The 57671-nt window shown below is 61.2% G+C and carries 47 protein-coding genes and 3 pseudogenes (1 of these 50 running past the window's edge); 22 read left to right on the forward strand and 28 right to left on the reverse strand.

Annotated elements, in window-relative coordinates; translation table 11 throughout:
• On the forward strand, window positions 1–459 hold a 459-nt coding region (locus tag BLR29_RS32725; protein WP_218132728.1), incomplete at its 5' end, for a hypothetical protein.
• A 617-nt stretch (window positions 460–1076) separates the two neighbouring features.
• On the opposite strand, the gene BLR29_RS28610 is transcribed toward BLR29_RS32725, so the two are convergent.
• The 4 genes from BLR29_RS28610 to BLR29_RS28625 all read right to left on the reverse strand — a co-directional run bounded on the left by BLR29_RS28610 (window position 1077) and on the right by BLR29_RS28625 (window position 5288).
• Window positions 1077–2075 (reverse strand): FAD:protein FMN transferase, encoded by a 999-nt coding sequence (locus BLR29_RS28610; RefSeq protein ID WP_092142430.1) that lies wholly within the window; start codon window positions 2073–2075, stop codon window positions 1077–1079.
• A complete protein-coding gene (locus tag BLR29_RS28615) occupies window positions 2056–4263 on the reverse strand; it encodes a PepSY domain-containing protein (protein WP_092142433.1) in 2208 nt (735 codons plus the stop codon). Before BLR29_RS28615 ends, BLR29_RS28610 begins: the two co-directional genes overlap by 20 nt.
• A 25-nt stretch (window positions 4264–4288) precedes the next feature.
• A complete protein-coding gene (locus tag BLR29_RS28620; protein WP_092142436.1) occupies window positions 4289–4756 on the reverse strand; it encodes a DUF2271 domain-containing protein in 468 nt (155 codons plus the stop codon).
• Window positions 4757–4868: 112 nt separating this feature from the next.
• Window positions 4869–5288, reverse strand: a complete 420-nt coding sequence (locus tag BLR29_RS28625) for a PepSY domain-containing protein (protein WP_369804733.1) — start codon at window positions 5286–5288, stop codon at window positions 4869–4871.
• Between the two features lie 133 nt (window positions 5289–5421).
• On the opposite strand from BLR29_RS28625, the gene BLR29_RS28630 reads away from it, so the two are divergent.
• Complete coding sequence (locus BLR29_RS28630) at window positions 5422–6081, forward strand: response regulator (protein WP_092142582.1); 660 nt, start codon at window positions 5422–5424, stop codon at window positions 6079–6081.
• A gap of 2 nt (window positions 6082–6083) precedes the next feature.
• The gene (locus BLR29_RS28635) at window positions 6084–7454 is read left to right on the forward strand and encodes a sensor histidine kinase (RefSeq protein WP_092142442.1); all 1371 of its coding nucleotides are present in this window, start codon (window positions 6084–6086) and stop codon (window positions 7452–7454) included.
• Window positions 7455–7588: 134 nt separating this feature from the next.
• Here BLR29_RS28635 and BLR29_RS33035 read toward each other — a convergent pair.
• The 5 genes and pseudogenes from BLR29_RS33035 to BLR29_RS28660 all read right to left on the reverse strand — a co-directional run.
• Window positions 7589–8168, reverse strand: a pseudogene (locus tag BLR29_RS33035) (cation diffusion facilitator family transporter); the annotation flags it as partial.
• Window positions 8169–8376: 208 nt separating this feature from the next.
• A complete protein-coding gene (locus tag BLR29_RS28645) occupies window positions 8377–9537 on the reverse strand; it encodes an efflux RND transporter periplasmic adaptor subunit (RefSeq protein WP_176861087.1) in 1161 nt (386 codons plus the stop codon).
• Between the two features lie 31 nt (window positions 9538–9568).
• Complete coding sequence (locus BLR29_RS28650) at window positions 9569–11935, reverse strand: ABC transporter permease (RefSeq protein ID WP_092142448.1); 2367 nt, start codon at window positions 11933–11935, stop codon at window positions 9569–9571.
• The gene (locus BLR29_RS28655; protein WP_092142451.1) at window positions 11929–12645 is read right to left on the reverse strand and encodes an ABC transporter ATP-binding protein; all 717 of its coding nucleotides are present in this window, start codon (window positions 12643–12645) and stop codon (window positions 11929–11931) included. The genes BLR29_RS28650 and BLR29_RS28655 overlap by 7 nt, the downstream gene beginning before the upstream one ends.
• A 74-nt stretch (window positions 12646–12719) precedes the next feature.
• Complete coding sequence (locus BLR29_RS28660) at window positions 12720–12986, reverse strand: hypothetical protein (protein WP_092142453.1); 267 nt, start codon at window positions 12984–12986, stop codon at window positions 12720–12722.
• A 648-nt stretch (window positions 12987–13634) separates the two neighbouring features.
• On the opposite strand from BLR29_RS28660, the gene BLR29_RS28665 reads away from it, so the two are divergent.
• The 7 genes and pseudogenes from BLR29_RS28665 to BLR29_RS28690 all read left to right on the forward strand — a co-directional run bounded on the left by BLR29_RS28665 (window position 13635) and on the right by BLR29_RS28690 (window position 19289).
• On the forward strand, window positions 13635–14216 hold the full coding sequence (locus BLR29_RS28665) for an NAD(P)H-dependent oxidoreductase (protein WP_092142455.1): 582 nt from the start codon (window positions 13635–13637) through the stop codon (window positions 14214–14216).
• Between the two features lie 81 nt (window positions 14217–14297).
• Window positions 14298–14474, forward strand: a pseudogene (locus BLR29_RS32200) (ABC transporter substrate-binding protein); the annotation flags it as partial.
• A 964-nt stretch (window positions 14475–15438) separates the two neighbouring features.
• Complete coding sequence (locus tag BLR29_RS32205; RefSeq protein ID WP_143018555.1) at window positions 15439–16002, forward strand: hypothetical protein; 564 nt, start codon at window positions 15439–15441, stop codon at window positions 16000–16002.
• Window positions 16003–16469: 467 nt separating this feature from the next.
• Window positions 16470–17309 carry an N-acyl homoserine lactonase family protein gene (locus BLR29_RS28675; RefSeq protein WP_218132729.1) on the forward strand — a complete coding sequence of 280 codons (840 nt, stop codon included), beginning with the start codon at window positions 16470–16472 and terminating at the stop codon, window positions 17307–17309.
• A gap of 278 nt (window positions 17310–17587) precedes the next feature.
• Window positions 17588–18154 (forward strand): hypothetical protein, encoded by a 567-nt coding sequence (locus BLR29_RS28680; RefSeq protein ID WP_255371486.1) that lies wholly within the window; start codon window positions 17588–17590, stop codon window positions 18152–18154.
• Between the two features lie 164 nt (window positions 18155–18318).
• A complete protein-coding gene (locus BLR29_RS28685) occupies window positions 18319–18693 on the forward strand; it encodes a hypothetical protein (RefSeq protein ID WP_255371487.1) in 375 nt (124 codons plus the stop codon).
• Window positions 18694–18866: 173 nt separating this feature from the next.
• Window positions 18867–19289, forward strand: coding sequence for a DoxX family protein (locus BLR29_RS28690; RefSeq protein WP_092142461.1), 423 nt, complete (start codon window positions 18867–18869; stop codon window positions 19287–19289).
• A gap of 592 nt (window positions 19290–19881) precedes the next feature.
• On the opposite strand, the gene BLR29_RS33040 is transcribed toward BLR29_RS28690, so the two are convergent.
• Window positions 19882–19971, reverse strand: coding sequence for a YgaP family membrane protein (locus BLR29_RS33040; RefSeq protein ID WP_255371488.1), 90 nt, complete (start codon window positions 19969–19971; stop codon window positions 19882–19884).
• 269 nt (window positions 19972–20240) lie between these two features.
• Here BLR29_RS33040 and BLR29_RS28700 point away from each other — a divergent pair, with 269 nt between their 5' ends.
• The 5 genes and pseudogenes from BLR29_RS28700 to BLR29_RS28720 all read left to right on the forward strand — a co-directional run bounded on the left by BLR29_RS28700 (window position 20241) and on the right by BLR29_RS28720 (window position 26651).
• Window positions 20241–21065, forward strand: a complete 825-nt coding sequence (locus BLR29_RS28700) for a polysaccharide deacetylase family protein (protein ID WP_369804731.1) — start codon at window positions 20241–20243, stop codon at window positions 21063–21065.
• A 279-nt stretch (window positions 21066–21344) separates the two neighbouring features.
• A complete protein-coding gene (locus tag BLR29_RS28705) occupies window positions 21345–23681 on the forward strand; it encodes an exo-beta-N-acetylmuramidase NamZ domain-containing protein (protein ID WP_092142467.1) in 2337 nt (778 codons plus the stop codon).
• 254 nt (window positions 23682–23935) lie between these two features.
• Window positions 23936–24580 (forward strand): BON domain-containing protein, encoded by a 645-nt coding sequence (locus BLR29_RS28710; RefSeq protein WP_092142470.1) that lies wholly within the window; start codon window positions 23936–23938, stop codon window positions 24578–24580.
• Window positions 24581–24584: 4 nt separating this feature from the next.
• Window positions 24585–25478 carry a universal stress protein gene (locus BLR29_RS33045; protein WP_255371489.1) on the forward strand — a complete coding sequence of 298 codons (894 nt, stop codon included), beginning with the start codon at window positions 24585–24587 and terminating at the stop codon, window positions 25476–25478.
• A 146-nt stretch (window positions 25479–25624) separates the two neighbouring features.
• Window positions 25625–26651, forward strand: a pseudogene (locus BLR29_RS28720) (ISL3 family transposase).
• A 202-nt stretch (window positions 26652–26853) separates the two neighbouring features.
• On the opposite strand, the gene BLR29_RS28725 reads toward BLR29_RS28720, so the two are convergent.
• Window positions 26854–27336, reverse strand: coding sequence for a universal stress protein (locus BLR29_RS28725; protein WP_092142473.1), 483 nt, complete (start codon window positions 27334–27336; stop codon window positions 26854–26856).
• 513 nt (window positions 27337–27849) lie between these two features.
• Here BLR29_RS28725 and ppsA point away from each other — a divergent pair.
• Window positions 27850–30255, forward strand: a complete 2406-nt coding sequence (gene ppsA, locus BLR29_RS28730) for a phosphoenolpyruvate synthase (protein WP_092142476.1) — start codon at window positions 27850–27852, stop codon at window positions 30253–30255.
• Window positions 30256–30423: 168 nt separating this feature from the next.
• Here the strand turns inward: ppsA and BLR29_RS28735 are convergent, their stop codons facing one another.
• The 13 genes from BLR29_RS28735 to BLR29_RS28790 all read right to left on the reverse strand — a co-directional run bounded on the left by BLR29_RS28735 (window position 30424) and on the right by BLR29_RS28790 (window position 44946).
• Window positions 30424–31536, reverse strand: coding sequence for a PAS domain-containing sensor histidine kinase (locus tag BLR29_RS28735; RefSeq protein ID WP_092142479.1), 1113 nt, complete (start codon window positions 31534–31536; stop codon window positions 30424–30426).
• An 852-nt stretch (window positions 31537–32388) separates the two neighbouring features.
• The gene (locus BLR29_RS28740; RefSeq protein ID WP_092142482.1) at window positions 32389–33648 is read right to left on the reverse strand and encodes a putative glycoside hydrolase; all 1260 of its coding nucleotides are present in this window, start codon (window positions 33646–33648) and stop codon (window positions 32389–32391) included.
• Window positions 33649–33679: 31 nt separating this feature from the next.
• Window positions 33680–33841, reverse strand: coding sequence for a hypothetical protein (locus BLR29_RS32600; protein WP_176861088.1), 162 nt, complete (start codon window positions 33839–33841; stop codon window positions 33680–33682).
• A 103-nt stretch (window positions 33842–33944) separates the two neighbouring features.
• Window positions 33945–35069, reverse strand: coding sequence for a VIT1/CCC1 transporter family protein (locus BLR29_RS28745; protein WP_092142485.1), 1125 nt, complete (start codon window positions 35067–35069; stop codon window positions 33945–33947).
• 50 nt (window positions 35070–35119) lie between these two features.
• Entirely contained in the window at window positions 35120–36385 is a 1266-nt protein-coding gene (locus BLR29_RS28750; protein WP_092142488.1) for a TolC family protein, read from the reverse strand.
• On the reverse strand, window positions 36382–39495 hold the full coding sequence (locus BLR29_RS28755) for an efflux RND transporter permease subunit (RefSeq protein ID WP_092142491.1): 3114 nt from the start codon (window positions 39493–39495) through the stop codon (window positions 36382–36384). Before BLR29_RS28755 ends, BLR29_RS28750 begins: the two co-directional genes overlap by 4 nt.
• Window positions 39495–40571, reverse strand: a complete 1077-nt coding sequence (locus tag BLR29_RS28760) for an efflux RND transporter periplasmic adaptor subunit (protein ID WP_092142494.1) — start codon at window positions 40569–40571, stop codon at window positions 39495–39497. Before BLR29_RS28760 ends, BLR29_RS28755 begins: the two co-directional genes overlap by 1 nt.
• 84 nt (window positions 40572–40655) lie before the next feature.
• On the reverse strand, window positions 40656–41090 hold the full coding sequence (locus BLR29_RS28765; protein WP_255371490.1) for a hypothetical protein: 435 nt from the start codon (window positions 41088–41090) through the stop codon (window positions 40656–40658).
• A 355-nt stretch (window positions 41091–41445) separates the two neighbouring features.
• Window positions 41446–42285, reverse strand: a complete 840-nt coding sequence (locus BLR29_RS28770; protein ID WP_092142500.1) for a universal stress protein — start codon at window positions 42283–42285, stop codon at window positions 41446–41448.
• A 306-nt stretch (window positions 42286–42591) separates the two neighbouring features.
• A complete protein-coding gene (locus tag BLR29_RS28775) occupies window positions 42592–42870 on the reverse strand; it encodes a DUF1488 family protein (RefSeq protein ID WP_092142503.1) in 279 nt (92 codons plus the stop codon).
• A 37-nt stretch (window positions 42871–42907) separates the two neighbouring features.
• Entirely contained in the window at window positions 42908–43360 is a 453-nt protein-coding gene (locus BLR29_RS28780; protein ID WP_092142506.1) for a universal stress protein, read from the reverse strand.
• 585 nt (window positions 43361–43945) lie between these two features.
• Window positions 43946–44332, reverse strand: a complete 387-nt coding sequence (locus tag BLR29_RS28785; protein ID WP_255371491.1) for a carboxypeptidase-like regulatory domain-containing protein — start codon at window positions 44330–44332, stop codon at window positions 43946–43948.
• A 146-nt stretch (window positions 44333–44478) separates the two neighbouring features.
• The gene (locus tag BLR29_RS28790) at window positions 44479–44946 is read right to left on the reverse strand and encodes a universal stress protein (protein ID WP_092142512.1); all 468 of its coding nucleotides are present in this window, start codon (window positions 44944–44946) and stop codon (window positions 44479–44481) included.
• A gap of 226 nt (window positions 44947–45172) precedes the next feature.
• On the opposite strand from BLR29_RS28790, the gene BLR29_RS28795 reads away from it, so the two are divergent.
• Together BLR29_RS28795 and mgtA are read left to right on the forward strand one after the other, a co-directional pair.
• Window positions 45173–45637 (forward strand): universal stress protein, encoded by a 465-nt coding sequence (locus BLR29_RS28795; protein WP_092142515.1) that lies wholly within the window; start codon window positions 45173–45175, stop codon window positions 45635–45637.
• A 3-nt stretch (window positions 45638–45640) separates the two neighbouring features.
• Window positions 45641–48358: a magnesium-translocating P-type ATPase gene (gene mgtA / locus BLR29_RS28800; RefSeq protein WP_092142518.1), complete on the forward strand. Its 2718-nt coding sequence runs from the start codon at window positions 45641–45643 to the stop codon at window positions 48356–48358.
• 16 nt (window positions 48359–48374) lie between these two features.
• Here mgtA and BLR29_RS28805 read toward each other — a convergent pair whose 3' ends face one another.
• Together BLR29_RS28805 and BLR29_RS28810 are read right to left on the reverse strand one after the other, a co-directional pair.
• Complete coding sequence (locus BLR29_RS28805; protein WP_255371492.1) at window positions 48375–49886, reverse strand: thymidine phosphorylase family protein; 1512 nt, start codon at window positions 49884–49886, stop codon at window positions 48375–48377.
• A gap of 77 nt (window positions 49887–49963) precedes the next feature.
• Window positions 49964–50752 carry a helix-turn-helix domain-containing protein gene (locus BLR29_RS28810; protein ID WP_092142524.1) on the reverse strand — a complete coding sequence of 263 codons (789 nt, stop codon included), beginning with the start codon at window positions 50750–50752 and terminating at the stop codon, window positions 49964–49966.
• 369 nt (window positions 50753–51121) lie between these two features.
• On the opposite strand from BLR29_RS28810, the gene BLR29_RS32605 reads away from it, so the two are divergent.
• The 4 genes from BLR29_RS32605 (at window position 51122) to BLR29_RS28825 (ending at window position 55653) form a co-directional block, all read left to right on the forward strand.
• Window positions 51122–51283 (forward strand): hypothetical protein, encoded by a 162-nt coding sequence (locus tag BLR29_RS32605; RefSeq protein ID WP_176861089.1) that lies wholly within the window; start codon window positions 51122–51124, stop codon window positions 51281–51283.
• Between the two features lie 107 nt (window positions 51284–51390).
• Entirely contained in the window at window positions 51391–52044 is a 654-nt protein-coding gene (locus BLR29_RS28815) for a BON domain-containing protein (RefSeq protein ID WP_092142527.1), read from the forward strand.
• Window positions 52045–52084: 40 nt separating this feature from the next.
• Window positions 52085–54787: a bifunctional acetate--CoA ligase family protein/GNAT family N-acetyltransferase gene (locus tag BLR29_RS28820; protein WP_092142530.1), complete on the forward strand. Its 2703-nt coding sequence runs from the start codon at window positions 52085–52087 to the stop codon at window positions 54785–54787.
• Between the two features lie 479 nt (window positions 54788–55266).
• Window positions 55267–55653: a hypothetical protein gene (locus BLR29_RS28825; protein ID WP_092142532.1), complete on the forward strand. Its 387-nt coding sequence runs from the start codon at window positions 55267–55269 to the stop codon at window positions 55651–55653.
• A gap of 722 nt (window positions 55654–56375) precedes the next feature.
• Here BLR29_RS28825 and BLR29_RS28835 read toward each other — a convergent pair.
• Complete coding sequence (locus BLR29_RS28835) at window positions 56376–57023, reverse strand: response regulator (RefSeq protein WP_092142538.1); 648 nt, start codon at window positions 57021–57023, stop codon at window positions 56376–56378.
• Window positions 57020–57671, reverse strand: partial view of a PAS domain-containing sensor histidine kinase gene (locus tag BLR29_RS28840; RefSeq protein ID WP_369804732.1) — the 3' portion only. The gene runs 578 nt beyond the window's last position; the window shows 652 of its 1230 coding nt (coding positions 579–1230); its start codon lies beyond the right edge, outside the window; it ends in the stop codon at window positions 57020–57022. The genes BLR29_RS28835 and BLR29_RS28840 overlap by 4 nt, the downstream gene beginning before the upstream one ends.

Raw genomic sequence — 57671 nt, forward strand, 5'->3', positions numbered from 1 at the left:
GGCACTGAATCGACACCGAAAGGAACGCCAGGCGCGACCTACGTATATGGACGCGACCAGGGCAGCCCACTGACCGTTTCCACACGGCCTCGGCCAGAAGCGGACGGTCGACAGTTCCGTCAAGATGGCCGAAAATTGCTCTATTCCTATCAGCGGGGTCGGGCAGATATCTTGAGTGTTAAGTCAGATCTCATACGAGAGAAGGTTCACGCAGCCGCTTATGCGGAAGCATATTCTGTCGGCCTCATGGCACTGGAAAATTCTCCGAACGACCAAGAAATAGCCGCCGCGTTGCACTATTTGACCGCAGAGCTACGTTGGGTCTGCATGGATCTGGCGTCGCGGAAGATTGACTACGGTCGCGAGTATTGCGTGCTTGAAAGTCTGCTGAGAGAAGCAAGCAAACTTACCGGCCAAGACTTGTATGGGCAAAAATTAGTCTCGCCGCCCAGTCAGTAGTTGTAAGGCTTCAAAAAATGCGGCGCGAGTGTCCGCTTCGATGCAAGCCGACAGACGGCTAAGGGTCGTTCTGCGACGGTCGCGGATTCACAGCGGCCTCGGCCTGAGCGATTTCTATCCTAAGCTGGTAGCTACCAGCTATCATTGAAGACGGGAGACGCCCTGCTGCGAGGTCTCGCGCGTCACCCTGGGCTGGCTCCACCGCGTCCGGCCAGCGCCACCGCCCGACGGCAATCCCGTCAAATAAGCTCCGCTCCCACACAAACCGCACGCCCGTGCCAACATTTGAAAACAGCTGGCGGTACGACATTTGCTTCCAGCCTAGACATTAAGTGTTGGCCGTTTTTTCTAATGTCGTATTTGGTATTGCGGCAACGCTAACGACCAGGCACTACGATCCTGCGTATTCACGATCCCAGCGAAAGCACTTTCACGACCGGACAAATCGACGCGTCATTACCGCCGATGACTTGTCGGAAGACAGTGTGGAGGCATTGGCCAGATACATTGTGGTAACGCTGGTGCCCGGGAAGCCCGCCAACCGCAGTTCGGATACCGCCATACGGCAATTGCCCTGCGAATAGTGACGCGGGAAGACAGCGCGATCGTGCCTGACGTCATAGATTGACGCGGGCGGGTCGTTTGGCAAAACAGCCGGTCCCGATCGTGCGTAGCGCATCGCCGTCGCGTACGACGAAGAGTGCGTCGAGGCACCGCCGCTGAGCATAATCTCGCCCCGCCTGCGCACCGAGGACCAGCAAGGCTGTCGCATAGGCGTCCGCGTCCGCGCATGTCGGCGCAATTACCGTCACCGACGCAACGGAACTGCACAGTGGCGCCCCGGTTCTGGGATCCATTGTGTGCGAGACGCGCGCACCGTCGATGTCAGCCCAGTGGCGGTAGTCGCCGGACGTCGCGATAGCGGCGTTGCTCAGTTCGATCACGCCCATTGCGGCGTGCCGCTCGTAGTCCGGCGTCTCAAGCGCGATCGCCCACGGCGACCCATCCGGTTTGCTTCCGCACGCGCGCATTTCGCCGTCGATGCCGACAAGCCATGAGCCGATCCCGTGCTCACTCAACACGCGCGCGAGTTCGTCGACGCCGAATCCCTTTGCAATGCCGCACAGATCCAGCGCAACGGGTTCCCGCCTGCGCACCCGGCACCGTTGCACGTCCACGTCTATCAGTTCGCTCACAGACGGGCATGGGCTCGCCTGCAACGTGTCCACCGCGCCTGGACGATGTGCACGCTGCTCGCCCGATGGCCCAAATCCCCACATACCCACAAGGTCGCCGACGCCGATGTTGAAGGCGTTGTGCGTATCGCTGCCAATCTCCAGCGCGCGTGCGAGTGTAGCCGCGAGATTCTTGGGCACCGGCACCCAGCAGTCCAGTTCAGCACGATTCAGCCGCGACAGGTCGGAGCTTTCCTTCCAGTTCGACATCTGCTCGTCAACCGCGCCAACCGCCGCAGCGAGCCGCGCGGCCAGTTCTTTTTCATCCGTCTTCGGCGACGCATGGAAGGCCGCCGTGTAGCGGGTTCCCATGGTCGCCCCGCTCACGCGCCAAAGCTTGAGTTGCGTGGCTGGCAACGCCTCAATAGACATCTTCGACATAGAGACCCTGCGCTCTCAGTTGTGCGACGGACAAGCCGGTATCCGTCAGAATACGTTCCCACGCCTGCGCGACACCCTCCGCCATCCTGCGGCCGCCGCACACCATGATTTGCGCGCCGTCCGTAACCAGGGTGCGCAGGCTCTGTGTATCGGCGAGAAGGCGCTCCTGCACATAGCTCCGGCTTCCGGAACGTGAGAAGGCAGTCGTGAGTGCCTGCAGCCGCCGGTCGGCTACCAGGTGCCTGAGTTCGTCGCGGTACAGGAAGCCATCTTCAGCATTGCGCGCACCGAAATATAGGTGCATCGGACGACGTGCCGCGTTGTGCCGGATAAAACCGATCAGTGGACCAATCCCGGTGCCCGCCCCGATCAGGACCACGGGAGCACTCCCCGTGCCCGGTCGAAAGCGCGCGTTCGGCCGCATGAACGCCTCAATCGTTTCGCCAGGCTGCAGGCCTGTGAGATAGCGGGAGCAAACGCCGTTCGGATGACGCCGCACACAAATCTCGACCAGGCCGTCCGCCGCCGCGCTCGCGAGCGAATAGTACCGGGGCGAGGTGGCGCCCGGCGGCACGACGCCGAGCAGATCCCCGGTCTCGAACCGAGGCAGCCGCGGCCGCAGCGCGGTGGTCCAGGATCTCGCGCCCTCGGCAGACATGAAGCGCAGCACCGAAGTCATGTCCTCTGGATCCGCACCATAGTCGTCACGTGAAACGAGCTTGAGCGGTATCGTGGGTCGCAGCAATGGCGTGTAGCGGAAGTCGAGCGAAACACCGAGCCGTTCGGCGAGCCCCGCGCACCACTGCCGGAATTCGGGTTCAGACTGCCGGTCAACCGTGCCCAGATCGGTCAGTGCTTCTAGTCCTTTGGCGGTCAGTGCGTCATGAACCGTTCGCGCATAGCCGCAAAAATGAGGAAACTGGCGGTCGCCGAAGCCCAAGACCCCGAACACCACCCCGCCAGGGACCGTCAGGCGCTCGAGCTTCGGCAGGAATCGTATAGCGCTCTCCGGTGCACAGCCGTCACCGGAGGTCGCAGTCAGGACCAGCAGATACCGCAGGCTGCGGCCGGCCGCAAGATCGTTCATCGGCGCAACATGCACGCGAAGGCCAGCCCGGGTCAGCGCTGCATGCAGCGCCGAAGCAAAGCCCCACGTGCTATTGCCCTCGGAGCCCACCAGCAATACAGTATCCGCGTCGCGTGCCGGCACGTTGCCGGCGAGCTTCGGCATGGCGCGTCGACGACGCAGCCACAGCAGCAGGCCGGATGCGGCCAGCAACGGCACCGACGCCGACGATGCGCCGAGGATCAGCCCAAGCCACCACAGTCCTTCGCCCGTGTGCAGCATGCGGACAACCCCGTGCACACGTTGCCACGCGTCGGCCGGCTGAAAGGCAAGCCATCTGCCCGACGATGGATCGACATAACCGGCGCCATCCGTCGTATTCACTTCGATGCTGCTGCTAGGGTCGGCCGCCTTGGCAAACGTCAGCTGACGCAGCCTGGAGACATCTATTGCCAGTGCGGGCATCTGCCGCAGTGGCATCGGGGGCGTGGTGATTGCCGGAACGCTGAGGGCGGGCTCCTGCGCGCCGCCTTCCGGGATCACGCCGAAAGTCGCCAACGACATGACGACCCCGGTCATCGCTGACAGTGTGAGGCCGGCAAGCGCAGCGCGTGCAGTTTCGTTATGCAGCCGCTGCACCCCGTCACCCCGGATCGGGGCCAACATGTGCTTCCACCCGCCCATCCGGCGTGCGAGCAATACAAGTCCGGACAACGTGGCGAACAGCATGATGGCAGCAGTTGCACCGATTGCGATCCGCCCAGCATCACCGAGAAAGAACTTACGGTGCAGGTTCTTCAGCCAACGCTCGATAGGCGAGGGGCGATAGTCGCCGACAGCCTTGCCGGTAGCGGGATCAATGATGGATGAACGCTGTTCACCGCCTGCCTGGTAGTACGCGATGATCGCCCCTGACGGCCTGCGTACGAGTGATTCGACGTCGGGCACCGAGGTGCTCACGCGGCTGGCGAGCGTTGCGACGCTCAGCGGAGCCAGGCCTGGGCGGAAAGCACTCGCGTGCTCAAGTGCCGGATTCACTGATAACGCCGCGCCTGTCAAGGCGGCGATCGTCATCAGCAATGCGGCGATGAGACCGGGGATTGAATGGAGCTTGCGTAACATCGGGCACCTCCTCGCCTGCCCATGATTACAGTGAATAGCGGAACGACTTCACATAGCCACTCCCCTTGACCGTCTTGTTCGCGCCCGAGCTGGTCAACGGCATGACGACCTCGGACGGGTACTCCTTCATGTCCTCGACCGCAGTGTCGATGTGGACCTCATATCCGGCGTCGAGCAGCGTGTCAGACAGATCCAACGTCGCACGCAGCGTCTTGCCTGCGCCGACGCTGGCGCCCGTAATGCCGTCTACCTTTGCGGTGCCGCCCGTGGCGCGATACCAGTCGCGCAGATGCCGGTAGTACTTGGTTTTGCGCCCTGCCACCCACAGGGTGCCCTGGTACCGTCCGGCGCGATCGGTGACATACATGGCAACGTAAGCGCCATCTCCCCCATAGTTCGACAACTGCGTTTCGAACGAGACCTGACGCGCGGATGCCAGTGAAGGCGCGGCAAGCGCGCCAGCAAGCATGGCGATCGGGAATGCGTGTTTCATCTGGATTCTCCTGATTCGGGCAAAAGGGGGGCTTCGCACCCATCGCATTGGCCTGCCACTGCTTCAGTAGGGTCAACGCCGATGAGGTACGCGGTGCGTCGGCAATAAGGGGTTAGCGGATCTGGACCTGGGGCTTCGCGTCTGGCGTCAGCAAGCCTTCGGGGGGGGCAGCCGGTGGCTTGCCAGTATTCGCGTCCGGCAGCCGTCCGCGTGCCCCGCCGTGGTCGGCGTCTTCACGCTTCATGCGGACGACGTCAAGTGTGACGGGATCAAGTTTTGCCTTGAAACGCCGGCCATCGGCATCATGCCCCTTGACCTCGTAGCAACCGTCGTCGATCCTGAGCCTGTCGATCTGCCAGCCTTTTTGCTGCGCCATCGTCCGGACAGCGTCACGCGGCTTCCAGGCGTTGACTGGCGCCTCGCAATCGTCGCTGTCGTGCGCCTGTGCGGGATGGATGCCGAAAGCGCCGGCAAGTGCAAACATCGTGAGCGCTAGGCTTCCGGCTCTTCGCAGGTGTTTCATGACCAATATCTCCCGTTCGCATCTTGGACTCCACAATGCACCTGAAACCTGAAGCCAAGCTTGCGGGCACAAGGAATTTTCTTCATGTTCGCGACAGGTTCACATGGCAAAGTCACGCAAGACACCCATCAGGAGGATCTTAATGAGAGTCCTTCTCATCGAAGATGAGCCTCGGCTCGGGGAGGCCGTTCGCGACCAGATCGAGAAAGACGGTCATCCGACCGACTTCGTGACCACCCTTGCTGAGGCCCGCCGACACCTTGCGGCGGCTAACTATGACCTGATCCTGCTCGATCTGCTGCTTCCCGACGGTAGGGGGCTCGACTTCCTGCGAGAGCTTCGCGCGGGTGGCTCGACCGTGCCCGTCATCATCCTGACAGCGCTCGATCAGGTATCGAACCGTATCGCCGGCCTGAACGCCGGCGCGGATGACTATCTCGTCAAGCCATTCGACCTGTCAGAGCTTTCCGCACGGGTGAGCGCGGTGTCACGCCGGTATTCTGGCAATCCGAATCCCCTCGTCAACCTCGGCGAACTGCGTATCGATACGGCGGCGCGCAGCGTGATGCGCGGTTCCGCGCGCATCGATCTGACGGCCAGTGAATGGGCGCTTCTCGAAGCGCTGATTCAGCATCCGGGGATGATCGTATCAAGGAGTCGACTAGAGGATCGCCTTTATTCCTTCAACGAGGAAATTGGCAGTAACACCATCGAGGTACATATGAGCCGGCTGCGCAAGAAGCTTGGTGTCGATGTCATCGAGACCTTGCGCGGGCTCGGCTATCGGTTGAAGCTGGACTGACCATGCTGCGCAGCCTGCAAGGCCGACTCGCGGTAGCCCTGGTTGCAGGGCTCGCTGTGCTGTCGCTCGCGGCCGCGGCCGCTTCATTTTACGTGCTGCGCCACGAAGTCGACCGGATGTCGGATAGTGCGTTGCAGGAAACGGCGCAGCGCCTGTTGCCGCTCGCCATCATGGATATCGTCAGGCGCGATTCGGATGGCGATGACGATAGCAGTCGCCGTATCGCAGCCGTTCGCCCACACGACGAATTGCTGACCTACGCGGTTCGCGATGATAGGGGCAGGCTGCTGCTGCGATCGCACGATGCCGATATGGCCGTCTTTCCGCCGGATCTGAAAGCGGGCTTCACTTCTACGGCGTCACACCGGATTTACGCCGAGCCTAGCTTGCAGGGAACGATCTCCCTGATGATCGCCGAGCCGCTCGCCACGCGCCGGCATGCAGTGATGGAAGCCGCGCTCGCGGTCGCCAGGGCCCTCATCCTGTTTCTGCCGGTGGGCCTGTTTGGCGTCTGGATAATTGTCCGCACCGGGCTACGGCCAATTCGACGCTTCTGCGGCAGCATCGCTGCACGCGGCCAGAACGACCTGACACCGCTCGAAAAAAAGGAGCTGCCGATGGAGGTCACTCCGATCGCCGACGCGGTCAATGACCTGATGGCTCGCCTTGACCGTGCCCTGGCTGCGGAGCGCGGTTTCACTGCCAATAGCGCGCACGAGTTGCGCACACCGATTGCCGCAGCACTCGCGCAGACACAGTGCCTCATGGCCGAAATGCCTTCCGCCGCCATGCGGGAACGCGTGCAGAATGTCGAAAGTGCCCTGCACACCCTGTCGCGGGTCAGCGAAAGGCTCATGCAACTCGCGAAGGCCGAAAATGGACGCGTGCTCGGAGACACGCCGCAGGACCTGCGCCCGGTACTGGAGCTTGTCGTCGAGGATTTTCGGCGCGTTGCATCTGCAAAGCCGATCCGGCTTGACCTGCCCGACCGACCCGTGCCGTCGTGGATCGATCCGGATGCATTCGCCATAGTCGTGCGCAATCTGGTTGAAAATGCGCTCAAGCACGGTGCGCACGAGCAACCGGTGAGGATTGCGCTGTCAAGTACCGGCACGCTCAGTGTGAGCAATCACGGACCGGTGCTGCCGGACGATGAACTCGAGCGCCTGACGAAGCCGTTCGAGCGTGGTGCAACCGCAGCCAAAGGCAGCGGGCTTGGCCTGGCGATCGTCGAAGCAATTGTCCGCGGGGCAGGTTCGGTCCTTACGCTGCGCTCGCCGGCGCCGGACTGGCAGGACGGACTGCAGGTGACCATCGATGGTTTGCCGCTGGCGTCCGCGAAGCCGAAGCGCGAGAAAGCCGGTCCAGCGTAATCAGTTGGGACGGACGTGGCGCGGGACAACCCGGAATCGACTGACCGGTACCTGGATCGATCCCGCACGCTGGAAGCTACGCAACGGATGACATCCGCAAGCGCAGATGGCGAACAATTCATATGTCGGTCACATCATGCATCGACCGGATCGACGTGTGTCATGACGTTGAGAACGTCTTTGCGGCTCATCACACGCCGCCTCGCCTCAAGCGCGATCTCATGCCCCTCCTTGACTCTCGCTGCTGCATTGATGTCAAGATGGACGTCCACCAGGACCATGTCGCCCATCTTTCAGGTACGCACATCGTGCGCACCAAGCACGCCTGGCGTGCTCCAGCATGGTCTTGCGAATCGCTATTACCGTCTCCGCGTCGATCGCGCGATCCATCAAGTCACGCAGGGCGTCGCGGGAAAACTGCCAACCCATCCTTGTCACCATCAGGCCGACAACCAGTGCTGCGATCGGATCCAGCAGGTGGTAACCCCTCGCATTGCCCAGGATCCCTAGTGCCACCACCAGCGAAGACGCCGCATCCGACCGCACGTGCCAGGCATTTGCAACCAGCATGCTCGACCTAACCCGTTCGGCGATCGCGAGCATGTAGCGGAACAACAATTCCTTGATCGCCGGCGCCCCCAGGGTAACCCAGAGCCCGATCATCCGTACCGGTTGGATCGATTCCGGATGCTCGAGCTTTAGCACGGCGTTCCATTCCCTTTCGGATTTGGTTTCGGACTTCGTTGTCCTTTATGCCGGCCACCATAGCAAGAAGGGTCCCAGCGAAACCAATGTTAGTGCCAACACGGCACCTCAACCAACCCAGGCCTACAGCGGCACCATGGGAAACAGCCGGTCATCGCTAGTCCGCGGTGCCAGAGAAATCGCAGCCGCTGTGGGGCACTTCAACCGATGCGGTGGACTAGGTGCCGGCGCGCACCTTGACACGCTGGCCATCGCGAAGGCTGCTTTGCGGGTATCGAACCACCTGTACGCTGTCGGCCAAGGAAGAAAGCAGTTCGACCTCATCCGAATTCCGGTGACTAATTCCGACCTCCGTCCTGCGTACCCGGCCGCCCTCAAGCCGAAACACACACCATTGGTCATTCCCGCAGCGGAATAGCGAACTGGCGGGCAATTTTCTTGCATGATCGGTCTGCCACAGGACAACGCTTGCGATGACGCGAAATCCGTCACCCAACCCGGAGGGGGGATCAATAACGTCTATAATCACCCGGGTTCGCTTTTCTTCTATGCCCAGGGCGGATACTTTGGTGAACGCATGGGGCTCCACGAGCCGAACCTCGCCTTGTACCACTTGCTCGCCGCCCCAGCCTTCCAGCCTCACGGGCATCTGCGGCCGCACCTTGACGGCTTCCGTTGACAGTAGCTCGACCACGATCTCCAGGTCATGTGGATTGCCGATCGTCAGCAGGGGCTCGCCCGCAGCGACAACCCGCTCGCTGCGCTCCGGAATGGATAATACGGCTCCGGCAAACGGTGCATGAACCGGCACGACCGGCCAGCGCCCACGTTTGTGCTCCTTGATGGCCAGCAGGCCGGCCTCCGCCACGCGGACCTCCTGCAAGGTGGTGCTGGCGCGGGCGCGCGCCGCGGCGAGATCATTGCCGGCAGTAGTGGTGGCGTTGGCGGCCTGCTCCCCTGCTTGAGGAGACAGGAAGCGCTCCCGCACTAGCCTTTCGACACGCTGAAGTTCGCGCTGCGCCTGGGCGTGGTCTTCGGCGGCATGCCGGACGCGTTCCTGCGCCTCACGGTATGCCGCACGCGCCGCAGCCACCCTTGCCTCGGCTTCCTCGCGCTCCTGGGCCGTCAGTGGCAGTGGCGCAAGTTCCGCCACCACTTCGCCTTCATGCACCCAGTCGCCCTCCCGCATGCTGAGCCGCATCAGTCTTCCGGCGACAGGCGCGGCAACAACGTAGCGCTCCTTGCTGCGGGTCTCGCCCTCCTCGGTTGTGATGACTGCCATCGCGCCGACGGACGGCAGTACGATCTCGACATCCACTGGCTCCGGCATCAGAAGATAGCCAAGGCCTGCCGTAACCACGACAGCGGTCACAATCACGAACGACTTGCCTCTTGACCACCGCATCGCCCTACTCTCTGGTTTTCAGCACTGCGATCAGGTCCAGCCGTCGCAGCCGCTGCTGGACAAGCAGTCCGGCCATGGCCGCGGCGCCGATAGCTGGCAGCAATGCCTGCACCAAGGTCTGCCTGCTCAGGCTGAGCGGGATGCGAAAGGCTTCGCGGTCGAACATGGGGACGAGCAAGGCGCACAAGCCATAGCCCACGGCGATGCCGACCGGCAAGGACAAGGCCGTCAGAAGGAATTGCTCGCCGAGCAGAATCCCCGCAACCTCCTGCCGGGAAAAACCGAGTACCCGCAGACTGGCCAGTTCATTCCCGCGCTCGGACAGCGCAATGCGAAAGTTGTTGTAAACGACTCCAACCACGATGACCGTGGCGAAGGCCGCCAGCACCAGACTGGAAACGACGAACGTCCGATCGAGCGTTTGTCGGATGCTGGAGATCACTGAGGAGCGTATGATCACGGAACTCACTACGGGCAGGACCTTGAACCTTTGGTAAAGGGATTGTGCCTTGTTGGCGTCGGCGCGGAGGTACGCCCCACTGATTGTGGGCGCCTCGCCCAGCAAGCGGGGCAACACGTTGTAGTCCACGTAGGCAGCGGTACCTAGAAGGTCGTCGACGACATCCGCGACCCGCATGACCAGACTAATACGGCGGCCCTCAAGCACTTCAACCTCAACAAGCTCGCCCACAGATAAGCCCAGCTCTGCCGCCAGTCTTGCCGAGAGCACAAGCCCGTCCGGCGCAACCGGATGACGTCCGGAGGTGTAGCCCGCAATCTCACGCAGCTCGCCCGTCGCTTCTAGACCTGTGATTTCAGTGCGTTTGGAGCGATTAGTCCTGCGCAACCATACCGGCACGTTTCGAAATGGCTCGACTCGCAGGACGCCCGGCATTTGGGCCAGGTCATGGACGACCCGCAGGGGGCGCGGCTCGTTGAAGATCAACGTCACATCTTCATGCTGAACGTGGCCGAACTGGAGATTGAGAATCGTATTGACACCATCGAGCCCGAACCGTCCGACGATGGCTAAACCCACGGCCAGCGCGATGGCGGCGATGGACATCAAAGCCTTGCCCGGCCTGCGAACCAGATTCCGCAAAATCAGGCGTAGGGGAATCGGCAGCGCCGCCAGGAGGCCTGCACGGTCGAGAATGCTCGCCCGGAAGCCGAGGGGTAACTCGGGACGCATCGCTTCAACCGGTGACAAGCAGCCTACGCGCAGGGCGGCTGATGCACTGCCCACGGAGGCCGCACACACACTCGCAATGGCGGCGCCGACCACGATCCCGGGGGAGACTTCTGCGTTTAGCATGGGGAAATGGAAATACTGGCGGTATAGGCCGACCAGTAATTTCTCCAGATACAAGCCACCGGAAACGCCGAGCAGCACCCCAAGCAATACCGTCGCCAGGCCAAGAAACACATATTGAATAGCCACGGTCCCGGTGCTATAGCCAAACGCCTTCAGCAAACCGATCTCAGCCCGATGCAAGGTGACAAGGCGACTCAGCAACGTATACAACAGGAACGCCGCCACCGCCAGGAATAGGGCTGGGACATAGTTGGCGATCACGCGGATCTCGTCGAGTTCATCGCTAAGGAATCGATTCGACTGTTGCAGCGTCCGTTCATACGCCCCGAGGCAGCCGTAACGGAGAAGCATCCGGTCCAGCCTTGTGACTACCTCCTTGGGGCGGGCCTCGGCATCAAGCAGGATGGCCAGATCATTGAAGCCCCCCTCCATATCGAAGGCGGATTCCATGGCGGCGTGCCCCATCCACATGACGCCGAATCGGCGGCTGTCCGGAAACACCATGCCCTGCCCTACCTCATAGACGTACTCTGGTGACACTCCGAGGCCAGTGATCGTCAACCGGCGGGCATGACCATTGAGTATGGCTGTTACGTGCCCCCCGACATCCAGTGCATTAGCATTTGCGAAGGCAACACTAAGGACGACTTCGTCGTCGCGAGAGGGGTCGGGAAGTCGGCCTCGTGAAACCCATAGCGCATTAATGCCGGCCTTGCCAGCGGCTGGCAGGGAAATTAGGCGCAGCGTGGCCGGCTCGCGCGTGCCCGGTACATCCGCATTGACGTCATGGACGATGCGCATGACGATTTCCCGCACGCCCGGGATGGCCCGAATGGGTCTTTCGAGGGAAACCGGCGCACGTTTCACATTGGCAAACACGTCGGCAAAGCGCTGCATCTCGTAGTAGCGGTCCTTGGCGGATGCAAGAGAGCGCCATGCCCCATTCATCGCGACCAGCACGGCTATGCCGCATGCGACGACCAGCGCCGCGGCAGCAACCTGGGCGCGAAGCCGCCACAACTCACGCAATAGCATGGTGAAGCGCGCTGCTACCATCGCAGCTCCGATGGAATTGCCCGGGTCGCATGCTGCTCAATCTCCGTGATACGACCACTGCTGATATGCAGCACGCGGTCAGCCATTGCAGCTATGGCTGTGTTATGGGTGATCACGGCAGTGATTGCCCCCTGCTCCGTATTTACGCGCTGAAGAACCTCAAGTACAAGCCTCCCAGTGCTGTAGTCCAGCGCTCCAGTCGGCTCGTCGCATAGAAGAATGTCTGGCTGTTTGACGACGGCACGGGCAATGGCGATGCGCTGCTGTTCTCCGCCGGAGAGTTGCGCTGGAAAGTGGTCCTTGCGCGCCGATAGCCCTACCAACTCAAGGGCATCGAGCGGATTCATGGGATGCTCGGCGATATCGGCCACCAGTGCGACGTTTTCCATGGCCGTCAAGCTCGGAATCAAATTGTAGAACTGAAATACAAAGCCGACGTGTTCGCGGCGATAAAGGGTAAGGCCTGCGTCATCGGCGTGTGCCAGGTCATGGTCCCGGTATTCGACGGTTCCGGACGTCGGGCGGTCCAGCCCGCCAAGAATATGCAGCAACGTCGATTTTCCGCTTCCGGATGCGCCCAACAGGACGACAAACTCCCGGTCATAAAGGTCGAGGTCCACACCGTTCAGCGCGTGGACGACTACCTCGCCCGTTTGGTACGTCTTGTTGACGTCGCGCACGCGAAAGAGCGGACTGCGATCATTGCGCATAACAGAGCGGGCCTCATTACTGGAGGTCAAACCGTATGGGATTCCCAGGCATTAGCTACTGGCAGCACCGGTCTTCACCAGAATGACTGGACATGGAGCATTGGAACAGCCGCTGCGCTCAGGATCTCAGTGGCGGAGCGCATCGTCCGGCCACTCTCGTCCGAGTGGCATGCTGCAAGGTCAGCGGTGCCGATGTAGGACTTCACCTCTCCCGACACGTCTGGCATGCAGTGAGCGAGGTGTACGAGCAATGGCCCCTCCAGCGATTTTCCGGCCGCCACACATTGGGCCGCCGCATCGCCGTACGCTGACCCATCGGCCGCAAGTACAATGGATTTCATCACATACTCCTTGGATCCCGAGGACAGCAACGATCGCATGTTGCGCCGCACAGCATTGCGAAACGCGACGGATCGCAGGTTTCCGCGGGCCTACCTCACGGCCATGCTCGTAAGGTAGGTGATGAATCATCCACGGACTTGGGCTGGATCAAAGATATAAGCTGCGTGGTTGTAGATCAGCCGAGCTTTACCCAGTCGGACGGTCAAGAAACCCTACGCTTGATAGCCATCCAATCGCCACCTGAGGGGGCGTCTGAGGGACGAGCCACGGTTCTGCGCCAGCCTCCGGCGATCCCACGAAGGGAGTTGACGCTGAATGCAAACCGTTGGCAGTTTGAGTCAGCCGGTCAGATCGCTGATGATCGACGTGACCGTAAAATCACCCTTCGACCCACGACAGCGCCAAGGGCGGTTCCCATCCTGAAATGGTTGATGATCCTCAACCATTGGAACGCTGACGCTGTCGGGGCGGGGACATTCAGGACTCGCTTGCCCTTGATCCAGCGCAAAGCAGTCACGGCCCTTCATTACTATTCACTATCCAAGTGCCCACTTTCGGGCGAACCGTGTACCCGATAGATTTGGCCTCTGGCACGGCGTGCAATAGCGCGTTGTACCGCTGGTCTCCCCAACAGCATCGCCCGCAGCATGTCCAAGCGCATCGTGATCATCCAGGGGCATCCAGACCCGTCGGGCCATCACTTGCTGCATGCGTTGGCCAACGCCTACGCTCTAGGTGCGACCACGGCGGGACACGACGTACGGCGCATCGAGGTGGCGAAGCTCGACTTCCCGCTGCTTCGCAAGCAGGCTGAGTTCGAGACTGGCGCCTTGCCTCCTGCTTTGGAGCAGCCAAGGGAGGACATGCGCTGGGCGGACCATTGGGTCTTCCTTTTTCCGCTATGGCACGGAACCATGCCGGCACTGTTAAAAGGGTTTCTCGAACACATCTTTCGGCCCGGCTTTGCCATGGATTACAAGAAGAAGGGATTTCCAAAACGACTGCTCGTCGGCCGCTCGGCACGCATCGTGGTGACCATGGGAATGCCCGCGCTGCTATATCGCTGGTACTTTGGCGCATACGGAGTCCGCGGCTTCGAGCGCAGTATGCTGAGTTTCGCCGGGATCAAGCCGATCCGCGAAAACCTCTATGGGCTAACCTTTGCAAACGAGAGCAGACGTGCCCATTGGATGGAGAAGATGCGTGCATATGGCGCGAGCGGGACCTGACCGGAGCGTGGCGGACACATGCGTTGGATGTCCACTTCCTGGACGGTTGCCCCTCGTTGTGGTGGCTCCCTGCCACCGGCCGAGGGCTTGGCGCCGCCCACGTCGTGGCAGGATCTGGCCGATCCCAAGCACACGAACAAGGTGGTGCTCCAGTCGATTCCGTCGTCGACATTCGGGTTGCATGGCTTCCTGATGCTCAACCGCATCAAGGGGGGCAACGAGTCGAACGTAGAGCCGGGTTTAGTGTGGTCGAATACGAGCGCGGTACGCATCTCGGCGTGACTAGCAACTTATCGAATCAGGTTGCAGATTCAACTGGTCGATGCAGCAGATTGATGGAATGGTTCGGCCGGAGAAGTCCTTCGGCGCCTCAGGTGTTCCATGCCGGTCAAGATCCGTCGGGTCATCCCTCAAACATTTTGAGCCCTTACGCATGAAGGCAAACCGATAACGCTTTCGACAATGATTTTCGTTACGCCTCATTGAAGCGATTCGCCACTCGAAAGTCGTCTCGGTAAAACACTCCAGTTATCCCATAGACCCCTTACGGAACGGGAATCCGCTCATTCGATGTTCTTCCGAAGTTCGCGTGCCGCGCACTCAAGCGATGTGCGGTGGTGAGTAGGCCAGAGGGATTTCGCCTCTAGCCTCTCGCAGAACCGTACGTGAGACTCTCGCCTCATACGGCTCCCATTATCCAACCTTCGTCCCAACGACACGCCAGTGTACGAACAATCGGGGGTAGACAGCCGCCATTTTGCGTAGCCGTTCAACACTACACCTTTTGTGCCGCGACAGTGTCTTGTACTTCCGTCGGGCCCATCGCTCGAGCTTCCGATCCACATATTGGAAGATCCCATGCATGGCCGTTCGAGGCCTTCTCCCATCTTTGATACAGCATCACAAGCTTTCGCTTGTGTTCGTGACACACCACAGAACTAGATTTTCATCCGCGAGCGCGAGAAAATTGCTCTACGATGATTATCGTAAAGACGTGTTAACCGAAGTGGCCAGATGCTCGCGTGGCGAGAAGATATGAGTTCGGGTTGGATTCCATGTGAATATCGCACCTGATGTTTCCCTGGTGATTCGGCCTAAGGCAAGAAATTCTATGATGAGAAAGTTTATAATTCGCATTCTCGGCGCGCAATAACGTCCGAGCTCGAATCCGGCGTGGAATGACACGCCATCTCCATGAACGAATACTTCAAAAAGTGTACATATGGGTGCCAATAATTTCCGGACTGCAGTTTTCGTAGCGATGATCTTGGCATCCTCGATTTGTACGGGCCAAGCATATCCTCATTATGAAACATTAGCAGAATTGGAGGGCTCCGCCGCAACTGGTCCTAAGCTAACTGCGAAGGTGTTGTCCGATGTTGCTCAATTCTGCTCATCATTCGATCGCACTCTCGAAATATTTGCCAGAAATTCTGTATTAATGTGGAATAATCGCCACGCCGAATATATTAAAACTTCGAACCACTATTGGAGGCGTCTAGAGAGCTCGGCAAAAAATGCTACTGATCCGGAGGAGCGTGAAGCTTTAGAATTATTCTTACATGATGACTATTTACGCGCAGTAAAATCCGCTTACTATATTACAGTCCAACCAATTCGAGAGGCAGTTAGTAAATACGGTGCTTCTATGGCTTTATCAAAGTGCAGGCAATATTTTGAGGATGTCGACCGAGGAATGTATGATATTAAGAACCGCGATCTCGAGTTGGCGTCATTTCTAGATTATGGCATACCTAGACCTCCACAAAGTCCTAAGGATAGATGAGGATATCTAGGGATGGCCTGGATGCTGCCGATATTGTCTTTCAACTGCGGCAGCGTCTCGTGTGGTGAGTATTTCGAATGCGCGTACGATGTTCTGTATTGTCTGACGCGAGTTTACGAAACCGATATTCTGTCCCAAAATCCAGGGAATGCCCCGGCGATCTAGCAGCAGCTGCGCTCACCTTCAAGACGGCGGTTTCCGGTCTGCGCGGTCATTTTCCATTAGCTTGAAGCGAATCGCCATTTGACTGTTTTGGGCGAGCTTGGCTCTTTTCCACTAGCCTCCCTGCCTCCGGCAGGCAGATTCGTGCGTCACGGCTTGATACCAATTAAATTGAACGATAAAGAGCGATTCGCGCTGTCACAATGTGCTGTCGGATTATTAATTGTTTTCTTGTCTCCCATTAAGGCCAGCCACACGGTCGTCTCGGCGGTCTTTCGCCCGCCGTCCGCCACGAGGAGTCAGTCGTGCGGATATTTTCGCGCTTTGCCAGATTTGTGCTCGATTCGCTTGTCATCTTGATCGCCGGGTGCAGTGGCATCTCCGCGCAGCGGACGACCCATGTGGAGCGTCTCTATATTCTTGACTGCGACGAAGGTGTCGCCAGTGATGCCTCGCGTTGGTCGCCGGGGGTAAATGTCGGCATCCCTGTGGAGTTCGTGGACCAGTGCTACCTGATCAAGCACACCCAGGGTTGGATTCTGTGGGACACGGGCGTAGACGACGCCGTCGCCATCCTGCCAGACGGAGCCGTTCCGACAGATCCGAAAGCCATGCACTGGCGTCGGCCGAAAACGTTGGCGAGCCAGTTGGGGCAGATTGGTGTCAAGCCGTCGGACATCAAATTTATTGCAATCTCCCACACCCACCCGGACCACATCGGCAATGTCGAGATGTTCCCGCAGGCAATGCTGCTGGTGCAGAAGGCCGAGTACGAATGGCCCGGCGCCTACAACGCGCCGCGCTTCAATCCCGGGCATCCGGTCACCAGGATCGAAGGGGACAAGGACGTGTTCGGTGACGGCAGCATCATGATCCTCTCGACACCAGGCCACACGCCTGGTCATCAGTCGCTGCTGGTCGAGTTACCGAAGACCGGGGCTATCGTCCTGTCGGGCGATGCCGTCCACTTCAAAAGCAACTGGGACAATCGACGGGTTCCTTCCATCAACTACAGCAAGGATACGACGCTGGGCTCGATGGAGCGCATCGCCGGTGTGCTAGCAGGAAAACATGCACAGCTCTGGATCAATCACGACAAGGCGCAGCGTGACACCCTGAAGATGGCGCCAGAGTATTACGAATAGGCAACTGTCGCGCCAATCGCGTCGGCGAACAATAATGCCATCTATGTGCGGTTGCCGTTGAGCTGGGTGGCACAACACGAGGGTGCGGGTGACACGATCGCAGAGCATGCGCGGTGGCGGCTTGGCTTGCGCTGCGAAACTACGGCTGACTCTTGAGGGGGTAGGACCAATTGACACCCGCTTTGCGCTACATCAATGGACAGCTGGGCATGCGACCTAGACTTCAACATAGGTGGAGATATGTTGCATGCCTCGTCCGCCAAGGCAGGAGGATTGTCATGACCGTGATACTGCAACCAGGGACGGACAGAGGCCTCCAGGTTTCGGTTAGGCATCATCGATCACTTGCCATGCGCGTTATCTGGGTGATGCGTAAAGCTGCCGCTGCGTTGGCTCTTGGTGCTGCTTCGCTTCCCAATGCGCAAACTCTTGTGACTCATCCAAAGCCGCCCGAAATCCACCAATCCGCTGGCGTCCGCTACGCCTCGGGCGGGATCGGGCGCGATGCCGTACGACAAATGCTGGCTATCGCGGGCCAATTCAATGTGCGGCTCAGCTTCCAAGAACCTTCGGGAGGCAGGCCCGTCTCCGCCGTCACGCTGATCCTGGCCAACGAGAAAGGCGATCGCCTGCTACGGGTGGTCTCGGACGGCCCTCTGGTTTACCTCAAGCTGCCTCATGGCCGCTATTACATGACGGTCATCTATCAAGACACCGAGCACGAGCAGTGGATTACGGCTGAAGCCAAGCCCCTGGATCTCACATTCCTTTTTAACCCGATCCACGAGGAACAAGACCGGCTGCAAGCAGACGCACCCACGCCCCAGTACCCCAGCCCGACATAAGGAACGCCCCACAGAAAAGGGCAGCGGCTGCGAGCTCGGCCATCCAAACGAACGCAAAACTGACACGTCTCATTGTGGAGCAATGGCCGGCCAGCCTATTCCATCTAGCCAAAATACCGGGAACTTTCGAATTCTATGGTCGTTTGCCACGAGTGGAGATTGCAATGGTGGGTGCAAAAATGAACATGGCTTCGCCGGCCCGTTCCACGCCGAGCGGCTTGATTGCCCTGCTGTTTCACCTGAGTCACGCAGCATCACAGGGCCAGCTCGATCCCGTTCTCGTGCGTGACCTTGGCAAGCGCCTCTACCCTGAGATTGGCTCTTTTAAGACGGATGGTGCTACGAGCCAGGTCGAGTTGAATGGGCTGGCTGAGGCAATGGACAAGTTCGAGGATACATTGCTGGCGGCGCGGAGCCACATGCTGCTATCGGCAATCCGGAGTGGAGTTGGGACCGAAAGTCGGCATCCTGAAACGGTTCGAGAGCCCGGCCACCATGAAGATGCCCCTCTACTCTCGGCCGGAGATTTGCTCTTGTGATCAAGCAAGGATCTTTCGCTCTCTAGCGGCGTAATCACTGCATGATGGAAAGAGGCTTCCGTGATTCTTCGGTGAGTGGCCCCTGGCCGCAACAGCATTGAAGACGCCGATCCGTTCAATCACTTGACTGAGGTGCAACGTCTGCTGGCGCTGTTCAATTACGGAGAAGTATCATGGCCACGACCACTATTTCGCTCGCACCCACGATCGTGTCACGCACGTACGCCGTCGGCCGCGCCCTTCTTGGCTCTCTTTTTCTATTTTCCGGTCTTCTGAAGATTGGTAGCTTCGCGGCCTATTCCTCATGGATTGCCAGTGCCGATCTACCCAGCCCGGACTTGCTGCTAGTGCTAACCATCGTGGTTGAAATTGGTGGTGGACTGACCTTGATATCCGGCTGGGGCGCGAGGACTGGCGCGCTGATTCTTGCACTATTCCTAGTACCCACGACCATCACCTTCCACGGTTTCTGGCGCGCCGATCCTGCAGATTTCCTCAATCAGCTCAATCACATTTTGAAAAATGTCTCAATCCTTGGCGGCATGCTAATTGTAGTCGCCATTGAGTCGTCACGCATGCAGGCAAGGACCTCATAGAGGAGTGGAAGCGCTCATTAATTGCATCGGATCGATCCAAAAAAATTCGCAAACGGTTTACCAAGCTCGGTAGGAGTCGGAATCTTCATTGCTGAGTAAAACGGGTTGGAAGGGATAAGGCCATGGCCCATTATCAGAGCCAACACCATGAGTTTGTTAAATATCGACAGGTCATTTATGAAATATGCCTCAGTACCATTAAGCCGAGCGAAGCTTCTTCGAACTCAGGAGAAGCGCCCGCCCGAACAACCCGGCGAGGCCCGCAAGACGACCCAGCCGGGTCAGACTGACCCGCAGAGCAAACAAGTTGCGGATCTGAGCGATGCCGCCAGTACCGACGCGCGCGAAAGGGCCCCGGAGGCGCTATGAAGATGCACCGTTGTCGCTGAGTGGCTCTGCATTTGCGATGCGCCTTGTGCAGGACAACCCTGCAGGTCTTCATTTGCACTTTCATGGCCTTCAGATGTGCCTTAAGCACTTCGCGGCGAACTTCGCCCAGCGCAACAGACAAACGACATGCATTGCCCATGATCGCCCGCTCGGCGCCGGAGACAGGATCGTCTTGAGCCGAGGTACCAGACCTATTTTGTCCTTAGGTACTTGTCGGCCGATGGGCACATGTGTTCCATCCGAACACGCGATACAGCGGGCAGAAGCCGATCGTGTCGGTCAGCAGCAGCACCAAGCCTCCACCCCATTACTCGACGACGCTACCCGCAGCCTGCACCACCATCAAAAGGCCAACTATCATGCGTAGCGTCGATCGCCATTGCCCTCGTTCCGTTCCATGATGTGTCCCGTGTCTAGTGCACACGATTAGCGATAGGTGGCCTGCCACCTTGCCGCCTGCCTTAGATCAAAGAAACGAAGACCCGCGTCGCATTGACTTGACGCAAAGAGTTGATACAAATCAACAGCCAGAATGAATGAGAGCACCTCGAAGAGGCTTTCATGCAACGATCTTCAACCGGATTAAGGCTCATTCTGGCTTCCGTCGCCATTGCACTTGGGCTGATCATCATGCTATTGGCAACAGCCAGCCAGGCCGATGAACAGCCATGCCACCCGGCCGTCCCGGTGCTTGTCTACCATCGATTCGCGACGACTGCTGACGATACTATGACCGTTCGTGTGGACAGTTTCGAGGCACACCTACGCACGATCGAACAAGCGGGCTTTCGAATTGTTCCGCTGGCCGATGTCCTAGCGTGGCATCGCGGTGGACAGAATGTGTTGCCCGAGCGCTCCGTGTCTATCTCGATCGACGATGGACACCGATCCGTGTACGAGGTCCTTCGCCCTTTGTTGCGCGCCAGGCAATCGCCGATTCCCATCACGCTTTTCATTTATCCTTCAGCCATTTCGAATGCATCATACGCGCTGACGTGGGACCAATTGAGAATCATGAGGCAGGATGGATTCTTCACAATCGAGTCCCATACGTACTGGCATCCAAACTTTCACACGGAACGCGCACAACACGATGCTCCCGATTACCGGGCGTTCGTTCGGGACCAGTTAGAGCGTGCGAGAGCCCGTATCCAATCGGAAACTGGCTCTCCCGCCACGCTTCTTGCGTGGCCGTTCGGCATCCACGATGCCGAGTTAGAGGTGTGGGCAGTTCAAGCCGGACACGCCGCGGCCTTCACGATCGATGCGCGCCCCGTTACACGGGCGGAGTACGTGATGGCGCTACCGCGCTACCTGATTACGGATCGATGCGGCGAAGAATGCATCCGGGAGATTCTGCGTCGTGCGGAGCGGCAAGATGACTAGATGGCCTCGTCCATACCCGGTTCCGCACCCGCGCTTGGATCGTCGTGTTCAATGAGGATCCGTTTGCATGGCAATCGAAGCGCTTGGTGCGGCGTCGACTACATTGACCCGATGCATCATCGATGGAATTTCATGTGGGGACGTTCGGGATACGGCCGGCCAACGGAACATCTCGCCGAATTTCTCGTCGGGTCGCATGCAGGGATCAAACGGCGTACATACCCTCCCCGGCATACGTCTTCGCCCGTGGCATAACTGCGCGTTTGACCGACGCAAATCATGACGAATCGCCTGGCCGCTGCAGCTCTTCTGTTCGCCGCCTGCCTTGGAGTCGGCATTGCAGCACCGCTGCCGCAGCAAGTGGCGCGCACACTCGACGCCGTTATTGACGCAGAAATCGCGGATTCCCATATAACAGGCGCTGTAGTGCTGATCGGTGACGCCGACGGCGTGCTGTATCGCCAGGCGGCTGGAGACCGGGTATCCGGTCCGCGGGCGGAGCCAATGACCGTTGATACGGAATTCGACCTGGCATCGCTGACAAAAGCAGTGGCTACCACAACCGCCGTGCTCCAGTTGGCAGAGCGTGGCAAACTTTCCCTGGATCAGGCGGCCAGTAACTACTGGCCAGCGTTCGGGCAGCATGGCAAGCAACGTATCACACTGCGCCAATTGCTCACCCACACTTCGGGGCTCCCAGCAGGCGTCTCATCCAGCCGTGCGCTACGCAACAGGGCATCAGTGCTGCAGGACATCGTTACGATGGCGCCGCACCCGGATGCAGGGCAACGGGTTGTCTATAGCGATATCAATTTCGTCGTCCTTGGCGAGATTGTCCAGCGTATTACCGGTATGGCGCTGGATGCCTGGTGCGACGCGAATATCTTTGTGCCGCTGGGTATGCATCACAGCAGCTTCCACCCGGCCGCTTCCGACACTGCACCGACGACCCAGCGCGACGGGTGGCCGGTCAGAGGACGTGTGCACGATCCGATTTCCGCAGCACTTGGCGGCGTGTCCGGAAATGCCGGGTTGTTTTCGAATGCAGACGATCTCGCCCGCTACGCCCGGATGCTGTTGAATGATGGGGTGACGTTTGACGGCGGGGCACGCATTCTCGCGCATGAGAGCCTGAGCCTCTTGTTCACCCCGTCCACACTGGATGCCGTCGGCCCCTTGCGCTCCATAGGCTGGAGCATCGAACCGCCTTTCATTGCGAACCGATACAGGACAATACGCGCTGGCGCCATTGCGCATCTCGGCTACACCGGGACAGGCCTCTGGGTCGACCTCGTGACACGGCGCTTCGCCGTGATCCTGACGAGCCGGCTCTACCCCGGACGGGAGGGAGACGCGTCGACGCTTCGGGCGAACATCCTGGGCGCGCTGGCGAGTGCGTCGGCGCCAATGACCGCTAGCGAAATCGCAGCAGCGGCGCCAACCATGGCCGCTGCGATCGAATGGGGCTCTCGACTACCTCTATCCCGTGGCCCTGTTGAAACCGGCATTGATGTGCTTGAAGCGTTGCAGTTCGCGCCCATCGCCGGCCGTCGCGTTGCACTGATTACAAACCGTAGCGGCTTCGACAGAGCAGGCCAGCGCACAATCGATGTTATGGCCAGTGCACCTGGCGTCAAGCTTGTGCGGATTTTTGCGCCGGAACACGGCCTGGACACCGATTTGGACACACGTTTCGGCGATACGCAAGACAGCCGCACCCGCCTGCCGGTACGTAGCCTCTACACCGGTGAATGGGGCATCCCGCAGGGCGACCTCGCTGACGTCGATGCGCTGGTGTTCGATATCCAGGATGCCGGCGTACGTTTTTTCACGTACGTGGCGATCCTCGGGCAGGCATTGGAGTCGGCTGCATTCGCACACATCCCAATTTTCGTGCTCGACCGCCCCAATCCATTGGGTGGTCGCAACATCGGCGGTCCCGTCTCCGATTCTGGCCCAGCGGCGCTGACGGCATATCACCCGTTGGCACTCACCCATGGCATGACCGTTGGCGAGCTTGCACGAATGTTCAACACCGAACGCCGTCTCGGCGCTGACCTTACCGTCGTGCGTATGCGCCAATACGAAAGGGGCATGTCGTTGTCCGCTACTGGCCTCGGATGGGTACCACCTTCGCCTAATCTGCGCGATACGGAGGCGTTAGCCTGGTATCCCGACCTCGGCCTGGTGGAGGGCGCAGCCGTCAGCGTGGGACGTGGAACGCCTACCCCTTTTGCGCTCATTGGTGCCCCGTGGATACGACCCGAGCTACTTGCGACGCGGTTGGCGCGGGAATATCCCGTCGTGACCTACACACCCGTCCGATTTGTGCCCACCGAAGGGCCTTACGCAGGGTTGCTGTGCTCGGGGATTCGACTGACAAGCGCTGGCGACAATGTCGTCCGAAAGCCAGGGCAACTCGGTCTCGCACTAGCCATGGTGCTACAGGGCATCGACCCTGCCCGGTTCCGTCTGGGGACGCTTCGTGTGTCAATCGGCTCCGATATCATCTGGCAAATGCTCAAGAACAAACGTCCGCTGTCTGAAGTCTTCGCCGTGGTGGACGAACAGGTGGCGGCCTTTGAGCATCGAAGGTCCGCCTATCTGATCTATTGATCTGTGGTTCGGACTCTACTTGGAATGCCTTGTCGCCCTCCTGCATTATTCCTGCGACACATTCCTGCATGCCCGTTCAACGCCTATTCTGTCCGGTCTTGACTGCATCGCAGCATTGAAAGGCGACGATTACGGCGGCTCCTCCTGCCGCGGCTTGTGCCATGTCAAAGGCAAGATCCTGAGTTCTCCTAGATTTTAAGGTAGACGGACATCGCGCACTTCGCGGTGGCGCCTTCACCAACCAGGAGCAGAGGATGAAAACAGACATCGAACTCAAAAAGCTAATCAACGACGAGCTGGAGTGGGACCCAAGGGTCGTCGCTCCCGGCATTGGCGTGGAAGTCCACCAGGGTGTGGTTACGTTGTCGGGACACGTCAGCACCTACTCCGAAAAGCTTGCCGTAGAAAAAGCGGCCGAACGGGTCAGCGGCGTCAAGGGCGTCGTGGTCAAGTTGGAAGTCCGGCAGGACGGCAGCCATGGCGACGAAGCCGTGGCGCTGGCCGCTCGCAATGCACTGCAATGGTACGTCCACGTCCCTGCAGACGATCTCCAAGTGGAAATCGAAAAGGGATGGATTACTTTGCGTGGCAATGTGCAATGGGGATTTCAGCGGCGAGCGGCCGAAAGCGCGGTCAGCCATATCCGCGGGGTTGTAGGCGTCCTCAACCTCATTCGGGTTATACCGAAAATCGTCCCGGAGGCGATCGAAGGCAAGATCGAATCCGCGTTGCGTCGCCGGGCTGAACGCGGAGCGCACCACATTTCGATCAAGGCAGACGCTGGCGTTGTAACGCTGGAAGGTACTGTCGATTCGCTGGCAGAGCGCCGTGCCGCGGCGGGGGCCGCCTGGTCTGCGCCTGGTGTTAGCGAAGTCATCAATAACCTTCGGATTCGGTAGAGGCATGCGAGAGACCGCAACCACGATCGACGATCGCATGCGTGCCTGCGCGTATCTTTTCTGGTTCGAGTCATATCTCGGGGCGCCGGTGTTTCCCTTGTCTGATGGCCTCGTGCCCCTGGATGCCGCTTTGCGCCAGAGGTACATCGCGCATCAGTCTCGTTGCCAAGCGCGGTGGCTCGCCCGCGCCCGACGTCTGGGCGGTAGCGCCGACGCCTTCCGGAGCGCGTGCGTCGCTGTGCGGGCCTCCCTGTTCGGTTGTCACGACATCCTTATGCATATTCGTGGGCTGGCAAGCGCCATCTCGGAACCGGCCCTTCAACCCATCACCACACGCCTGGATATGGACATCGGCCCCTCCTTCCCAAAGACTCTAGACAAAAAGCCTTCAATGCCCCGCAAAATCCTTGTTGCAGTCGACAACAGCCGCTGTGCTTCACGCGCCTTAGACGAAGCCGTGCGGGAAGCTGCATTGCGCCACGCACATCTAGAAATCCTACATGTTGTCAATTACAGCTTCCTGAAGAATCAGGAGAATCCCTTCGAACTCGCCGCGATACGCCGCCAACATGTGACGGAAGCCAACGCGCTGCTGCAAGAAGCTGCAGGGCGGGCGCAAGCCGCTCAAATCGAGCACTCCGAGCAATTGGTTGACAACATGGCGACCCTCGGTGACGTGGCCGATCGCATTGTTCAATATGCGCGTGACTCGCGCCCGGATCTGGTCGTCGCAGGCACACATGGCCACACTGGCCTATCACGCGCGGTATTGGGAAGCGTTGCCGAAAAACTGGTACGCCACTGCCCTGCACCGGTACTCGTCATCCGCGAGGACATGGCCGAGAGTGGTGACGCGGGTATCCCCGATCTCCCACAGACTGAGGTTGTGAGCAAATAGGGAATGCAAGAAGATAAGCGCATAAAGGTCAATGGCCCGGTCATGGTCTGCACCCGCAATAAAGATTGGTTCTTCGGAGAATTCCGGGGACTGAATTGCCACATTCCGTATCCTAATGGCCGTTAAGACGGCTGTTGAGGAACGGAATGCTGGATCGGAAGACGCTGCAGGCGTTGGGCTGCTGGGATCGCTACAAGCTCGATCGGGTGGTATGGCCTGAGGGGAGAGCCGTACGCTGGCGCTTTACCTGAAGCCAGTCAGCAAGGTCATGTACTGCGAGGAATGCGGATCGAAGTGCCGACAGGTCCATGAGACGGTGGTGCGGCGCGTGCGCGATCTTCCGCTGTTCGAGTACCGGGTGGTGCTCCATGTCCCCCGCAGGCGCGTATGGTGCGATCAATGCGGCGGGCCGCGACTCGAGCGGCTCGAATGGCTGGGACGTTACCAGCGTGTCACAGCCCGGCTGGCGCAGGCCTGTGGGCAGTTGCTGCGTCACTGCACGGTGCAGGCCGTGGCGGCTTTCTTTGATCTGGGCTGGCATACCGTCAAGTCGATCGACAAGGCGCGGCAGAGCGCATCGAGGCCGTTGCCATCGACATGACGACCGCCTATGAACTGGAGATCCGCGAGCATTGCCCGCAGGCTGAGGTGGTCTTTGACCTCTTCCACGTCGTGGCTAAGTACGGGCGCGAGGTGATCGACCGGGTCCGAGTAGACCAGGCCAACCGCCTGCGGGACGACCGTCCGGCCAGGCGGATACTCAAGTCCACGCGCTGGCTGCTACTGCGCAACAAGGAGAACCTGAGCGACGCTCAGGCCGTGCATCTGAACGAGGTGCTGCAGGCCAATCAGCCGTTGCTGACGGTCTACGTCCTGAGAGACGAGCTCAAGCGGCTGTGGTTCTATCGCCGCCCCGGATGGGCGCAGAAGGCGTGGGAGCATTGGTGTGAACAGGCAAGCCAGAGCCGGATTCCTGCTCTCGAGTTGTTCGCCCAGCGCCTGAAAGCCTATTGGCACGGCATCATCGCCCGCTGCCGGCATCCGCTGAACACGAGTGTTGTTGAGGGCATCAACAACACCATCAAGGTCATCAAGCGCCGGGCCTACGGCTATCGTGACGAGGAGTACTTCTTCCTGAAGATCAAGGCGGCCTTCCCCGGAATTCCTCGTTGAACCTAAAGATTGCCGTACCTGTCCGACCGTTGTCGATCGATACGAATGCTCCACACAAAGGGCACAGGCGTCCTCCAAGACGACAGGAAAGAGATAGCGGCGACCTCGCTGCGGTACATTGTGCGTTAGTTTGGTCGGACTCTGCCGAGACGGGGCCGGCAGCACAGTACGATCGTGTGCGGCCCCGGGGATTCAATCGATTTCATGACGGCACAGCGCGAGCGATACGTTGGGAATCGTCATCACTTCGAACTAACAGCACGGGCACCATACATCGCGCAAGCACTTCCTGGCTGACGCTGCCCATGATGAGTCGCTGCGTGCCGCGCCGACCGCGCGTTCCCATTACGATCAAGTCGGCATTTGCTCTGCGTGCCTCTCCAAGCAAAGTGTCTGCCACGCTTCCTGCCTTGGCCGGCCGAGGTACGAGCATTGTGCCGTGGGAAACGCCCTGGCTTCCGAGAAATGCGCTGGCATCAGCCAGCACGCGCTGGCCGTAGGCGACCGCCCTACGCAGGAATTCGTCGCGATCAATAGACGCTTCATCGAGCAAGGCGTCGCTGTCATCAACAACGTAGACGAGGAGTACATGCGCATGGCAGGCGGTCGCAAGCACTGCCGCCTCGAGCAGTGCCCGATGTGCGCAACGACTGCCATCTACTGCGGCCAGGATAGTTTCGATCATGGCTCATCTCCAGCATTAGCGGATATACCCGTCTGGCTAAAGGCTAGCCCGTGGCTACGCGCCTGATTTGACCCATCGCAAGCCGGCGAAAATCTGCGTCGGGGTACGCACGATCGCACCGCTGGTGCCCGCGCATTGATCGTGGTCAACCGCCATCGCGGTCTGCCCGTTGCCGCAGCCGCCGTTTGGCCATTCTCCAGAGAAGATAACTACAAGGGTCTCGTTCACCTGCTGTGTGCAGACAGCCCATGTGGAGTGCCCAACATTGCGCCCGCCTTATCTCGCCGTGTCTCGGGCCGATGCCGCGCTTAGTGTGAAGGGCTGCCACTGGGGCCCCGCCCCGCTGCGGATTGCGTTCGATCAAGACGCAGCGCCGTTTCACGCCTAGTGTGAATCAGTCAGCCGTTAGCAAGCGCTGTTCTACGCTCTGATAATTTCCTAGGCACTACGCATTGCAGCGGAATCGTGGTTTTGCTTAAGTGTCGGTACAACTCCACCAGGAAGGAGCAGCACATGTCGACCGAACATACACAGATCATCTGGTTCGACGAACTAAGGCGGGCCGACGTTCCTCGCGTCGGTGGAAAAAATGCATCACTGGGGGAGATGGTGGCCAATCTGGCGTCCGCAGGCGTCAAGATTCCACCGGGGTTCGCGCTCACCGCGGAAGCATATTGGCGATTTATCGAAGCAAATGGCCTACAGGAGACCTTCTCCAGAACGCTTAGCGAACTTGCTGACGGCAAAGTTACCCTCTCCGAGGCCGGAACTGCCATTCGTCAGGTTATCCTCCGCGGCGAATGGCCGAGGGAGACAGCTGATGCGATCAGTCTGGCCTACGCAGAGCTGAACCGCCGGACAGGACAATTCGACATCGACGTTGCAGTCCGATCAAGTGCGACTGCAGAAGACTTGCCGGATGCAAGTTTTGCCGGCCAACAGGAGACCTTTCTTAATATTCGCGGAGATCGTTCGCTCCTTGACGCTTGCCGTCGTTGCTACGCCTCGCTTTTCACCGACCGCGCGATCAGCTATAGGCAGGCGAAGGGTTTCGACCATATGAAGGTCGCGTTGTCCGTTGGGGTCCAACGCATGGTCCGATCCGACCTGAGCGGCGCCGGTGTGATGTTCTCGATTGACACTGAAACCGGCTTTGACAAGGTGGCCCTAGTTAGCGCTGCCTGGGGCCTCGGCGAAAGCGTTGTGCAGGGGACGGTCGAACCGGACGAATACGAAGTCTTTAAGCCACTTCTGTCCGATTCGTCTCTCAAGCCAATCATCGGGAAGAAGCTCGGCAACAAGAGCCGCAAGATGATCTACACGAACGATCGCAATGCTCCGACCAAATATGTCCCGACGTCGAAGGTGGAACGAACATCCTTCGTGCTGGGCGATGAGGAGATTCTTTCCTTGGCGCGCTGGGCCCGCACGATTGAAGAGCATTATGGCCAACCCATGGACATCGAGTGGGCGAAGGACGGCGAGAGCGGGGAGATGTTCATCGTTCAGGCCCGACCGGAGACCGTTCAGTCGCGGCGCGAGGCGATTGCGGTGAAAACCTATCGCATAAAAAAGTCCGGCCGCAAGTTGGCATCGGGCGTGAGTATCGGCGATGCCGTCGCGGCGGGTGTAGTTTGCATCATCGAAGACCCGGGGGAGATGGGACGCTTCGTCGACGGTGCCATCCTGGTGACCCAGTCGACTGACCCCGACTGGGTTCCCCTCATGCGGCGTGCAGCTGCCATTGTCACCAACCACGGCGGTCGGACCTCTCACGCAGCCATTGTGAGCCGCGAGCTCGGCCTTCCGGCAATCGTCGGTACGGGAAATGCGACTCATCTTCTGCACGATGAGCAAGAGATTACTGTGTCATGCGCGGAAGGTCGCGAGGGTTTTGTCTACGAAGGCACCGCCGACTATGAAGTCGAGGATATCGACTTTGCCAGTATCCCGGCAACGCACACAAAAGTCATGCTGAACCTGGCGAACCCCGCAGCAGCGTTCCGCTGGTGGCGGATCCCTGCCGATGGCGTCGGGCTGGCGCGGATGGAGTTCGTGATCAGCAATCACATCAAGATCCATCCGATGGCACTGATCCACTACGACACGCTCAAGGATAAAAAAGCGAGGCAAATGATTGCCGGCCTGACTGATGGGTACGAGAACAAGACGGAATATTTTGTCGACCGTCTCGCGCGCGGACTCGGGCGGATCGCTGCCGTTCAGTATCCACATCCGGTAGTCGTCCGCATGAGCGACTTCAAGACCAACGAGTACGCGCATCTGATCGGCGGCAAGGAATTCGAGCCCCGAGAGGAGAATCCGATGCTTGGCTTCCGAGGAGCGTCGCGATACTACTCTCCCCGATATCGAAACGGCTTCACGCTGGAATGCCAGGCGATTATCCGCTTGCGCAAGGAGATGGGGTTTACCAATGTAATCGTCATGATTCCGTTCTGCCGCTCCGCAAAGGAGGCGGACCGCGTTCTTGAGGTCATGGCGGAGAGTGGCCTTGTGCGCGGGGACGCCGGCCTGAACGTGTATGTCATGTGCGAGATTCCGTCAAACGTGATCCTGGCGTCAGAATTTGCCAAACGCTTCGATGGCTTCTCGATCGGCAGTAACGACCTGACTCAACTCACGCTTGGCGTGGACCGTGATTCGGCAGAACTTGCGGAATTGTTCGACGAGCAGGACGACGCCGTCAAATGGATGATTCGAAGCGTTATCGCAGAGGCACACAAAGCCGGAGCCGAAGTTGGCTTATGCGGCCAGGCGCCGAGCGACCACCCGGAGTTCGCTGGATTCCTCGTCGAGAGCGGCATTGATTCGATGTCTGTGAGTCCCGACAGCTTTATCGCGGTCAAGCGCCATGTTGCTGCTGCCGAGAAAGCGAAGACAAGAGCCTCGTGCGTATGAGCGCCTAAAGCAAGCGAGCGAAGACATCCACGTACCCGTCGCGACTGCCCCGGGACGGAACGCAGAAGCCCACCTAGGATCGGAATGAGCACAACAAGAATCGGCGTCAGGGTAACGGAGCTCGCCCCGTCCACTGCCGTCGGCACAAAGCCATGTGACCAGTAAATATCACGTGCACGTCGAGTTCTCCACCAGGATTTTCGATAGCGGTACCTTTACTGCGATGGTCACGCCGTCGCCGGACTTGCTATAGATAGATAGAGTACCGCCCAGTTGCAGGATACGTTCGCGCATGCCAAGCAGACCAAAGGAATCAGGTCTCCGCTTCGCATCCTCGGGAAGGCCGACACCGTCGTCATGAATGCGTAGGTACATGTACCGTTCATCGACTAGCAGCCTCACACTTACCTCACTCGCCTTGGCATGGCGCGCTACATTTGTCAGCGCTTCCTGCGTCACACGATAGAGGGAAATAGCGGCCAAATCAGTCAGGTGCAATGCATCAGTATTGACGGCGCACTTCACTGGAATCCCGTAACGTTGCTCGAACCCTTCGGCCATCCATTCGAGCGCAGCCCCCAACCCAAGGTCGTCAAGGATTGGCGGGCGAAGGTCTGCGGCAATGCGCCGCAATGACGCGACTATCGCGTCGATTTGCCCGCCTAACTCGTTGATGGAGGTGAGACGTTCGCGAATTGCCTCTGGAACATGTTGAATAAGTTCCATTTCGTGGACTGCGAGCGTCAATTTCAAAGACGTGAGGGATTGGCCCAAATCATCGTGCAATTCCTGGGCGATGCGCTTCTGCTCATTCTCCCGCGCTTGCTGCACGTGTGCAGACGCCGCGGCGGCCCGTTCAAGTTCCTCTAACCTGCGCCGCTGGCTTAAGTCCCTTGTGATCTTCGCGAATCCAAGCAGGGTACCGGCTTCGTCATGAACAGCAGTGATGACAACGTTTGCCCAAAACCGGCTTCCGTCTTTACGCACGCGCCACCCTTCGTCTTCCACACGATCGTTCAACGCAGCGTCTTCAAGTAGGTGATCGGGCTTTCCAATTGCGACGTCCTCTGGCGTATAAAAAATCGAGAAGTGACGCCCAATTATCTCCTCCGGAGCGTATCCTTTGCTTCGCTGCGCTCCGGGATTCCAACTCGCCACATTTCCCGAGGTGTCCAGCATGAAGATGGCGTAATCCTGCACTGCATCGATTAACAGTCTGTAGCGGTGGTCGAGTTCGATTTCGCTCAAATTCACGGAGAGACTAGAGCTTCTTTGCGCCATGGCGGCCTCGAAGGCATCCGAACAGGACTCGAGTATGGGGAGCGAACAGGCAAGAATGATTTGTCCATCAGCCTGAAGCTTGGTTTTGTTCTACCGAAAAGATGTTAGAAGAATACACTTGCCAATCCAATTCCCCCAGTGGGACAGAAGGATGACTCCTACGATCACCATCGCGCTGTCAGCACACCTTCTTTCAACGTCAGTGCGCTGAAAGCCCCGTCCTTACGCTCAACTGCGGCGCGGATGGGCCGTCGGACAATAGGAGAAAGCCTTTTTCTTGAACGCGCCACAATTTGGCGCCCGCACCTTCGCCACAAGCAGGCCTGTCACCCACTCCAATCGACTGGCCGCTGGCGTAGACAGGGCCTGCGGTGGCAGGTCTGCGGTCAGAAACGCGCCCTGATCCCGCGAGCGTAGCTACCACTATTCGCGAGCACCGCTCACGGACAATGCTTAACGAAACATCGCACCATTCAATGGCAAGCCGCAGAGCTCATGTAGTTCGGCCACACACGGTGTCAATGGGCACGCCAAGCAGCTTGCCGGCGCATCGAGAGCGAGGGGGTACCCGTTCTGCCGGCTACATGACTGCCGTTATGACGGCCTTCTTCACCGACGCCAAATCAAAGACTATATCGGTCAGAATGGGTTCAGGCGCATCTTAAAAGAGAAGCCGATCTCGGGCGGCACAGTAGTGATGGGCTTGGCATCGCCGACTAGCACAACTGTGCTCAGCACGCGGCCGTTTGGGATCTCCTGAGTAATCCTCATATCGATGTGCGCAGCGGGCGGCGACAACATCTCAGGCGCTAGCACGGGCCCGGGCAAGCATGCCAATGAAATGGCCCAGCCTTAACGCGGCAAAGTGTCCGGATCGTAGCGGTTCCTGGGGTTCCATAGCATCCAACCATTCGTGCCGGCTGCGTCGGCGGCATCGACTTGCTGGCGAATCTCGTCGGCATCGAAGTCGCGATGGTCAAATGCATAGTCGCGGAACGCCTGCAGCCACGGTCGAAAGCGCACCCCAGACAAGCCGGTACGGCGCTTGGCTTCGGCCAGAGAGCGCGCCACGATCTCGCCCGGGTGTTCGGTAGGCCGCCGGCAGCCGGGGAGACCCCAGGTGAAGCCCGATGGGTACAGCATCGGTGAGATGTAGTCCACGGAGACGTCAAACGTCTCGATCTGCTGCCCGATGGCGGTGTCATCAAGATTCCAGCAAACGTAGCCGAAGATATCCGCTGCCAGAAACACGTTGTAGGGGCGCAGCCGGTGTCGGGCTGCCGCTAGGAACCCGGTGATGGCCGCAACCCGGTTCGCGCGAGTATTGGGCTGGCTGAACACTAGGCCGCCGGTATCGGGAAAACGAAGATAGTCAAATTGGATCTCATCAAAGCCTAGGCGCGCGGCTTCTTCGGCGAGGTCGAGGTTATGCGCCCAAGCCTCCTTGATGGTGGGATCGATCCAGCGAAGCTCCTCACGGTCTTGCCAGATATTACCCGTCGCGTCTCGCACTGCCCATTCCGGGTGAGACAGTGCCAGCGGATCGTCCTTGAACACCACGATGCGGGCGATGAGGTACAAACCTCGGGCGTGTAACGTCCCCAGAAGCGACGCAAGGTCGCCCACGCGCGGCACAGGCCCCGGCGCATGGGCCTCGGCACCGCTCACTGAGCGTGCCTTGCTCGGATGGGGTGTCTGTCCCCGGTCGCCCTTTATGTCGATTACCAACGCATTGATCGAGGTCCTCCCCTGCAACGTGAGCGCACCTTCGCGCAGCGTCCTGTCCGCAAGGCCATAGACGGACAGGTACACCGCCTTGGGCCGCAATTGCGCTAATGATACTTTGTGCATCTCTCCCGCTTCCAGCACCGACTGCGCACGGGCATAGCCAGGTGCGCGGACGCCAATGGAGATGCCAGTAAGATCAGGCAGCGAAATACGGGCACCCCCATCCATCGCGGTGAGTTGAACGACCTCCCCGGCGGTGACAGTGGCGCCGGGAACGGGACGGCCACTGGCCGCGTCCGTTACCATTACCGTTACGACCGAGCCAGCGTTGGTACCACTCAAAGTCGCCAGATACAGCAGGAACGCTAGCAGGAGCTGGGGCATAGTTAATGCCCTGCTTCCTGTATAAGCCCCGTCATGCAGGCCCTGCCGCAGTGCCCGGTGATTCAGGTATCGAAGCAGAGCCTCGCCGTTGGTGCCGGTGGAGCGGCTCCGGATCGATGATGAAAGCAGTAGCATTATTTTCTTCCTCGGCAATCGCCTCGAGCATGCGCAACTGCAACTGATTCCAGGTCATGGCATAGCCCGCGTTGGAGGGGCCCGCCCCTTGGGGCTTCAATGGTCACCCCACATTTCCTGATTGACACTCAACGTCGGACACGATGCGGTCGAAGTGACAGTTATGAGACTGATACACCTAATACGTGTCCAATGCCGAACGTGAATGCCGCTGCCGCCAGGCCAATGATGACCTGACGAATTGCGGAAAAGCCTGCGCTTTTACCGTTGAAGAGCGATGTGAAAACGCCAATCGCCGCCAGAGCCAGGACGCTCAACACAATACACTGCACGATGGCCGTAAGCCCTGACGTCCACAGGTACGGCATGGCAGGGAAAATGGCTCCAGTCGCAAACAGAAAAAAGGATACAGCGGCGGCAGACCACGGATTGCCACCGAGCTCTGCTGGATCGAGCCCAAGCTCCTCTCGCGTCAACGCGTCCAGTGCCTTGTCCCTGTCACGCATAAGTTGCGATGCGACGCGCTTCGCCTCATCTCCATCCAGACCTTTAGCACGATAGATGAGAGCTAGCTCGTGTTCTTCCGCGTCAGGACTATGTTCAAGCTCGTCGGCTTCCCTTGCGATTTGCGTTTGTGCAAGTTCGCGCGCGTTCATCACTGACAGCCATTCTCCTAGTGCCATCGAACAGGCTCCGGAAATCAGCCCCGCCAATGCGGTTAGCAGAATTGCCTTGTTGCCCGTTCCGGCACCGGCGACACCCATAATCAGACAAAAATTCGATACCAGTCCGTCATTGGCACCGAGCACGGCCGCGCGAAGATCGTTTCCGGATGACACGCCTCTATGCCAAGACTCGCTTTCGGCAATCTCGGTGCCCCTGGTTGCTTCTGGCTTCCCAGCATTCGCCAAGGACTGTATTACACCGGCATGGTGGTGTTCGTCTTTGGACATTTCTGCGGTATCCGGGTTGCCGGCGTACTTGTTCCTGTCTGCAAACTCCACAGCTGCAAGCGTAGGTAGCACGAATCTAGTACCGAAGACACGAACTAGACTCCTCATCAAAAGGGTTTTGATGCTCTGCCTATCTGATACACGCTGTTCGTTTGCCCTCAGTTTGTCGGCCCAGACCTTTGCATGGGCTCGTTCCGATGCGGCCAACTCCCAGAACACCTGCTTACGGCTGACGTCATTTTCTATGTGGGCAAGCGTCTCATAGAGCGCTGCGCTATGACGCTCGTCAGCCAGATGCGCACGATACCTCTTGATTTCCTGTCTGGATGCCATGATGTTAGTTCGTTCCGTTAACGTCCCCGTGCCGCGCCCGGGAGACCAAGTCACTCGTCGAAGTCCCACATGCGGTGCAGGTCGAGCTTGAGCCGGCTGTCCGCCTCCAGTACGTCCACCGCCGCGAGGCGCTCGGCCAGCAACGCATCAGCCAGGCCGCGACGCACGGGGATGAGTTCGACCAGGCCTGTCTCGCCCGCGCGGTACGCGCGCGTGGCACGATCCGCCGTGGTCTGCTGCAAGGCCGCGGCATCCGCCTGCGCTTGCGCAGCGGCCCGCCTTCCCTCCAAATTGCGGTACAGCACGTCGAATTCCGCACCCAGGCGGCGTTCTATACCAAGCCTGCGGCGGGCCGCCGCGTCGGCATCGGCGGCCGCCGCCGCCGCCGCGGAGCGGCGATGCGCCGACCCAAGGGGCATCGCCACGCTGACGCCCAGAATGCGTTCCGCGCCTCCGCGCTCGACCGTCACGAACATGCCGACGGTAGGGTCCGGCCGGCGCTCCAGATCGACGCGCTTTGCCTGGTGCTGCGATTGCACCTCCTCGGCCATCGCCAGCTTGTACTCGTGGCTGTCCTGAACGTACTGGGCGCGCAGTTGCTCCAGCGGCCCCTGAGGTAGAGGGGGCAACGGCGGCAGCCAGGCTTCGGCCGCGAGCCCGGGCCGGCCTAGCCCCGGAAACCGGGCCTGCAATTCAGCCAGTGCGGCCTGCTCCGTGCCCGTGGCCATGGCCAGTGCGGCCTGCAAGCGCGCGTGATCGGACGCGGCCAGCTCGCCGTCCAGGCGCGAGGCGTCGCCCACCTGAACCCGACGCGCGGTCAGGGCTGACAGTTCCGCCGCCGCGCGGGCATTGTTCTGTGCGGCCACTCGGGCCTGGCCCGCTCGCACGGTGGCAAACCAGAGGGCCAGGATCTGGCGCGATACCTCATGGCGCGCGTCCTTCACCGTCAACTGGCCCACCTCGGCGGCGGCATCGGCCAAGCGCCCGTCTGCACCGGCCTTGCCCCAAAGCCTTAGCGGTCGCTCCACGGTGATTTGGCCTTCGGCATAGCGATCGGAGGGATCTCGGACCTGGCGGCCCTGGCCGGTCGCGCGTATCACGGTTTCCGCCGTGCCCGCGCGGATGCCGTCGGCACGCGCCAGCGTGGCGTCGCGCCGGGACTCGGCGGTCATCACGTCAGGCGAGCGGGAAACCGCCTCTCGAACCTCGGCTTCGCCCGGCAGGTAGCCCGCAGCGCTCTGGGACTGTGCCATCGCGCTCGAGACACCCATTCCGCAAGCCATGGCCAGCGTGCATCGAAACATATCGAATCTCATTGTGATTCTCCTTGCCCTGCGGCTGCACGGGGCCGTGCCATTCCGAAGCGTTCAAACAAGAGTGGCAGCAACAGCAACGTGAGCGCAGTCGAAGAGAGCAGGCCACCGGAGACGACTATCGCCAGCGGACGCTGGATCTCCGACCCCGGGCCGGAGGCCAGCAGCAACGGAATCATCCCGAATGCCGTGATGCAGGCTGTCATGAGGACAGGCCGCAGCCGGTCGTGCACACCAGTACGCACCGTCTCGGCCATACCGAGGCCAGACTCCAGCAGCGCGTTGAAGTGCGAGACGAGTACCACGCCATTGAGCACGGCGATGCCGAGCAGGGCGATGAAGCCGACCGAGGCCGGCACCGACAGGTAATCCCCCGACAATCGCAACGCGGCGATACCACCCACCATCGCAAACGGGATGTTGGCAATCACCAGCGTCGCCTGGCGCACCGAGCGAAAGGTCAGCATCAGCAGCAGGAAAATCGCCCCCAGCGCCAGGGGAACCACCATCGCCAGGCGCGCCGCCGCGCGTTGCTGGTTTTCGAACTGGCCGCCCCAGACGATGCGCAGCCCCTTGGGCAGTGTGCCGAGGCTGGCCACCGCCGCCTGCGCTTCCTTGACGAAGCCCGCCACATCGCGGCCTTCGACGTTGACCTGGACCACCGCGAAACGGGCGCCGTCTTCGTGATTGATCCGCACCGGCCCGTCCACTCGCTCGATGCGCGCCAGCGATGTCAGTGGCCAGGCCTTGCCGTCCGGTGCGGTCATCAGCAGGCCGGCAAAGGACTCCGGCGCCTGCCGCAAGGCCGCGCCACCGCGCAGGATAAGCGGCGTGCGGACAGTGCCTTCTGGTACCACACCGATGCGGTCGCCTTCCACAAGGGCGCGCAACTGCGCCTGCAGGGCATCGCCGGAGAAGCCCGCTTGGCCGGCCGCCGCGCGGTCGAGCGAGACCTTCAAGTACTGGACCCCGCTGTTGCTTGGCGCGATCACCTCGACCGCACCGTAGATCTCCCGAATCCTTGCCGCGATGGCCTGCGCTGCCTCTTCGCTGGCGGCAAGGTCATTGCTGAAGATCTTGAGGGCGACGTCGCCACGCGTGCCGGTCAACATCTCCGAGACGCGCATCTCGATTGGTTGCGTAAAGCTGTAGATCACTCCCGGGAAGCGCTCCATCACGCGCCGGATCGCGGCGGCGATGTCTTCCTTGCCGCCGCGCCACTGTTTCTTTGGTTTGAGCACCAGGAACGTATCCGTTTCATTCAGGCCCATCGGGTCCAGGCCTAGATCGTCCGAACCGGCCCGCGCTACGATCGAGCGGATCTCCGGCACCTCCTTCAGCAGCGCTTGCTGCACGCGCAGGTCCAGGTCGATCGACGTTGCCAGCGAAACCGATGGTGCCTTCTGCAACTGCACGATCAGATCGCCCTCGTCCATGGTCGGCATGAAGGTCTTGCCCACCGATGCATACAGCACCACGGCGATCGCCAGCGCTACGCCCGCGCCGCCGAACACAATGCGGCGATGCGCCACGCTCCAGTTCTGTAACCGGACAAGCCCGTGCGTCACCTTGCGCATCAGCCAGGGCGGCTCCACCGCATGCACGAGCAGTAGCAGCGAGGCCAGCGCCGGCACCACTGTGAAGGCGATTACCACGGAAGACGCCAGCGCCAGCACGATGGTCAGCGCCACCGGCGAGAACAGCTTGCCCTCCAGGCCCTGAAGCGACAACAACGGCAGGAACACAATAGCAATGATGGAGACACCGGCAATCATCGGTCCGGCCACGGTCGTCACTGCGTGGCGGATCACCGCGCCCCGTAGCGCCGGATCGGTCTGGTGTGTCTTGGCTCGGGCAAGTGCGGTTTCGATGTTCTCGACCACCACCACGGCTGCATCCACCAGCATGCCCAGCGCAATCGCGAGGCCGCCCAGGCTCATCAGGTTGGCGGTCAGGCCGACATAGCGCATCAGTAGGAAAGTCGTCAGCATCGACAGTGGCAGCGTGACCGCAACCACCAACGCGGCTCGCACGCCGCCCAGGAATATATACAGCGTCGCCACCACCAGCAGGCTGGCTTCGATCAGCGCGTGCACCACGGTGTTGGTGGCGCGCGTCACAAGTTCACCGCGGTTGTAGAAGACATGAGTCGATATGCCCTGTGGCAATTGCGGCCCCAGCGTGGCGAGCCGCGCCTGCACCGCCTCCACCAGCTTGCGCGCGTCAGTGCCGCGCAGACCGAGCACCAGCCCCTCGACCGCCTCGCTCTGCCCGTCCTTGCTGACCGCGCCGTTGCGGGTGGCCTCGCCCAGTCGCACGGTGGCAACGTCGCCGATCGTAATGGCGGCGGCGTATGGTGCGCCCTGCCCCGGCACGACGACAATCGCGCCCAGGTCGTCGAGCCCGCGTATGCCACCTTCCACGCGCACGACCCAGTGCTCGTCGCCGCGATCAAGCCGCCCGGCGCCGTCGTTGCGATTGTTGGTATCCAGGGCCTGACGCAGCTGATCCAGCGTCACTCCGCGAGCCCGCAGGCGGGCCGGGTCGGGAATCACTTCGTAGCTGCGCAACTCGCCGCCCAGGACGTTGACGTCGGCAACGCCGGGCACGGTACGCAGCGCGGGCCGGATGATCCAGTCGAGCACGCGCCGCCGCTCGGCCAGCGAGTAGCGATCGCCCTCGACGGTGAACATGAACATTTCGCCCAGCGGCGTCGTGATCGGCGCCAGGCCGCCCACGGCGGTCGATGGTAGGTCGCGCGCGAGACCCGCTAGGCGCTCGGATACCTGCTGGCGTGCCCAGTAGGCATCGACGCCTTCCTCGAAATCCACGGTCACGTCGCTGATGCCGTACTTGGATACCGAACGCACGATGGTCTTGTGTGGGATACCGAGCAATTCCTGCTCGATGGGTGTCGAAACACGCTGCTCAACTTCCTCCGGGGTCATGCCCGGCACCTTGAGCACCACTTTGACCTGGGTAGGGGAAATATCTGGAAATGCGTCAATGGGCAGGTTCAGGTAAGCCCATATGCCTGCAGCCGCCACCGCGCACGCGGCAATCAGCACCAGCGCCCGCTGGCGCAAGGAAAATTCGATCACGTGGGACAGCATCATTGCTCTCCCGCCAGCATGCCCTTGAGCGCGCCAATGCCGGCTACCGCCACGCGCGTGCCAGCCGGCAGATTGCCGCGCACGACAGCGCTTGCCTCGTCCGTGCTGTCCACAGTAACGGTCTGGAAACGAAAACCCTTGTCGGTTGCCACGAATAATCCGGGCGTGCCCTGCACGTAGGCCAGCGCGGCAGCTGGAACGCGTACGCGGAATGCCCCCGCGCCGTTAGATCGGCGCAGTGTCAACGTGACGCCGACGCTCTCGCCGGCGCGCAGGTCGCCGCGCTTCACAAGCGATGCGCGCACACGGACACCGGCGGTGCCGTCGCCGGAGGGCGCGACGCCGATGACCGTTCCCGATGCTCCGCGCTGTGGCACGTTCACGCGCTCGCCGGGAGACGGCACCGGCACGTCCCGACCGACCAGCAGGTCCAGTTCCAGCGCGACGGGATTGACGATCCTAAACAGCAGCGATGCACTGTCGACACGCATGCCCGGAACCGCACTGACCTCCGACACGATGCCGCCACGGCTGGCAATCATCTGCGCTTCACCACCGGGGCCGGCGAAGGTGATGCCTGCCGAGGCCAGTTCCGCGCGGCGTGCGCGGGCCATGGCGGTGGCCTCTGCCGCACGGGCCTGCGTCGCCTGCCAGCGGCTGGCGGCGATGATGCCATCGTCGTAGAGCGATTTGTCGCGTGCCAGCGATTGCTGCGCGAGGTGCGATTGCGAGTTGGCTTCGGTGAGCGCACGGCTGGCTTCATAGAGCTGCGGGCTGGCGAAGGTTGCCAGTGCTTGGCCGGGGCGCACCGTCTGCCCGACCGAGACCAGCACGCGCTGGACCATGCCCGCATACGGTGCCGCTACGACATATTGTGCGTCGGGTGTGAAGACAACGCGCGCGTGCGTGCCCACCTCCAGGTCCGTGGAGGCGGCAATGGGGCTGACGCGCACACCCAGTGCGCGTGCCTGCTCGGCTGACAGCGACAGCGCAGCCAGCTCGGTAGCGGACAGTTCAAAAGGAAGGGCGGCCGATGCGAGCCATGCACCGGCCATCAGGAATCGTTTAAGAGACATGGCTGTTCCAATCCACAAGAAGGGACGCCGCACGTCCATATCGGACGCGCGCGGGGACACCGGCGGTCATGGCCGGTTGCGGGATCAGAAGAACAGCGGAGGCGCTTGTGAGGGGGGCGGCCGGTTGATGCGGTCGCGCCATTGGATCGGCCGGGGCGGCAAGCGGTACGCGCGGCGCGATGCCGACGCACAACAGGCCATGGCCGCGAGCAACATGAGGGTCAGCGCAGAGACGCCAACGGCCGCCACCGCCAAAAGAAGCGAGGACAGATTAAGGGGTTCGATCGCGGGTTCGACGCCGACCGCGAACGGCTCAGAGCTCGTCAAGCCTACGCCATGATGGCCCGCATCTTGATGCCCGTGGGACAAGGATTCGTGGTCGACAAATCCGAAATCAGAATGAGAATTAACCACGCCTGAGAGGGCGGTGTGCACGTGCAGGCCGGTTTGTTTCGGTGTACCGAAATGGCCGTGCAGGAGCGGGATCAGCAGCTGCGCCAACACGATAATGAGCAGCATTACCCGTAGCGAATTGCTTGGGGTTGCACGTGACATGTGGCGATTGTAATGGCTTTCTTTCGTATTGGGAGCTTGCACGACTATTGAGCCTTCCGTTCGATCACACTCTGACTGTCCGCCAAGCTGTTCGACGGATTGCGGATCAGCTGCGGGCCTTCTGGCAGCGGGTCGAGCAATTCGGCCTCCGCCGCATTCCTGTGGCCGACTCGAACTTCACCGCGGATTGCGCGACCATTCACTACGGCGAACACGCACCAGGATTCCCTGTTGCACCGGAAAATCGAACTGACCGGGATCTTGAGCACATTGTCCGCTCGCTACAAGACTGATCTCCCACCGATTCTCCTTTTGGGCATCAATGAGACATGAGCACCGGCACGGTCATCGACCTGAGCAGCGTACGGGTGACGCCACCCAGCACCAGTTCCCGCGTCCGGCTGTGGCCATAGGCTCCCATGACAATCAGGTCGGCATTGCGGTTGGCGGCTTCAGAAAGGAGCATCTCGCCGGTCTCGTTGCCGTTTCCCGCAGGGCATGTACGCAGGTGCGCTGTCACGCCGTGGCTACCCAACCAGTCAGCGGCATATTGCGGCGGCGAGCCGGACGGCTCGCTCAACGCGTCCGGTTGCGGGCAGGAGACGACGTCGATATTGTTTGCGCGCTGCAGCAGCGGTAACGCATCCCGGATGGCCCGGGCGGACTCACTGGTACCGTTCCACGCCACCATGACATTCTTTCCGACGCTTGGGAACCAGCCCGCATAAGGCACCACGAGCACTGGCCTCCCGCACTGCAACACTACGGATTCAATGAACTGCCGCTCCGCGTATGCAGCGTCATCGGTCGGATCATGCTGTCCGAGTATGACTAGGTCTGATCGGTGGGCCTCAGTCAGAACGGTTGCAGCAGTAGCCCAACTCGGCGCCCTGAATTCTGTGTTGATGGCCAATTTGTCGGTGGCCCCCACAAATTCGAGGCGTGCCCGCTCGCCTACCTGGTGCTGCCACTCAGTGTAAGAGGCGAGATACCGGTCGCCGTCCACCAGATAGCGCATGGCGGTCGGGTCCGGCTTGCCTACCACGAGCAAACCGATCAGCTTAGCGTTGAACTCCAGCGCGAGGTGGACGGCAAGGTGCAGCCGCTGGTACACACGGCGGCTGGCATCGAGGTGAACAAGGACGGTAGCGTAATGCATCAGTATCTCCGTTAAGCAGTATCGGCGACGCACGCTATGAGATTGAATGCTGGTGCCTGCCATGCGTGGGAGGTGCTGCGGCCCGCGCCGGGCAATCCTGATGCCAGGGCAATTAGCACCGATGCGGTCGTGCGCAGCTTGGGCGGGTCAGTAGGTCTGGCACGGAGGTACACCTTTCCCAGATCGGAACCAGAATGCGGGCTGGCAGCACTGCAAGCGCCTAATCATTGCGCCATCCCCCTGCGCTGAAGGCAGTGGTACACATTGGTGGCTTGGCGACCCAAGGCCGCCTGTGCCGGTCATACCTCACACCGCGAAGCGAAAATGTCCGCTGTGCAGGACGATATGATATGCCCCCGTCATTTCGAATAAGGCCCCAGCTACCCGTTCAATATCCTGGCGATTGCTCAAGAATGCGGGAAGCAGATCTTCATTCCGATAGGACCGTGCACCGAAATGATCTTCAAGGGCCTCAGCAGTGATTTCATAGGTCGCTGGTGAGCCATTAACGGTCGCCCTGCACCACAGGCTTGGACTGGCGGGACAATAGTCCGGCGCGTCATTGGAAAAGTCGATCTGATTCATGGCAATCTGGCATCAAGCCCTCCCGTCTGTCGCCGGCCTATGTTTCTTCAGCACGGACCAGCAGAACCGGGGCGACGGCCTGCGCGATCACGCCCCGCGCGACGCTACCCATGACAAGCCGCCTTACACCTCGGCGGCCATGCGTTCCCATCACGATTAGGTCGGCTCCCCAGCCATTTGCTTCGGCCGCGATGGTGGCGGCAATGTCGCCGTCCACCATGGGCCTACCCAGCAGCCGGGTCGCATGGCGAATGTGCCACGCCTCCAGCCTGCTGGCCGCACCAGAAAGTACGCGCTCGCCTGCGGTCGTGAGGTCTTCGACCAGCCTCATCGGATCGAGGCCAGTAACGTCCAAGAACGGACTGCGGTCGTCGACCACATGGACCAATTCCACCTCCGCATCGGCTGCCCGCGCGATAACCATGGCCTGTTCAAGGGCCAGTTCAGATGATGCACCGCCGTCCATGGCGACAAGGATGCGCTGGTACATGCGTAGTTCTCCGGCTGACAGAGCCGTCAGGGCGGCTCAAGTGTGGACTGGTTGGGTCCAGCGTAGGTCAACCGGCCGCTCTGCGGTTGATACGTGTCAAGGGTGCTTCGGTGCTGTCGCTAGGGTCGCTACGATCCGGCGAGCCGTAGCTAATTGACACCAGGAGGCTGCTGCCATGATCCGAGCCACAATTTTCAACTACTCTCGCACTAGCACCGACGCCAAGTCGCCGAAGCTGTTGCCGCGCTCAGGATGAGCCACTGGCTGAGGGCGCTGCCTGCGCGCGTCTCCGCGATTTTCGTGATGGCGGCGCGCGGTGACTTTCTGGCGGAGGCCGAGATTGTTGGCCTCAGCGCATGCCGTGCGTCCGGCCTGGTTGTGCCCCAACGAGACCTGTGGGAAAGTTCCGCTTGCGCCGTCGGGGGCGTGACTGTCTCTTTCCTCTCTTTTCTCTCTTTTCCATCTTTGTCGGCTACACGACCCTCGCGGTGTCGCATAACGGGCGTTATACAACGCCGTGCACCCGCCATGACTTGACCGTCGAGCTGGCGCTATCCCTTTATTCCTTCTGTGCTCAGTCGCAACTCAGCGACGCTGGCATTCGGCGGCTTGGCATAGCAGCCAGTCGTCCTCAAGCGTATTGACAGGGAGCTGAAACGTATAGTCGAGCGGCCGTTCGCCGACGACAATGTCGCGCATCTGATCCCGCCCCTGGTAGCCCACGGCGAGGCTATAAGCGCCCGGCTGGAGAAGAATGTAGAAAAGTGGTCCGGTTGCGATCGCGCTCAACAGGCGGCGGCCATCCGGGGCCGCCACGACAACCGTGGCACCCCCAAGCGGCGCACCGCTGCCGGCATTAAACATCGACAACCGGACGTTGAAGCGCGCAGCGATATCCAGCATGCGAAGCCTGCCAGCTTCGTCGTTTCCACCCGATACATAGGGGGTGCCATGCTGCTCGATGACTTGCACGGGGACATCTGCCTCCGATGGGGCGGCGCGCGTGGCGCACCCCACCACCGTCAGCGCCGCCGCTAGCGTGGACAGTCCAACACAGACGCTTCTCGCGAGTTGCATTTTCGTCACTCCTGATGATTGATTGCGATGTGATTTGACCCTCAGGAAGGGTCGGCCGCGCATGATGGATCGCGAACCAACAGTACAGGCCGAACGGTCTTGCTGACGACACGCTCCGAAACCGACCCCAGCACCATGTGCCGCACAGCGCGGTGGCCGTGCGTACCCATCACGATGACATCCGCGCTCCAGTGGTCCGCTTCCGCTACGATCGCCTCGGCAATCCGCGCTGGCATGCCGGGCGCCTCGACCAGACGGCTACTCCAGCGCACGCCGGCGGCGCTCAAGCATGCCCCGGCGCCGGCCAGCACTCGCTTGCCGTACGCAATGACGTCGGCCATCAGCCGGGGCCGGTCACTAAGAGGGATTTCAAACAAAAGGCCGCTGTCGTCCGCGACGAACATCGCGCAGACCTCGGCGTTGGTAGCCTGCGCCATGGACACCGCCTGTTGCAGAGCCTGCCAGGATGAGGGACTGCCGTCGATGCCCAGAAGAATGCGTCGGTACATGGCAACCTCGGGGTGGATATGGTCATCTCCAAGTTAGGAGTTGCCGGAGGCCCGCAGGTTGATGCCTATCAATCAACGCCTAAGTCTTCCAGGCCGGCCGATGGTCCTCCGCTCTGACCTGCATCAACCTTCCCTCCCTGTGCCGGTCTAGGCTTGAAGCCATGACTACACGCCCGCTTATGTCTCTTCACACCCGTTCACGGCGTTCACGAAAGGGGGCAATACTATGTATCAAACCATCCTCGTCGCCGTCGACGGCAGCGACTGCGGCGATCTCGCACTGGCCGAGGCCATTAGACTCGCCGCCGTGTGCAAGGCTAAGCTGGAAATCGTCCACGTCGTTGACAACAGCTACCTCAAGTACGACATGGGCTACGGCAACCTGGGCGACCTGCGCTCCGACCTGATCAAGGCCGGACGCAAGCTGCTCGCTCAGGCCCAAGCCCAGGCCCGTGCTGCTCGGGTCGCTTGCCATACAGAGTTGGTGGATGAAATCCTTGCGCTTGGCGACATCGCCATGGCGATCAACGACGCCGTTCAGCGCGTCCATGCCGACCTGGTCGTTGTGGGCACCCACGGCCGGCGCGGGGTGCGGCGCTTGGTGATGGGCAGCGTAGCCCAAGGGCTGTTATGCGAGTCGAAGGTGCCGGTGCTGCTGGTGCGGGCACCCGGGGCAACGGCCTCACGGTAAGGCATGGCATCCGTCGCCGGTCGGGACAAAGCTCAAGGGCCGCACTTTCCCGCTAGGGAGACGCCGCCGGAACCTGGGTGCGGTACCGCGCTCACACCGGCCCGGCATACGGGGGTTCCCGCACTCCACGCGGCGTCCCTGCCGGCTGAACTGGAGTGGGTCGCCGCACATGAAACCGGCGAAGTCCTGGCCAAGCTTGCCGCGAGCGAGGCCGGTTTGACAGAGCGCGAGGCGGCCATACGACTGGGCGCATGCGGCCCCAACACGATTGCCGCCAACGACGCGCCGCACTGGCTCGCAAGCCTCGCCCGGCGACTCGCCAGCCCCGTCAACGCGATGCTGATGGTGCTGTCAGCGATCTCTATCCTCGTGCATGATAATAGTGCGGCTGTCCTGATAGGCGGGATGATCGTATTGAGCGTCTCGCTTGCAACCTGGCAGGAAACGCGTAGCGACCGCGCCGTAGCGGCACTACGCAGCATGGTGCACACCACCATCGCCGTGCGGCGCCGGGCGGCCACGGGCAGCACACCGGCGGCACAGGAGCGCCCGATCACTGAGCTGGTTCCTGGCGATATCATCCATCTGGCAGCCGGTGACCTGATACCCGCAGATGTCCGGCTGTTGACCTCCAAAGATCTGTTCGTGAACCAGGCGGCGCTGACCGGCGAATCCATGCCAGTCGAAAAATTTCCCGAGCGCTGCACCGCCGCGGCGCAAGCGGGCGACCTCGGCAATATTGCCCTAATGGGAACTGCCGTGGTCAGCGGGACGGCGATGGCGGTGGTCGTGCTGACCGGGGAGCGTGCGATCTTCGGACATATCGCGAAATCGATCGCCAGCCATGCGCAGCCGACCGATTTCGAAACCGGCCTGAGCCGCATCGCGCGCCTGATGCTGGCGCTCATCGCCGTGCTGGCACCATTGGTGTTCCTGATCAACTGGCTGACCAAGGGCGACTGGTTTGAAGCCGTCCTGTTCGCCATGGCAGTCGGCGTGGGCCTTGCCCCGGAAATGCTGCCAATGCTGGTCACTGTCAATCTCGCCAAGGGCGCACTGGCGATGTCCCGGCGCAAGGTCATCATTAAGCGACTGGCCGCGATCCAGAACCTTGGCGCCATGGACACGCTCTGCACGGACAAGACCGGGACTCTGACCCAGGACCTAGTCATTCTGAAACAGCACGTCGACCTAGCCGGTCATGACAGCGAGCGGGTACTGGAGTTTGCCTATCTCAACAGCTACTTTCAGTCCAGCCTGCATAACCTGCTTGATGTGGCTGTGCTGCAGCACGAGACATTGAGCGAGCGGCTGGGCATTGCGCAGGCTTACAAGCTAATCGACGAGATTCCGTATGATTTCACGCGGCGGCGCATGTCGGTCGTAGTGCAGGCGCCGCACGCCCGGCTGTTGATCTGCAAGGGCGCGGTGGAGGAGGTCTTCTCGGTCTCCACTGCGGCTGAATTGGACGGCCGGCGCGTGCCGCTGGACGCCGAACACTACCGTGACCTGACGGCCATCAGTGACCACCTCAATGACGATGGCTTCCGCGTCATCGCGATCGCATTCCGCGAACTCCCGGAGGCGCCGGCGACGCATCCATACGGCCTGGCCGACGAGAAAGGCCTGACCCCGCTCGGCTACATCGCCTTCCTCGATCCCCCCAAGGAAAGCGCTGCGCCGGCGCTGTCTGCCCTGGCCAACAGCGGCATCGAAGTCAAGATCTTGACTGGCGACAGTCCCCGCATTGCCAGCAAGATCTGCCAGATGGTCGGGCTTGCGCACAGCACTCCGGTTCTCGGCAGCGACCTCGACAAGCTCGATGGTCAAGGTGTGGCCGAAGCAACTCTGCGCAACCAGGTCTTCGCCAAACTCACGCCCGCGCACAAGGCAACCATCGTGAGCGCGCTGCGCGGGCAAGGCCGAGTCGTCGGCGTGCTGGGCGATGGCATCAACGACGGGCCGGCACTGCGCGCCGCCGACGTCGGCATCTCCGTGGACAGCGCCGCCGACATCGCCCGCGAATCGGCCGACGTGATCCTGCTCGAAAAGAACCTGCTGGTGCTGCACGACGGCGTCATGGAGGGGCGGCGGGTATTCGCCAACCTGCTCAAATATCTGCGCATGAGTGCCAGCTCCAACTTCGGCAATATCTTCAGCGTATTGGGCGCGAGCGCCTGGTTGCCATTCCTGCCAATGGCACCGCTGCAACTCCTAACCAACAACCTGCTCTACGATTTCTCGCAGACGGCACTGCCAACTGATAACGTCGACGACGAATCCTTGCGCCAGCCCCGACGCTGGGAGATTGGCAAGATGGGCGGATATATTCTGGCCATGGGGCCAGTCAGCTCAATTTTTGACTACCTGACTTTCGCGGCTCTGTTCTGGCTGTTTGGGGCCAATACCCCCGCGCTGACGACGCTGTTCCAGACCGGCTGGTTTATCGAGTCTTTGTTCTCGCAGACGCTCATTGTCCATGTCATCCGGACACGCCGCCTGCCTTTCCTGGAAAGCCGGCCGAGCCAGGCACTGCTGGCAACCTCCTTAGCGTTGTGTCTGGTCGGCGCGTGGCTTCCCTACTCACCACTGGCGCAGTCGCTGGGCATGCAGCCGCTACCGGCGAGCTTCTGGCCTTTGCTTGCCGTCATCCTGCTTGGCTACGCCTTCGCAGCATTCGCCGCCCGGCGCCTGTTAGCCAGATGGATACCGGTGGACTGAAGCGCGCGGCGCTGCTCTATTCGATCACGAAGGGGACGTGCACCAGCGCATAGCTGAACGCATATTCCAGCTCGCCGGAAGCCTGCGCATGTAACGTAAAAAGGGGCTCACCGGCCGCAACGGCATCGCCAACCCGGACATGCATTGCGAGCCCGGCCACTTGCCGGCGCGGCGCGCCGGCAAGCTTCGCCGCGCGCGCAATGTGGCGGTTGTCGATGGCCGTCACGATGCCGCCGCGTGTTGCCACCAAGTCTCGGCGGAATACCGCCTGCCCGGGCATGCGCAGCCCGCCTTGCGCTTCACAGATCGCTTGGAAGCGACTCCACGCAGCACCGGTGTCGAGCAGGCGTTCCGCTAGCAGCCGTCCCTGCCCTGCCGGGACGGCGCCGCAAAAATCCAGCAGTTCCCCGGCCAGCAACAGTGAACGATCCCGCAGGTCGGGCGGCGCAGTCGGGAGGCATTGCAAAACGGCCAGGACATCGAGCGCTTCCAAAGCAGGTCCCACCCCCTTTCCGACAGGCTGCGAGCCGTCAGTACGCAGTACCCGGATCTTCAGGCCGAAGGCGTCGGCGACCTTTCCCATGGCGAGCTGCAAGCGCTCGAGTTCACTGTCCGCGCGGATTTTCACCGTCTCGCCCACCGGCACATCGATCAGTACGTGGGTCGAGCCTGCCGCAATTTTCTTCGACAGGATCGATGCAACCAGCTGCGCATCGCTGTCGATGTCCAGGGCTCGCTCTACGCGAATCAGCACATCATCCGCGGGGCTAAGGCTCAGCCCCCCGCCCCAGACCAATGCTGCACCAACCTGTTCCACCACGCGCCGCAGTTCTGCTGCGTCCAGGGTGACGCGCGTCAGGGTCTCCATGGTATCGGCGGTACCAGCTGGCGAAGTAATCGCGCGTGACGACGTCTTGGGCACTATCAGGCCAGCAGCCGCGGCGATGGCCACCACGACCGGAGTGGTGCGATTGCCCGGCAACCCGCCAACGCAATGCTTATCGGCGACCACATCGCGGCCCCAAGCTAGCCGCTGCCCGGACCGGACCATGGCCCGGGTGAGGTCGATGGTCTCGCGCAGGCTCGTGCGGCCGTCAGCGCATGCTGTGAGAAAAGCGGCAATATGTACGTCAGCGTACCGCCCTGCGCCAATGTCGGCGACGATGGCGTCCAGCTGGTTGCTGTCGAGGTGACACCCATAGATTTTCGCACGAAGTGCCCGCACTGACTCGAGCGCGGGCGCGTGGGTCACGCGTACGATGTCCCCAGCGCGCGCCGCCAGCGAACGCGCGGCGCTCACCGAAAGGCTGGCTTCCCCCATGCTAAGCAGGGGCGCACCCACCAAGGTGAGCGTTGCAATCAGAGACCGGTCGCCAATCTGCACGCGCACGCGAGCCTGGGCCGAAAAACCTTCCGAACGGCATACCGGGCAATCGGGATGCATGTAGATGACATGCTCCTGCCAGGTATCAATCTCAAGCGGTCTGAAGACCAGTGCCCCGATTTCGCGTTGCGCTATGGCACCCACGGCATCCGTACTGCGCCCTGGAAGTTCCGGATCTGGTATTGGTTCGTTCACGTCGCGTGGTCCCGGCGAGGGCGCGACTATCGCGCATCGAGGGCATCCAGGTTTAGCAGTTCGATGGACTTGCCTTGCACGGTCAGTAGTCCTTCTTGCTGGAACCTGGACAAGGAACGGCTCACGGTTTCCAGGGTCACGCCAAGGAAACTGCCGATGTCCTCGCGGGTCATACGCAGGACAAAGGCCGTGGACGAATAGCCGCGCGCGCGGTAGCGAGCCGAGATGTTCAGCAGGAACGCGGCTACACGCTGCTCGGCGGACATGTTTCCCAACAGCATCATCTGCTGCGATTCCCTGACGATCTCGGCGCCGAACATCTTGAGCAGCTGGCGCTGCAGCGGCTTGATCTCTCGGCAAAGCGCTTCAAGCAGGTGGAACGGGAGCACGCAGACCACGCTGTCTTCCAGCGCAATGGCGTCACAACTATGGACTTCCTGAGAGACCCCGTCCATGCCGAGGGAGTCTCCCGCCATATAGAAGCCGGAGACGATTTCCCTGCCACGGGCCGTGGTTCCCACGGTCTTGAAAGAACCGCTGCGAACGGCGTAGAGACTGCGGAACGGGTCGCCCGCCCGGTACAGCCGTTCGCCCAGCCTGACCCTTCGCCAGCCTTGCACGACCGAGTCAAGTCGCACCATGTCGCTATCCTCCAGGCTAGCCGCCACGCAGATGTTGCGCATCAGGCAAGTCGCGCATCGGGCGCGCTCTGAAAACGCGTCCGGCGCGGACCTTGGATCCTGGCGCTTTTCGAAGGTAATGGTCTTCGCGATCGAGCCACGCTCGACGTCATCCGCTACATGCGAGTCAAACATGTTTGTCTCCGGCTTTGCTGGCCTGTACCAAGTCCCGACCTTCCTGCGCCTCGTCGACCGACTGTCCGTGTCTCCGCGTACGCGGCCTTGTGTTTGATGAAAGTATTGGTTGTCGTCGGCTTCCGCGCCTAGAAGGCGGCGCTGAAATGACTGTCAGGAATGCTGCAAGACTTGTAAGGTTTTCCTGACAGGCGGCGCTGTCTGCCGCCTGTCCCGTGACACAAGTGACGCGACCACTTCATTGCGCGCACCCAGTACGGTTTCGGGTAGCATCCCGTCGCATCTTTGATGCAAAGCAAACCTCAGCCGCCGCCGCTTGCCAAAGTAGAAAGCATCCGGTGCGCGCCGCGAAGCCAGCCAGGAGTTCATGTGAGCAACGCCAAGCGCTGTGCCCCGTTCCCGATCGAACCGCTCGGCGAGGTACTGCGGAGCATGCTGCGCAACTGGTGGATTGCGTCGAATACCTCGCTGATACGAAACGAGCAGGAACGTGAACGCTCGGGTAGCGTGCAGACACCGTTGTACACATAGGGTGCCGCTGAAGCGGTACGGTCGGCGCCACGTGTCTCAGCTGCTATCGGCCGAGTCAAAATCCCGACCATGACGCGGCGGGGCCAGGCGAACAGGAGGCAACTGACATGAAAGGCGATATTCAACTCAAGGAGCACGTGGTGGAGGAACTAGCCTGGGACCCCTCCGTCGACTCGGCCGAGCTTGGCGTGCAGGTCAAGGATGGCGTAGTGACGCTGACTGGCCATTTGAGCAGCCATGCCGCCAAGTATGCTGCTGAGGAGGCTGTCAGGCGTGTGCCGGGCGTGAAGGGCCTGGCTGTTGAGATCAACGTGCGCCTACCTAACGACGCGCAGCGCACGGACGCCGATATTGCTCGCGCCGCGAGCAATATCCTGGCGTGGACCTCGGTGCTGCCCGCGGACCGGATTCAGGTGATGGTCGAGAACGGCAGTGTCACGCTGACCGGCTCCGTTGACTGGCATTACCAGCGCCTAGCGGCCGAGCGGGTGGTGGCTGGCCTGTACGGCGTGGTCAGTGTCGCGAACGCGATCGTGGTGCAGCCCGCGATCATCCCTGCCGACATCAAGGAACTGATCGCCAGGGCGATCGAGCGCCAAGCGGCGGACGACGCAAGCCATGTGGCTGTCGATGTCAAGGACGGCGTAGTCACTCTCAGCGGAAGCGTGCGCACCTGGGCCGAGCGCGACGCCGCGTTTGAAGCCGCCTGGGCCGCGCCGGGGGTAAGGAACGTCTCGAACATTATCCAGGTGAATCTCTGACCTTCACGTGCGATGGCGGAATTTGCAACGAGAAACAGCCATGACAGTTCGTAACCTCGATGCATTGTTCCGCCCCCGCTCGGTTGCGCTGATCGGCGCGACGCTACGCCCGCATAGCGTCGGTGCAACTGTACTAGCGAACCTGTCCGCTGGCGCCTTCACCGGCGGGCTATACCTAGTCAATCCCAAGTACGCGACGCTGGCGGATCAGCCTTGCTACCCTAGCATCGGTGCCTTGCCGGCACCGCCGGAGCTAGCGGTGTTGTGCACGCCAGCGGCAACCGTCCCGGCGCTTATCGCCGAGCTTGGTGCCGCCGGCACGCGCGCGGCCATCGTGCTAACCTCCGGCTTCGAAGGGCCGGAAGACAGCGCCGAAGGCGCCCTGCGGCAGGCTATGCTGGACGCAGCGCGTCCTTACTTGCTGCGGATTCTGGGACCGAACTGCGTTGGGATGATCGCAACCGGGATCGGGCTCAATGCCAGCTTCGCTCCTGGCACGGCGCGCCAGGGTACGCTGGCATTCGCCACGCAGTCCGGCGCACTGGCTACCGCTGTACTGGATTGGTCGCGCTCGCGGCAGCTCGGCTTTTCCCATTTCATCTCGCTAGGCAACAGTGCCGATGTCGATGCGGCCGACGTACTGGACTACCTTGCCAGCGACTCCGGAACTCATGCCATCCTGCTCTATGTGGAGGCGATCCGCCACGGCGCCAAATTCATGTCCGCAGCACGCGCCGCTGCGCGCAACAAGCCGGTACTGATCGTCAAGGGCGGGCGATCGGTGCAAGCGGCGCGCGCTGCCGCGTCGCACACCGGTGCCATGGCAGGTGCGGACGACGTCTACGACGCCGCAATCAGGCGTGCCGGCATGCTGCGTGTGGACAGCACCGAAGCCCTGTTTGACGCGGTCGAAATGCTGGGCCGCATGCGAGGTCTGCGTGGGGACCGCCTCGCCATCCTGACCAATGGCGGTGGTGCAGGCGTGATGGCGACGGACGCGCTGGCCGACGCCGGCTGGACCCTGGCCCGGCTGTCAGACCAGACCCTCTCGCGCCTTGACGCCGTGCTGCCCGCCACCTGGCCGCGGGCGAATCCGGTCGACATCATCGGCGACGCCCCCGTCGACCGATACCTGCGGGCTCATAGCCTCCTGTGCGAGGCGCCCGAGACCGACGCCGTGCTGATGATCCATGCGCCGACTGCCATCGTCCCCGCTGCCGAGATCGCGGCCGCACTCGTCAGCGCGCCGTCTGGCGGCAAGCCGCTGCTTACTGCATGGCTCGGGGCCGATGCCGTGCAGCAGGCACGCCGCTTGTGTCAGCATGCCGGCGTGCCGACGTTCGATACGCCGGAGCAGGCAGTGCGCGGATTCCTGCAAGCATGTGAATACCGCAGGAACCAGCAGTTGCTAATGCGCACGCCGCACGCCGACGACCATCACGCGCCGGTCCACAAGGACCTAGTGCGCATCATCATCGACGATGCTTTGCGCGCTAGCAAGAAGTTGCTGACCGAGCCGGAAGCCAAAGCCGTGCTGGCCGCCTATGGCGTGCCTGTGGTCGAAACCCGCACCGTTGCCAGTATCGAAGAGGCCGTCGGACATGCAGCAAGGCTGGGATATCCGGTCGCGCTCAAGATCCTGTCCGGGGACATCACGCACAAGTCCGCGGTGGGCGGGGTTGCGCTGGACCTAGCCGATGCCGCTGCGGTGCGCAGCGCCGGCAGCGCCATGCTCGAACGGGTCTGGCAGCAGACTCCGGAGGCACGGGTGGAGGGTTTTACCGTCCAGCCAATGGTACGGCACGGCGACGGCTGCGAATTGATCGTCGGCGCCGCTGCCGACCCCGTGTTCGGCCCGGTCCTGTTGTTCGGCCATGGCGGCATCAATACCGAGCGAATCGGCGACCACGCGGTCGCGCTGCCGCCGCTTGACACTCTGCTCGCGCAGGATCTGGTATCGCGCACCCGGATCGGGCGCCTGCTGGACGGCTGGCATGGACAGCCCGGTGTCGACAGCGACGGCCTGCTTCGAGTCTTGGTACAAGTATCACGCCTGGTCTGCGATTTTGCCGAGATTGCAGAACTCGACATCAATCCGCTACTGGCAAGTGCAGCCGGTGTCGTCGCGCTCGATGCCCGCATCGCCATCAAGGCCACGGTGCCGGGTACGCGCCCTCGGCTGGCCATTCAGCCCTATCCCGAGGCGCTGGAGGAATGCGTGGAACGCAATGGAGGCACTGTGGTGCTGCGGCCAGTGCGCCCCGCTGATGAAGCGGCGTACCAAGCGTATTTCCGCCAGCTGACGCCTGAAGATATCCATGCGCGCTATTTCTGCACGTTTCGCGAGCCGGAACACAGCCAACTGGCCCGGCTCACCCAGATCGACTACGCTCGCGAGATGGCGTTCATCGCGACCACGAGCGATGCTTGCGGCCGAACTTCCATCCTCGGAGAAGTGCGGGCGGTTGCCGATCCGGACAATGACCAGGCGGAGTTCGGCATCGCCGTGCGCTCGGACTGTAAGGGACAAGGACTGGGCAGGCTCCTACTCGAAAAGATGATTCGCTATGCGCGCGCAAAGGGCATCGGTGCGCTCGTGGGCTGCACCATGCCTCACAACCAGCCCATGCTAACGCTGGCGCGCGACTGCGGCTTCAGCACCAGCGTCGCGGCGGGCGGGAACGGCGTCTGTCTGCAACTTGCGCTGGGCGAAGACGCTACCGTTGTTCGCGCCGATTATTGACGCTACACAATGGGCGCGGCTTGCGTGTGGCCTACTCTGGTAGCAAGCGAGCAGGCTGCTCGCTGCCTGCAAGCTGCACTTGTGGCAGACGGCGACGGCAGCTCTTCCTCCTTTAGTCAACCATATGAAGCTGACCCTCCTCCGTACGCCTGGCTGCCAGGCCCCGGTGCTGGCGATTCTTCTCTGCGCCGCCACCATCGCCACCGGCCCGGCACTGGCCCAGCCCGATCCACGCCGCCCGTGCCGCCGCCCCGCGAGACGGTCCACGGCGCGGACCTGCCCACCAATGTTGAGCGTGCTGACATCTGAGTACGGCTACGCAATGCTTCGTCCGCGCAGGAGCGCCAGACCATCACGCAGCGCACCCGCGACCTGATTGCGACGCGCGCCGGCGAGCGCGGCGTCATCCTGCGCCGGGATTTACCTGACCATCGGCGCATGAGGATGGGCGACCGCTTTGGCTGCCACCACGGGATGGATTGCAGCGCGCACGCAGTGGCAGCAACCGCGCCGGATGCCATGCCGGCACCGAGGAAGCAGATGGCGTGCGCTACCTGACAGGTGGTGTCGGGCAGGACGAGGCGGCTTATCTGCGCAAGGCCGGCGTCGGTTACAGCTTGCGACTCATCTTTACCGGTAGCGGTTGGCAGCACCTTGCCGGGGTCGGCGCGCATCTTTACGACAGTCACGGCAATCAACGCTTTGCGGCCGTGTCCGATGGCCCATTACTGTTCATCCAGCTGCCGCCAGACCGCTATCGCTTCGTCGCAAGCGCGGACGGCAAGGAACGTGAGCAGATGCTGGTGGTGCCCGCCAGGGTGGGCTGTCCCGCACGATGCGCTGGACGCCCGCTTCATAGCCATTAAGGGTCAGAAATGGCTGACGACGTACCCGCCAGGATGCCACGGAATGCTGACCGCTATCCACCTTCAATGATGCAGCTACCGCCGCCGACACGCCCGAAGGCGATCGAGATCGCCAACGCCTTGCTGGCTAGCTGCCACGATGAGGGCATGTCCATCCGCGTTACTATCGCCTGCGCACGCCGGTGGGCGCGCGGGCGCCCTCAAACAGTCTGCGTGCCAGCCTGTCGCCAACAGCACTCTCCGTACCTAGCCGGCAGAACCGTCTACACGAAGTTCGTGCCCAGGCGCCGCCGCGATGGCATCTGCCAGTACAAGCACGCGCAGTAGTAGCGATGTTCCACTGCCATCCGGGCGCACGCGCGCCGAGCGGCTCGGAGCGGACCAGCGCCCGATAGTCTCCCGGCGGCACGCGCAGGCGTAGCAGCGGCCCTTAGCTCAGTAGCACGCTCCTTTGCCTGGCGTCGAGCAGTATGACTCTGCGCCCCAGAGGCAGCAGACGTCCGCTTCGCTCATAACGTGCGCATGGACGCTTAAGCGGCGACCATCCTGATCGTGCTAGCCGAACAGCCTTGGCCTGCCGTTGCGCCGCTCTAGCCTCGAGGCAGTCGCCAGCTATTGCTTCGACAAGACGCTGGCGTTCGATGCGCTGCACCTGACCCGGCCGGGTTGACTGCGACTGCGCTGCAGGAGCCTGAAGCCGGCGGCAAAGGTGCGGCCGGTCACTACACGTCCGCGTCGTCGTCAAACAAGTGATTGCGCATGGCATAGCGTAACAGCATGGCCTCATTGGGCATTTGCATTTTCTCCATCAGGCGCATTTTGTAAGTGCTCACAGTCTTGGCGCTGACGCACAGTGCTGTTGCGATCACCGTGATGGGCTCTCCCAGTACCAGTCGCCGGTAGACTTCCAGTTCGCGGTCCGACAGCTTTAAATGCGGAAGGTTGTCGGTCTGATCCTTCAGTCCGCTGGCGAGCTTGGTGGCGATCAACTGGCTAACATAGGTGCCGCCCCGAGCTACCTGCCTGATGGCGGAGACCAGTTCCGTGGCCGCGCTTTCCTTGGTCAAGTAGCCCGCCGCGCCCGCCTGGAACGCACGAACGACGTACTGCTCTTCCGCATGCATGGTCAGGACCAGAATTTGCAAGGCCGGATGTTCCCCTCGTAGCAAACGGATCAGTTCCAGCCCGCTCCTGCCAGGCATGGAGAGGTCGAGCAGAAGCACCTGCGGCATGCACTCACGCACCATTTGCGGCACCTGTGTGCCGTCTGAGGCCTCGCCGACCACGTCCAACTCTGAGGCCCGTTCCAGGATATGCCGCAGGCCGTCCCGTACGACGGCATGGTCATCCGCGATCATCACCCTAGTCATGCCCGTTCTCCCTGTTCACGCGGAAAGCGCACGACCAGACGAAAGCCCTGGCCGGGCGAATTATGGATAGTGATGTCGCCGCCCAGCAGCCGTGCGCGCTCGCGAATCCCCAGCAGTCCCAGCGACTTGCGCTGGCCATCACGGGCTTGGCGATCCTCCGGGCCAGTACCGTTGTCATGGATCTCGAGTCGCAACCGGGTCCCTTCCCTCACAATCGAGACCATTGCCAGGCTGGCGTTGGCGTGCCTGACCACATTGCTGAGCGCCTCCTGGACGATGCGGAATGCGGCAACGGCGACCTTCTCCGGTACCTTGTCGTCCTCGGCATCGACCGTGACGGCTAGGCCGTATCGGTCCGAGAAATCATTGGCCAGCCATTCAATCGCCGGTACCATGCCCAGTTCGTCGAGCAACGCCGGGCGCAGATCACTGGCAATCCGCCGGACCGACGCCACCGTGTCGTCCAGCACCCTATGCATGGCCGCTATCTCCGACAAAAGGCTGCTTGTGTGCCGCCCCTCGAGTACGTCATCTCCCAGCATGGCGAGATCCATCTTCAGGGCGCTGAGGCGCTGACCGAGGTCATCGTGCAGTTCACGGGCGATGCGGCGCTTCTCATCTTCGCGTGCGGCCAGAATGCCGTCGGAA

It is taken from the genome of Cupriavidus sp. YR651 (assembly GCF_900101625.1).
Lineage (GTDB): Bacteria > Pseudomonadota > Gammaproteobacteria > Burkholderiales > Burkholderiaceae > Cupriavidus.

Bases quoted from the DNA above. Each gene is read 5' to 3' on its own strand.
- BLR29_RS28735 (WP_092142479.1), bottom strand. From the start codon at position 31,536: ATGGCGCAAAGAAGCTCTAGTCTCTCCGTGAATTTGAGCGAAATCGAA.
- BLR29_RS28655 (WP_092142451.1), bottom strand. From the start codon at position 12,645: ATGCGCAATGATCGCAGTCCGCTCTTTCGCGTGCGCGACGTCAACAAG.
- ppsA (WP_092142476.1), top strand. From the start codon at position 27,850: ATGTCGACCGAACATACACAGATCATCTGGTTCGACGAACTAAGGCGG.
- BLR29_RS28795 (WP_092142515.1), top strand. From the start codon at position 45,173: ATGTATCAAACCATCCTCGTCGCCGTCGACGGCAGCGACTGCGGCGAT.
- BLR29_RS28765 (WP_255371490.1), bottom strand. From the start codon at position 41,090: ATGCTGCTCATTATCGTGTTGGCGCAGCTGCTGATCCCGCTCCTGCAC.
- BLR29_RS28770 (WP_092142500.1), bottom strand. From the start codon at position 42,285: ATGCATTACGCTACCGTCCTTGTTCACCTCGATGCCAGCCGCCGTGTG.
- BLR29_RS28660 (WP_092142453.1), bottom strand. From the start codon at position 12,986: ATGAAATCCATTGTACTTGCGGCCGATGGGTCAGCGTACGGCGATGCG.
- BLR29_RS28710 (WP_092142470.1), top strand. From the start codon at position 23,936: ATGAAAACAGACATCGAACTCAAAAAGCTAATCAACGACGAGCTGGAG.
- BLR29_RS28665 (WP_092142455.1), top strand. From the start codon at position 13,635: ATGTCCAAGCGCATCGTGATCATCCAGGGGCATCCAGACCCGTCGGGC.
- BLR29_RS32600 (WP_176861088.1), bottom strand. From the start codon at position 33,841: ATGACCTGGAATCAGTTGCAGTTGCGCATGCTCGAGGCGATTGCCGAG.
- BLR29_RS28755 (WP_092142491.1), bottom strand. From the start codon at position 39,495: ATGCTGTCCCACGTGATCGAATTTTCCTTGCGCCAGCGGGCGCTGGTG.
- BLR29_RS28615 (WP_092142433.1), bottom strand. From the start codon at position 4,263: ATGTTACGCAAGCTCCATTCAATCCCCGGTCTCATCGCCGCATTGCTG.
- BLR29_RS28610 (WP_092142430.1), bottom strand. From the start codon at position 2,075: ATGTCGAAGATGTCTATTGAGGCGTTGCCAGCCACGCAACTCAAGCTT.
- BLR29_RS28780 (WP_092142506.1), bottom strand. From the start codon at position 43,360: ATGTACCAGCGCATCCTTGTCGCCATGGACGGCGGTGCATCATCTGAA.
- BLR29_RS28745 (WP_092142485.1), bottom strand. From the start codon at position 35,069: ATGGCATCCAGACAGGAAATCAAGAGGTATCGTGCGCATCTGGCTGAC.
- BLR29_RS28740 (WP_092142482.1), bottom strand. From the start codon at position 33,648: ATGCCCCAGCTCCTGCTAGCGTTCCTGCTGTATCTGGCGACTTTGAGT.
- BLR29_RS32205 (WP_143018555.1), top strand. From the start codon at position 15,439: ATGGGTGCCAATAATTTCCGGACTGCAGTTTTCGTAGCGATGATCTTG.
- BLR29_RS28790 (WP_092142512.1), bottom strand. From the start codon at position 44,946: ATGTACCGACGCATTCTTCTGGGCATCGACGGCAGTCCCTCATCCTGG.
- BLR29_RS28635 (WP_092142442.1), top strand. From the start codon at position 6,084: ATGCTGCGCAGCCTGCAAGGCCGACTCGCGGTAGCCCTGGTTGCAGGG.
- mgtA (WP_092142518.1), top strand. From the start codon at position 45,641: ATGGCATCCGTCGCCGGTCGGGACAAAGCTCAAGGGCCGCACTTTCCC.
- BLR29_RS28750 (WP_092142488.1), bottom strand. From the start codon at position 36,385: ATGAGATTCGATATGTTTCGATGCACGCTGGCCATGGCTTGCGGAATG.
- BLR29_RS28630 (WP_092142582.1), top strand. From the start codon at position 5,422: ATGAGAGTCCTTCTCATCGAAGATGAGCCTCGGCTCGGGGAGGCCGTT.
- BLR29_RS28725 (WP_092142473.1), bottom strand. From the start codon at position 27,336: ATGATCGAAACTATCCTGGCCGCAGTAGATGGCAGTCGTTGCGCACAT.
- BLR29_RS28685 (WP_255371487.1), top strand. From the start codon at position 18,319: ATGGTGGGTGCAAAAATGAACATGGCTTCGCCGGCCCGTTCCACGCCG.
- BLR29_RS28760 (WP_092142494.1), bottom strand. From the start codon at position 40,571: ATGTCTCTTAAACGATTCCTGATGGCCGGTGCATGGCTCGCATCGGCC.
- BLR29_RS28815 (WP_092142527.1), top strand. From the start codon at position 51,391: ATGAAAGGCGATATTCAACTCAAGGAGCACGTGGTGGAGGAACTAGCC.
- BLR29_RS28835 (WP_092142538.1), bottom strand. From the start codon at position 57,023: ATGACTAGGGTGATGATCGCGGATGACCATGCCGTCGTACGGGACGGC.
- BLR29_RS28620 (WP_092142436.1), bottom strand. From the start codon at position 4,756: ATGAAACACGCATTCCCGATCGCCATGCTTGCTGGCGCGCTTGCCGCG.
- BLR29_RS28820 (WP_092142530.1), top strand. From the start codon at position 52,085: ATGACAGTTCGTAACCTCGATGCATTGTTCCGCCCCCGCTCGGTTGCG.
- BLR29_RS28690 (WP_092142461.1), top strand. From the start codon at position 18,867: ATGGCCACGACCACTATTTCGCTCGCACCCACGATCGTGTCACGCACG.
- BLR29_RS33045 (WP_255371489.1), top strand. From the start codon at position 24,585: ATGCGAGAGACCGCAACCACGATCGACGATCGCATGCGTGCCTGCGCG.
- BLR29_RS28680 (WP_255371486.1), top strand. From the start codon at position 17,588: ATGACCGTGATACTGCAACCAGGGACGGACAGAGGCCTCCAGGTTTCG.
- BLR29_RS28810 (WP_092142524.1), bottom strand. From the start codon at position 50,752: ATGTTTGACTCGCATGTAGCGGATGACGTCGAGCGTGGCTCGATCGCG.
- BLR29_RS28705 (WP_092142467.1), top strand. From the start codon at position 21,345: ATGACGAATCGCCTGGCCGCTGCAGCTCTTCTGTTCGCCGCCTGCCTT.
- BLR29_RS28700 (WP_369804731.1), top strand. From the start codon at position 20,241: ATGCAACGATCTTCAACCGGATTAAGGCTCATTCTGGCTTCCGTCGCC.
- BLR29_RS28775 (WP_092142503.1), bottom strand. From the start codon at position 42,870: ATGAATCAGATCGACTTTTCCAATGACGCGCCGGACTATTGTCCCGCC.
- BLR29_RS28650 (WP_092142448.1), bottom strand. From the start codon at position 11,935: ATGGTAGCAGCGCGCTTCACCATGCTATTGCGTGAGTTGTGGCGGCTT.